Annotated in this window: 36 protein-coding genes; 12 read left to right on the top strand and 24 right to left on the bottom strand. The window is 34.2% G+C overall.

Features of this window, described 5'->3' with window-relative positions; translation table 11 throughout:
- The 3 genes from E0F91_RS15675 to E0F91_RS15665 form a co-directional block, all read left to right on the top strand.
- Positions 1 to 2,357: T9SS type B sorting domain-containing protein (locus tag E0F91_RS15675; RefSeq protein ID WP_132067381.1), on the top strand; the 2,357-nt coding region annotated here is incomplete at its 5' end.
- A 62-nt stretch (positions 2,358 to 2,419) separates the two neighbouring features.
- Positions 2,420 to 3,337 carry a PorP/SprF family type IX secretion system membrane protein gene (locus tag E0F91_RS15670; protein WP_132067380.1) on the top strand — a complete coding sequence of 306 codons (918 nt, stop codon included), beginning with the start codon at positions 2,420 to 2,422 and terminating at the stop codon, positions 3,335 to 3,337.
- Between the two features lie 19 nt (positions 3,338 to 3,356).
- The gene (locus tag E0F91_RS15665; RefSeq protein WP_132067379.1) at positions 3,357 to 5,219 is read left to right on the top strand and encodes an OmpA family protein; all 1,863 of its coding nucleotides are present in this window, start codon (positions 3,357 to 3,359) and stop codon (positions 5,217 to 5,219) included.
- A 79-nt stretch (positions 5,220 to 5,298) separates the two neighbouring features.
- Here the strand turns inward: E0F91_RS15665 and E0F91_RS15660 are convergent, their stop codons facing one another.
- The gene (locus E0F91_RS15660; protein ID WP_099713544.1) at positions 5,299 to 5,880 is read right to left on the bottom strand and encodes a MiaE family protein; all 582 of its coding nucleotides are present in this window, start codon (positions 5,878 to 5,880) and stop codon (positions 5,299 to 5,301) included.
- Positions 5,881 to 5,991: 111 nt separating this feature from the next.
- Here E0F91_RS15660 and E0F91_RS15655 point away from each other — a divergent pair, with 111 nt between their 5' ends.
- The gene (locus E0F91_RS15655; protein ID WP_132067378.1) at positions 5,992 to 7,233 is read left to right on the top strand and encodes a glycosyltransferase; all 1,242 of its coding nucleotides are present in this window, start codon (positions 5,992 to 5,994) and stop codon (positions 7,231 to 7,233) included.
- 55 nt (positions 7,234 to 7,288) lie between these two features.
- On the opposite strand, the gene E0F91_RS15650 is transcribed toward E0F91_RS15655, so the two are convergent.
- The 5 genes from E0F91_RS15650 to porU all read right to left on the bottom strand — a co-directional run bounded on the left by E0F91_RS15650 (position 7,289) and on the right by porU (position 15,700).
- On the bottom strand, positions 7,289 to 8,956 hold the full coding sequence (locus tag E0F91_RS15650) for a pyruvate dehydrogenase complex dihydrolipoamide acetyltransferase (protein ID WP_132067377.1): 1,668 nt from the start codon (positions 8,954 to 8,956) through the stop codon (positions 7,289 to 7,291).
- A gap of 7 nt (positions 8,957 to 8,963) precedes the next feature.
- A complete protein-coding gene (gene pdhA, locus E0F91_RS15645; protein WP_132067376.1) occupies positions 8,964 to 9,962 on the bottom strand; it encodes a pyruvate dehydrogenase (acetyl-transferring) E1 component subunit alpha in 999 nt (332 codons plus the stop codon).
- 142 nt (positions 9,963 to 10,104) lie between these two features.
- Positions 10,105 to 10,587 (bottom strand): cytidine deaminase, encoded by a 483-nt coding sequence (cdd, locus tag E0F91_RS15640; RefSeq protein WP_132067375.1) that lies wholly within the window; start codon positions 10,585 to 10,587, stop codon positions 10,105 to 10,107.
- A gap of 74 nt (positions 10,588 to 10,661) precedes the next feature.
- Positions 10,662 to 11,831, bottom strand: coding sequence for a type IX secretion system outer membrane channel protein PorV (gene porV, locus E0F91_RS15635; protein WP_132067374.1), 1,170 nt, complete (start codon positions 11,829 to 11,831; stop codon positions 10,662 to 10,664).
- A 38-nt stretch (positions 11,832 to 11,869) separates the two neighbouring features.
- Positions 11,870 to 15,700 (bottom strand): type IX secretion system sortase PorU, encoded by a 3,831-nt coding sequence (porU, locus tag E0F91_RS15630; protein ID WP_132067373.1) that lies wholly within the window; start codon positions 15,698 to 15,700, stop codon positions 11,870 to 11,872.
- A 208-nt stretch (positions 15,701 to 15,908) separates the two neighbouring features.
- Between porU and gldJ the strand changes: the two genes are divergently transcribed.
- Together gldJ and E0F91_RS15620 are read left to right on the top strand one after the other, a co-directional pair.
- On the top strand, positions 15,909 to 17,594 hold the full coding sequence (gene gldJ, locus E0F91_RS15625; RefSeq protein ID WP_132067372.1) for a gliding motility lipoprotein GldJ: 1,686 nt from the start codon (positions 15,909 to 15,911) through the stop codon (positions 17,592 to 17,594).
- 69 nt (positions 17,595 to 17,663) lie between these two features.
- Positions 17,664 to 18,950, top strand: a complete 1,287-nt coding sequence (locus tag E0F91_RS15620; protein WP_132067371.1) for a UDP-N-acetylmuramoyl-tripeptide--D-alanyl-D-alanine ligase — start codon at positions 17,664 to 17,666, stop codon at positions 18,948 to 18,950.
- A 242-nt stretch (positions 18,951 to 19,192) separates the two neighbouring features.
- Here E0F91_RS15620 and E0F91_RS15615 read toward each other — a convergent pair whose 3' ends face one another.
- The gene (locus E0F91_RS15615) at positions 19,193 to 19,450 is read right to left on the bottom strand and encodes a hypothetical protein (protein ID WP_132067370.1); all 258 of its coding nucleotides are present in this window, start codon (positions 19,448 to 19,450) and stop codon (positions 19,193 to 19,195) included.
- 664 nt (positions 19,451 to 20,114) lie between these two features.
- Here E0F91_RS15615 and E0F91_RS15610 point away from each other — a divergent pair.
- Together E0F91_RS15610 and E0F91_RS15605 are read left to right on the top strand one after the other, a co-directional pair.
- Positions 20,115 to 20,870: an NUDIX hydrolase gene (locus E0F91_RS15610; protein ID WP_132067369.1), complete on the top strand. Its 756-nt coding sequence runs from the start codon at positions 20,115 to 20,117 to the stop codon at positions 20,868 to 20,870.
- A 370-nt stretch (positions 20,871 to 21,240) separates the two neighbouring features.
- Entirely contained in the window at positions 21,241 to 22,719 is a 1,479-nt protein-coding gene (locus E0F91_RS15605) for an FAD-dependent oxidoreductase (protein WP_132067368.1), read from the top strand.
- 52 nt (positions 22,720 to 22,771) lie between these two features.
- On the opposite strand, the gene E0F91_RS15600 is transcribed toward E0F91_RS15605, so the two are convergent.
- Together E0F91_RS15600 and E0F91_RS17800 are read right to left on the bottom strand one after the other, a co-directional pair.
- Complete coding sequence (locus E0F91_RS15600; protein ID WP_132067367.1) at positions 22,772 to 23,755, bottom strand: aldo/keto reductase; 984 nt, start codon at positions 23,753 to 23,755, stop codon at positions 22,772 to 22,774.
- A 238-nt stretch (positions 23,756 to 23,993) separates the two neighbouring features.
- Positions 23,994 to 24,155: a hypothetical protein gene (locus E0F91_RS17800; protein ID WP_165930148.1), complete on the bottom strand. Its 162-nt coding sequence runs from the start codon at positions 24,153 to 24,155 to the stop codon at positions 23,994 to 23,996.
- Between the two features lie 179 nt (positions 24,156 to 24,334).
- On the opposite strand from E0F91_RS17800, the gene E0F91_RS15595 reads away from it, so the two are divergent.
- Complete coding sequence (locus tag E0F91_RS15595) at positions 24,335 to 25,207, top strand: helix-turn-helix domain-containing protein (RefSeq protein WP_132067366.1); 873 nt, start codon at positions 24,335 to 24,337, stop codon at positions 25,205 to 25,207.
- A gap of 1,121 nt (positions 25,208 to 26,328) precedes the next feature.
- Positions 26,329 to 26,529 carry a hypothetical protein gene (locus tag E0F91_RS15590; protein WP_132067365.1) on the top strand — a complete coding sequence of 67 codons (201 nt, stop codon included), beginning with the start codon at positions 26,329 to 26,331 and terminating at the stop codon, positions 26,527 to 26,529.
- A gap of 532 nt (positions 26,530 to 27,061) precedes the next feature.
- Here E0F91_RS15590 and E0F91_RS15585 read toward each other — a convergent pair.
- From E0F91_RS15585 to E0F91_RS15520, 14 genes are all read right to left on the bottom strand, one after another.
- The gene (locus E0F91_RS15585) at positions 27,062 to 27,790 is read right to left on the bottom strand and encodes a superoxide dismutase (RefSeq protein ID WP_132067364.1); all 729 of its coding nucleotides are present in this window, start codon (positions 27,788 to 27,790) and stop codon (positions 27,062 to 27,064) included.
- Entirely contained in the window at positions 27,787 to 28,953 is a 1,167-nt protein-coding gene (locus E0F91_RS15580) for a chromate transporter (protein ID WP_132067363.1), read from the bottom strand. The genes E0F91_RS15585 and E0F91_RS15580 overlap by 4 nt, the downstream gene beginning before the upstream one ends.
- A 12-nt stretch (positions 28,954 to 28,965) precedes the next feature.
- A complete protein-coding gene (locus E0F91_RS15575; protein WP_225899121.1) occupies positions 28,966 to 29,466 on the bottom strand; it encodes a hypothetical protein in 501 nt (166 codons plus the stop codon).
- 55 nt (positions 29,467 to 29,521) lie between these two features.
- Positions 29,522 to 30,391: a chromate resistance protein ChrB domain-containing protein gene (locus E0F91_RS15570; protein ID WP_132067362.1), complete on the bottom strand. Its 870-nt coding sequence runs from the start codon at positions 30,389 to 30,391 to the stop codon at positions 29,522 to 29,524.
- A 346-nt stretch (positions 30,392 to 30,737) separates the two neighbouring features.
- The gene (locus tag E0F91_RS15565; protein WP_132067361.1) at positions 30,738 to 31,862 is read right to left on the bottom strand and encodes an efflux RND transporter periplasmic adaptor subunit; all 1,125 of its coding nucleotides are present in this window, start codon (positions 31,860 to 31,862) and stop codon (positions 30,738 to 30,740) included.
- Positions 31,863 to 36,206, bottom strand: a complete 4,344-nt coding sequence (locus E0F91_RS15560; RefSeq protein ID WP_132067360.1) for a CusA/CzcA family heavy metal efflux RND transporter — start codon at positions 36,204 to 36,206, stop codon at positions 31,863 to 31,865.
- 28 nt (positions 36,207 to 36,234) lie between these two features.
- Positions 36,235 to 36,861 (bottom strand): hypothetical protein, encoded by a 627-nt coding sequence (locus E0F91_RS15555; RefSeq protein WP_132067359.1) that lies wholly within the window; start codon positions 36,859 to 36,861, stop codon positions 36,235 to 36,237.
- A gap of 11 nt (positions 36,862 to 36,872) precedes the next feature.
- Positions 36,873 to 37,556, bottom strand: a complete 684-nt coding sequence (locus E0F91_RS15550) for a HupE/UreJ family protein (protein ID WP_132067358.1) — start codon at positions 37,554 to 37,556, stop codon at positions 36,873 to 36,875.
- 68 nt (positions 37,557 to 37,624) lie between these two features.
- Positions 37,625 to 37,840: a hypothetical protein gene (locus E0F91_RS15545; protein ID WP_132067357.1), complete on the bottom strand. Its 216-nt coding sequence runs from the start codon at positions 37,838 to 37,840 to the stop codon at positions 37,625 to 37,627.
- A gap of 44 nt (positions 37,841 to 37,884) precedes the next feature.
- Complete coding sequence (locus tag E0F91_RS15540) at positions 37,885 to 38,313, bottom strand: hypothetical protein (protein WP_132067356.1); 429 nt, start codon at positions 38,311 to 38,313, stop codon at positions 37,885 to 37,887.
- Positions 38,314 to 38,564: 251 nt separating this feature from the next.
- Positions 38,565 to 38,918, bottom strand: a complete 354-nt coding sequence (locus tag E0F91_RS15535) for a hypothetical protein (protein ID WP_243698918.1) — start codon at positions 38,916 to 38,918, stop codon at positions 38,565 to 38,567.
- An 858-nt stretch (positions 38,919 to 39,776) separates the two neighbouring features.
- Positions 39,777 to 40,970, bottom strand: coding sequence for a nuclease-related domain-containing protein (locus E0F91_RS15530; protein ID WP_132067354.1), 1,194 nt, complete (start codon positions 40,968 to 40,970; stop codon positions 39,777 to 39,779).
- A gap of 104 nt (positions 40,971 to 41,074) precedes the next feature.
- On the bottom strand, positions 41,075 to 43,948 hold the full coding sequence (locus E0F91_RS15525; RefSeq protein WP_132067353.1) for a type I restriction endonuclease subunit R: 2,874 nt from the start codon (positions 43,946 to 43,948) through the stop codon (positions 41,075 to 41,077).
- 97 nt (positions 43,949 to 44,045) lie between these two features.
- Positions 44,046 to 44,972 carry a tyrosine-type recombinase/integrase gene (locus E0F91_RS15520; RefSeq protein ID WP_132067352.1) on the bottom strand — a complete coding sequence of 309 codons (927 nt, stop codon included), beginning with the start codon at positions 44,970 to 44,972 and terminating at the stop codon, positions 44,046 to 44,048.
- A gap of 99 nt (positions 44,973 to 45,071) precedes the next feature.
- Between E0F91_RS15520 and E0F91_RS15515 the strand changes: the two genes are divergently transcribed.
- Both E0F91_RS15515 and E0F91_RS15510 read left to right on the top strand, forming a co-directional pair.
- Positions 45,072 to 45,350, top strand: coding sequence for a restriction endonuclease subunit S (locus E0F91_RS15515; protein WP_132067351.1), 279 nt, complete (start codon positions 45,072 to 45,074; stop codon positions 45,348 to 45,350).
- 237 nt (positions 45,351 to 45,587) lie between these two features.
- A complete protein-coding gene (locus E0F91_RS15510; protein WP_165930147.1) occupies positions 45,588 to 46,274 on the top strand; it encodes a restriction endonuclease subunit S in 687 nt (228 codons plus the stop codon).
- A 4-nt stretch (positions 46,275 to 46,278) separates the two neighbouring features.
- Here E0F91_RS15510 and E0F91_RS15505 read toward each other — a convergent pair.
- On the bottom strand, positions 46,279 to 46,879 hold a 601-nt coding region (locus tag E0F91_RS15505), incomplete at its 5' end, for a restriction endonuclease subunit S (RefSeq protein ID WP_207919053.1).

Raw genomic sequence — 46,879 nt, 5'->3', positions numbered from 1 at the left:
ATAGTTTGGATGGTACAACGTATCAATCTTCGAATACTTTTTCAGGATTGGCACCAAATAATTATACTTTGTATGTAAGGAATACAGCGGATAATACTTGTGTTACTCCTTCATCATCTGTAATTACGATTAATGCAGTTCCACTTCCTCCAGTTGTTCCAACAACAGCCAGCGTAGTGCAACCAACGTGTGCAACTCCATCAGGAAGTATTTCCATCACTACACAATCGGGAGTAGAATATAGTTTGGATGGTACAACGTATCAATCTTCGAATACTTTTTCTGGATTGACACCAAACAATTATACTTTGTATGTAAGAAACACAGTGGATAATACTTGTGTTACACCTTCATCATCTGTAATTACGATTAATGCAGTTCCACTTCCTCCAGTTGTTCCAACAACAGCCAGCGTAGTGCAACCAACTTGTGCTACTCCATCAGGAAGTATTTCCATCACTACACAATCGGGAGTAGAATATAGTTTGGATGGAACAACGTATCAATCTTCGAATACCTTTTCTGGATTGACACCAAATAATTATACTTTGTATGTAAGAAACACAGCGGATACTACCTGTCTTACGCCTTCATCAACTGTAATAACGATTAATGCAGTTCCACTTCCTCCAGTTGTTCCAACAACAGCCAGCGTAGTGCAACCAACTTGTGCGATTCCATCAGGAAGTATTTCCATCACTACACAATCTGGAGTAGAATATAGTTTGGATGGAACAACGTATCAATCTTCGAATACTTTTTCTGGATTGACACCAAACAATTATACTTTATATGTAAGGAATACAGCGGATAATACTTGTGTTACTCCTTCATCAACTGTAATAACGATTAATGCAGTTCCACTTCCTCCAGTTGTTCCAACAACAGCCAGCGTAGTGCAACCAACTTGTGCGATTCCATCAGGAAGTATTTCCATCACTACACAATCGGGAGTAGAATATAGTTTGGATGGAACAACGTATCAATCTTCGAATACTTTTTCAGGATTGACACCAAACAATTATACTTTGTATGTAAGAAATACAGCGGATAATACCTGTGTTACGCCTTCAGCATCAGCTATCACAATTAATTCAATACCAGTAGTTGTTTCACCAACTTCGGCTAGTATAATTCAACCAACATGTTCAATTCCTTCGGGAAGTATTGCAATAACAACACAACTTGGAGTAGAGTACAGTTTGAATGGTGTAACGTATCAATCTTCGAATACTTTTTCAGGATTGACTCCAAACAATTATACATTGTATGTAAGAAACACAGCGGATAATACATGTGTAGTTCAATCGGCATCAACAATTACTATTAATGCTATTCCAATTCCTCCAATAGTCCCAACCGCAACAACCGTGATTCAGCCAACTTGTGCGATTCCTTCGGGAACTATTACAGTAGTAGCTCAATCTGGTGTAGAGTACAGTTTGAACGGTGTGACGTATCAAACTTCGAATACTTTTTCAGGATTAGCACCAAATGACTACCTATTGTATGCTAGAAATATTGCTGATAATACATGTTCAGTTATAAGTCCGGTACGTGTTACAGTCAATCCACTTCCGTTATTGCCTTCCACTCCAGCTTTGGTACAAGTTATACAACCAACTTGCTTGGAGCCTTCCGGAAGTATTACAATCAGTACACAAGCAGATGTGCAATACAGTTTAGGTAATGCTTATCAAAATAGTCCTGTTTTTAATAATTTGACACCTGGAAAATACACCATGAGTGTACGATTTACTACTAGTCCTGCATGTATTACTCTAGGATCTGAAGTAACTATAAACGCTATTCCGTCACAAATACAATTTGAAACCACAGGTGACTGTGAAAACAAAGAATATATTTTAACGGCAAATCCGCTATCAGATTCATACGATTCAAATGAGGTTTCTTATCAATGGAAAGATAAAGATGGAAATCTTATTGGAACAAATTCAAATGTTTTAAATGTTTCTTCTGTCATCGCCTCAACTCCTAACGGACAAATAGTTTTCCCTACTGTCTATTCGCTCACGGTAACTTCCGCAGCTACAGGTTGCGAAACATCGGCAAATGTGACAGTTGAATCTGCATATTGTAATATTCAAAAAGGAATTTCTCCAGATGGAAATGGTTCAAATGATTACTTCGATTTAAGATTGATGGATGTCAAAAAACTGGAAATATTTAATAGATACGGTATTAAAGTTTATAGCCAAGAGAATTATACAGACCAATGGAAAGGCCAGTCAAATAAAGGAGATGATCTACCAAGCGCTACTTATTATTATGTGATTGAATTCAAAAGTAGTGAGCCAAAAACGGGTTGGATTTATTTGATTAGAGAAAAACAGTAATTAATATATTTATTAGTCCACAGCTATTTTAAGTGGACTTATAAACTGAAAAATATATAGATATGAACAAAATACTATTGATGTCGCTTTTAACACTCTTCACTTGTATAGATGTAAAGGCACAACAAGATCCACATTATACTCAATATATGTATAATATGAACGTTGTCAATCCAGCCTATGCTGGTTCAAAAGAGAATCTCTCTTTAGGACTTTTATATAGAAAACAATGGGTTAATATTGAAGATTCACCGGCTTCATTTACTTTTTCTGGTCATGCACCAGCAGGTAAAAATGTTGGAATTGGGATCTCTTTTATTTCAGATAAAATTGGACCGGTTACGGAACAAAATGTTTTTGGAGATTTCTCATATACTTTGAAATTAGGCGATACACAGCGATTGGCATTTGGTCTAAAAGCGGGAGTTTCTTTTCATAAAGTAGGACTAAGGGATATTCAATCGAGCTTGCCGGACCCAACTGAAGGTATCTTTGGAGAGGATATTAATGATACTTCATTGAATTTAGGTACAGGTTTATTCTATTATACTGATAAATATTATGTGGCATTATCACTTCCTAATATGTTAAAAGCAGTTCATTTAGATTACAACGGACGTGAATATGGCTCAGATGTATCGCATTATTTTCTAACTGCAGGTTATGTTTTTGATGTGAATTACGAACTAAAATTTAAACCTTCGTTTATGCTGAAATCAGCTTTTGATGTAACTCCTTCTCTGGACTTATCAGCTAATTTTTTATATCAAGAAAAATTTGAAATTGGGGCAACGTACAGATTACAAGATAGTTTTGGCGGAATGATCAATTTTGCAGTAACTCCAGAATTAAGAATCGGCTATGCTTATGATCATATCGTTTCAGATTTAAAAGTTACTGCGCCTTCATCACATGAATTTATATTGTTATATGATTTATTTGAGTCAAAAAAAGTGTCCCGTTCCCCGAGGTTTTTCTAAAATTTAATTACTGAACGTAATGAAAAAAAATACAATATTGTTGTTTTTTGCGTTAGCAAGTTTTTCACTTTGCGCACAAAATAAAGAGACTAAGAATGCTGATAAATTATTTGAAAGCTACGATTATGTTGAAGCGGCCAAAGATTACATCGCATTAGTCGAAAAAGGAAATTCTGATACCTATTTGAGCAAGCAGCTCGGCGATAGTTATTATTTTATGCAAGAAACTATAGAATCCGAAAAGTGGTATGCTAAAGCAATGGCTTCACAGCAAGATGCGGAAACCTATTACAGATATGCTCAAATGCTGAAGTCTAACGGTAAATATGCGGAATCAAATGCCCAAATGAAAGCGTTTTCTAAAATAGCGCCTAATGATCAGCGTGCAGTTACATTTAGCGAAAATCCAAATTACCTTACGGATTTGAATGCTATCGAAAATCGTTTTAATTTAAACAGAATTTCCATCAATTCTGAAAGATCAGATTTTGGTGCGGTTCTTTATGGTGATACTCTTTATTTTGCAAGTGCCAGAAATGAAAGTAACAAAATATACGGTTGGAATAACGAACCGTATTTAGATATTTACCAGTCAACTTATAATGCTGATGGAAGTTATTCAGATGCAATTCCTGTTGATGAATTAAATACAAGATTCCATGAAGGTCCAGTTACTCTAACTAAAGATGGAACGATCATTTATTTTTCAAGTGAAAGTTTCAAGGATAAATTATTCGAAAAAGATAAAACACATAAGCTCAAGTTTGGTCAAGTAAATCTGTATAAAGCAGTTAAAGAAAATGGGAAATGGAGCAATATTATCCCCTTACCATTCAATAGTAAAAGTTATTCTACTGGCAATCCTTCGATAGATAAAGATGGAAAGGTCCTTTATTTTGCATCCAATATGCCGGGTTCAATAGGAGGAACAGATATATGGAAAGTTACAGTTAACACAGATGGAACTTTTGGAGTACCTGAAAATTTAGGAACTAAAATTAACACAGTTGGCGATGAAAATTTTCCTTACATAACGGATGATTCGATTTTGTATTTTTCTTCAAATGGACTAACTGGTTTTGGAGGTTTTGACGTTTTTTCTGTTGATTTAAATAGAGATTTGGATCCCAATAATCTTGGAAATCCAGTGAATACTGAGAAAGATGATTTCGCTTTTACTTTCAATCCAGATAAAAATATAGGATTTGTATCGAGTAATCGTTCCGGTAAAGATCATATTTATAGTGCGACTCCAATTTGTAAGGCGCAAATATCCGTTGTTGTCAAAAATGCTAAAACTGCAGTATTTTTAGCTAATTCTAAAGTAGTACTTTTAGATGCAAACAATACTATTATTGATACCCAAATGACTAATAATAGTGGTGAAGTTGTTTATAATGTAGAATGTAAAAAGCCGTATAAATTAGAAGTTTTTCAAGATGGTTTTGTAACTAAATCTTTTTCTGCAACAAGTGAGCAAGGTAAAATATATATTGATGCTAAATTAGAGCCTATTGATGTTATTGTTACAGAAACTGAAATCCTATTAAACCCTATTTATTTCCACTCTAATAAAAGTGAAATTACAGATCGTGGAGCAGTAGAACTTGATAAATTAGTTTATGTTATGTCGCAAAACGATGCAATCAAAATTCATGTAAAAGCGCATACGGATTCCAGAGGAACGGATGATTATAATTTAGATTTATCTGAGAGAAGAGCGCAGTCTACTGTGGCATATATTATTTCTAAAGGTATCAATTCTAACAGGATTTTAGGAACAGGATACGGTGAATCGCTACCAAAAATAGATTGTCAAGATAAATGTACCGAATTGGAGTTCGCATTAAACAGACGTTCTGAGTTTATGATTGTGAAATGATTTACTTAATTTAAATAAACAAAAACAGGATGCTTTTTCGGCATCCTGTTTTTGTTTAATGTGATAGTATCTTTCCTATCTAACCGTGAATCGTTTCTTGTTTGCCATAGTTAGTGATTATGGAAGTCTCAAATTCAATCCACTCCTTCCATCGTTTGTCTACATCTATATTATCAGCATATTTACGTGCAAAACCTAAGAAAGTTGTGTAATGCCCAGCTTCTGAAATCATTAGATCTCTGTAAAAAGTAGCCAATTCAACATCTTTTATGTTTTCTGATAAAACTTTAAATCGCTCGCAACTTCTAGCTTCAATCATAGCTGAAAATAACAATCGGTCACAAAGAGCATCTTTTCGACTGCCGTCTTTTTTCATGAATTTAAAAAGTTCATTTACATAATGGTCTTTCCTTTCTCTACCTAAAGTCAATCCTTTGCTTTTGATTAAATTATGAACCAATTGTAAATGATCTAATTCTTCTTTGGCAATAATCAACATTTCGGTTACTAATTCTTCCAATTCCGAATTGTAAGTAACTAGACTTATTGCATTGGAAGCTGCCTTTTGTTCACACCAAGCATGATCCGTCAAGATTTCTTCTATATTTGATTCAACTATATTTACCCAACGCGGGTCTGTGGCTAATTTTAATCCTAACATGTTAATGATATTTATTTGCTACAAAATTAGTGTTTTATAATCTATTTTTGATTTAAATGACCGGATTGAAGTCAAAATAGCATTATTTTGCAATTGAAATTTTATAATACTATGAATCAAGTTCAAAAGCTTTTAATCATCGGTTTTGTTTGGCCGGAACCCAATTCGTCTGCAGCAGGAGGAAGGATGTTGCAGCTGATATCACTTTTTAAAGCGCAAGGTTTTAGTATCACGTTTGCCAGTCCTGCGCAAGACAGTGATTTTATGGTTGATTTGCAAGAATACAATGTGGAGAAAAAAGCTATAGAACTTAATAATTCCAGTTTTGATATTTTTATAAAAGATTTTGATCCGAATGTGGTTTTGTTTGACCGTTTTATGATGGAAGAACAATTTGGTTGGCGCGTTGCTGAAAATTGTCCGGATGCATTACGATTATTAGATACCGAAGATTTGCATTGTCTAAGATTAGCTCGCCAGAAAGCTTTCAAAGAAAACCGTTTCTTTAAGACCACTGATTTGTTTATTGAAGAGGTTTCAAAACGGGAAATAGCCAGTATTTTACGTTGTGATTTGTCTTTGATGATTTCTGAATTTGAAATGGAATTATTAGAATCAGTGTTTAAAATTGATACCTCTTTATTGCATTATTTACCTTTTTTATTAGAACCAATTGATGTTGCTGAAATTGATCAATTACCGACTTTTGAAGAAAGGACCGACTTTGTTTTTATTGGAAATTTTCTTCATGAGCCTAATTGGAATGCCGTTCAATATTTAAAAGAAACGATTTGGCCTTTGATTAAAAAACGGCTACCTGAAGCTATATTGAATGTTTATGGCGCATATCCCTCACAAAAAGTACTTCAATTACACAACAAAAAAGAAGGCTTTTTTATCATGGGACGAGCGAATGATGCTCAAGCAATAGTTCAGGAAGCGCGAGTTGTTTTGGCTCCTTTGCGTTTTGGTGCTGGTATTAAAGGGAAATTGTTAGAAGCGATGCAATGTGGAACGCCAAGCGTCACGACTTCCATTGGTTCAGAATCCATGCATGGTGACTTGCTTTGGAATGGTTTTATCACAGATGACATTGTTGATTTTGCGGATAGAGCGGTGCAATTGCATCAAGATAAAACACTTTGGCTTAAAGCCCAACAAGACGGAATTGAAATAATCAATCAACGATATTCTAAAGGTTTATTCGAGAGTGACTTTAGAACTAAAATGGAATTTTTACGCTCTAATTTACAGCAGCATCGATGGAATAATTTTATGGGAGCGATGTTACAACACCATACTTTAAGAAGTACCAAATACATGTCGCGTTGGATTGAGGAGAAGAATAAATAAAAAATCCCGTCAAGTTTTTAAACAAGACGGGATTTGTGTTTTAAAAACCGAGTTATTACGCAAGCATTGTAACTGGGTTTTCTATAAATTGTTTCAATGTTTGTAAAAATTGAGCTCCAGTTGCACCATCAATTGTTCTGTGGTCGCAAGCTAAAGATAACATCATTGTGTTTCCTACAACGATTTGACCATTTTTAACCACTGGTTTTTCTACAATAGCACCTACAGATAGGATAGCAGAATTAGGTTGGTTAATGATAGAATTGAATTCAGTAATACCAAACATTCCAAGATTAGAAACTGTAAAAGTACTGCCTTCCATCTCTGTAGGTAGTAATTTTTTGTTTTTAGCTCTTCCTGCAAGATCTCTTACGCTACCACCAATTTGAGATAAACTCATAGCATCTGTAAATCGCAATACAGGAACCACTAATCCGTCTTCAACAGCTACAGCAACTCCAATATTCACATGATGGTTGATTAGAATAGAATCTTCTCTCCATTGTGAATTCACTTTTGGGTGTTTTTTCAAAGCCATTGCGCACGCTTTGATTACCATATCGTTAAAAGATACTTTTGTATCCGGAACGTTGTTTATGATAGTTCTGGATTTCATTGCTTCATCCATAGCTACCTCTATTACTAAATTGTAATGTGGAGCAGTGAATAAAGATTCTGCTAAACGTTTCGCAATGATTTTTCGCATTTGCGAATTCTTGATTTCTTCTGTAAAAACTTCTCCTGCTGGAACAAATACTTTTGGCGCAGCCGCAGTCTCTGTTTTTGCTGGTGCAGCGGCAGTTGTTTGTGCTGGAGTAGCAACAGTTTGTGGAGTAAAGTTTTCGATATCGCTTTTCACAATACGTCCGTTTTCACCGGAACCTTTAACTTGTGTCAATTGAATTCCTTTATCACTTGCAATTTTCTTTGCTAATGGTGAAGCTAAAATTCGTTGACCGTCAGTTGATGGTTCTTGTACAATTGGTTCCGAAGCTTTTTCTGTTGAAGCCACTTCTTTTTCTTCTGCAGGAGCTTCTTTTGGCGCTCCGCCAGTTTTATAGTTTTCAGCAATTCCACTAATATCAGTTCCTGCTGGTCCAATGATTGCCAATAGACTATCAACTGGTGCAGTATTACCTTCTTCAATTCCTACGTATAATAAGGTTCCTTCGTTGAAAGATTCGAATTCCATCGTAGCTTTATCAGTTTCGATTTCAGCAAGAATGTCGCCTTCAGCAATAGCATCACCTACTTTTTTCAACCAAGTCGCTACAGTTCCTTCCGTCATCGTATCGCTTAAACGAGGCATGGTAATCACTACAACTCCTTTTGGTAATGAAGTTGTTGCTGGTGCTGCAGATTTTGTAGCTTCGGGAGCAGCAGTTGTTTCTTCAGCAACTTTTGTTTCCTCAGCAACTTTTGTTTCTTCTTTTGCTGGTGCTGCATCAGCTGGTTTCCCTGCTAGTAATGCCGAAATATCCTCACCTTCTTTTCCTATAATCGCTAATAAAGAGTCTACTGGTGCAGTTTCACCTGCAGGTATACCTATGTGTAAAAGTGTTCCTTCGTTGAAAGACTCAAATTCCATTGTTGCTTTATCGGTTTCAATTTCTGCTAGGATGTCTCCTTCACTTATTTTATCACCTACTTTTTTAAGCCAAGTCGCTACCGTTCCTTCCGTCATCGTATCGCTCAAACGAGGCATTGTAATTATTGTTGCCATAATTGATTTATAGTTTATGAGGTAAAAATGGATAGTTCTCTTGTTCGTATACTACGTCATATAGTTGTTGAATTGGTGGGTATTCAGATTCTTCGGCAAATGTTACACATTCTTCCACTAAACCTTTTACTCTTTGATCAATTACTTGGATTTCTTCCTCTGTTGCGTAGTTTTTATCTTTAATTACATCTAAAACTTGTGTAATTGGATCAATTTTTTTGTACTCTTCTACTTCTTCTTTCGAACGGTATAATTGCGCATCCGACATAGAGTGACCTCTATAACGGTATGTTTTCATTTCTAAGAAAGTGGGTCCGTCACCACGACGTGCTCTGTCAATTGCTTCAGTCATTGCTTCAGCAACTTTTACAGGGTTCATTCCGTCAACTGGTCCGCAAGGCATTTCATACCCTAAACCTAATTTCCAGATATCAGTATGATTGGCTGTTCTTTCTACAGAAGTTCCCATGGCGTATCCATTGTTTTCAACAATAAATACAACTGGAAGTTTCCATAACATAGCCATGTTAAAAGCTTCGTGTAAAGAACCTTGACGTGCTGCACCATCACCAAAATAGGTCATAGTAACACCGCCAGTTTCAAAATATTTGTCAGCAAAAGCCAATCCTGCACCTACAGGAATTTGACCTCCTACAATTCCGTGACCACCATAAAAACGGTGCTCTTTTGAAAAAATGTGCATGGAACCACCCATTCCTTTTGAAGTTCCGGTAACTTTTCCTAAAAGTTCCGCCATTACACGCCTAGGATCAACTCCCATACCAATTGGTTGAACGTGATTTCTGTAAGCAGTAATCATTTTGTCTTTAGTCAAGTCCATAGCGTGCAATGCACCAGCTAATACTGCTTCTTGACCATTGTATAAATGTAGAAATCCTCTAACTTTTTGTTGGATGTATAATGCGGCGAGTTTGTCCTCAAACTTTCTCCAAAGCAGCATATCTTCATACCACTTTAAATATACTTCTTTTGTAACTTCTTTCATCTGAATTTTTCTTTTGCTAAAGTGTTATTGTATTATCAATTTGTACTATAACGCAAAATAGTTTCCTCCCACAAATTTGCGAAATGCAAAAATAAGACATTCCAAGTAAGAACTAAAATTTAATAGGCAATTTTTGGAATTTTTACAAGAATTTTTTATCGAACATAAATGGAAGTAAGTTTTTCAGGGAATCTGATTTGTAAATAGCGCCAATTTCTCCCATAAAATAGATTTCAATTGGGTTCTCTTGTTTTATTTCATATTCTGCAATTGACTGTCTGCAAGATCCACAAGGCGGAATCGGAGCTGTAGTTTGATTAGTGTCTGATGCAGCCGTAATTGCCATTTTTAAAATTTTGGCTTCTGGATAAACTGCTCCAGCATAAAAAATAGCGACACGCTCTGCGCAAAGCCCGGACGGATATGCTGCATTTTCTTGATTTGAGCCAAGTACAATTTTGCCATTGTCTAAAAAAATGGCTACTCCAACTCTGAATTTGGAATAAGGGGCATAAGCATTTTTTCTTACTTCAACGGCTTGTTTCATTAAATCCTGAATGTCATTTGGTAATTCCTGAATGGATTCGTACACTTTGAACTGTGTGGTAATTGTTATTTCTTTCATATTTTTTTAAGGAAAAAAAATCCAAACTTCATAGTGTTGAAGTTTGGATTGTTATTTGTAGATTTTTTTTATGTTTAGTATTCGTCATATTTATCTCCAAAATTGAAGGTAAGTGAAAAGCGTAGGGTGTTTTCTAATGGGTTTTTTACTTTTGACGCTGAGAATAAATAGGAAACATCTACTTTTACTACATTGTATTTGAAACCTGCTCCCATAGAGAAAAATTGTCTAGCACCTTTTAACGGACTTTCGTGAAAGTAACCCAAACGCATCGCAAAGGAATCTTGGTACAAATATTCTGCGCCAAGTGCATAAGTAAATTCTTTTATTTCTTCACTTAGCCCATCAGGTGCATCTCCAAATGATTTAAAAATGCCTGAGGTCCATCCTATAGCGCGGTAATTGTCATTGTTTTGATTTCTTTCTTCGGGTGTTACTGTGCCGTCTCCATTTAAATCCGGATTCTGAGGTGTTGGTACTAATAGCTTATTTAGTTCGACATTTACTGCAACCTTATTATAATCGTCTAATATAAAATCAAAACCAGTTCCGATTTTTAAATTAGCAGGCAAGAAATTGTTGTTGAATTCATCATTGTCATAGCTGATTTTTGGACCTAAATTTTGAATGTTAAATCCAGCCCTCCATCTTCCATTGAATTCATTGTAAGCTATTTCTTCGGATTGATAAAAACCGGCGACATCAACCGCAAAAGAACTAGCTGAAGTTGCATCATTGTTGTCTGAAGCTACTTTTAAATTCGAGTTAATGAATCGTCCCGCAATAGCCATGGAAAATTTTTCACTAAGTTTTAGGGAATAAGACCCATCGATTGCAAATTCGTTTGGAGAGACAATTGGGAAGTCTTCATTTTGTTCGCCTGTTTGTCGTAGTTCTATATCTCCTAAACCAAAATAGCGAATGCTTCCGGCAAAGGCACTTCTTTCATTCAATTTTTGATAGTAGGTCACCTGTCCTAATGAAATATCATTTACTAAATCAGTAAGGTAAGGGGTGTAACTAATGGAAAATCCTTGCGCATCTGTAGAAAATGCATATTTAGCAGGGTTCCATTGTTGGGAAAAAGCATCGGCAGATGTTGCAACACCCATGTCACCCATACCTGCTGCTCTTGCATCAGCAGCTACAAGTAAAAACTGAACGCCAGGTACTATAACGCGATCCTGAGCTTTGGCAAATGAAACAAGTGAGAGACAAATTAAAAGGAATATTGTTTTTTTCATTCTAGTGGTACTATTTATTAAACAAATATAGTATTTTATTAAAGTATAACAAGTTTTTCGAATTTTTCACTTTTGATATTGGTCAACGTAGATTTTACAGTTAACTTATACACGTAAACTCCTTTTCCAAGGCGGTCGCCGAAATCATCTTTACCGTTCCAAGTTATTTCTTTTGACAAAAAACCTTCCGTTGTAATAATTTGATTTTTTGTCCAAACTATTTTTCCTGTTATTGTCATTACTTGAACCTGAACTTCTAATGGTTCATATGGTCTATTGTGTGTAAACCAAAACTCGGTATAGCTAACAAATGGGTTAGGGTAATTTAATACATGTGTCAATGTTATCGTTTCATCGCCTACTACAATAAACTGAATTTCAGCGGTGATTGGGTTGTTGTATACGTCCCAAGCTTTGAATGAAATGGTGTGTAACCCTGGAGCTAAATTCCGTAATGGAAACCGAAGTGTCCCTCTAGTAAAATCATCTAGTTTAGTTTGATAATAATCGTTTAAAACAAAAGGATTGCTGACATCTCCATCTAATACGGCAACAATGTCATGTCCTATTCCACTAGCTGTATTTATCCCATTTTCATCCTCAAGATTCGCCACAAGAAAAGGAGATTCGTTTGTTGTGCCTCCGGAAACAAATGTTTCATCATTCATATATAACTTCACTCTTGGGCTAATATTGTCTGCAATAGCATTTTCGTTTATCCCTCCTATTTTTATAGTAGAGTCGTACCCAGTTTCGTTTTGTAAAAGCTGATTTTTTTTGGAATAAAAGCTAATTCTTCCATTGGCTAATGGGACTCTGATGTCTCGAGGTACTACAAAACTAAATTCAAATTGACCGTTAGTAACCGTAGCATTTCCTCTAAATATTGTTTCTCCTAATACATTAAAGCTAATTGGAGGACTATTTCCGTCATTGTTATTGGTGGTTCTAATAACGTCCTTGTCAAAAATAGTGGAAGAAACTTCACCATTATAGTTGCTCAGTGGATTGTTGTTCTCATCGGTAACTTCTCCTGTTAGTTTTATTTTTGATAATGATTTAAAATCATCAATCGTTTGGCTGACTGGAATATCATTTACTTTGGTAAGTCTAATTTTTGGTTTTGGTATAGCAAGCATTAATGCTGGATCACCAATATAAAAAACAACATTGGTAGCTGAATTTGGGTTACTATTTTTAGAGATTCGTAATGCTTCTGCTATTGAAGTATATTGGTTTGAATTGTACGACAATAAATTTCTTGTAAGCAGATCGTTAAAATTTTCAGCGCTAAATTGACCAATAGAGCGTATGGTAGTAATCATTGCAATTGCTCCTCCTTTTGGGTTCCAGTAAGTGTATTCTCCAGCTGTTGGCCTAAACGGATTGTCAAAACGAGAAAATTCACAGGTAATCGTTATAAACAATGGATATTTGTATTGATTGCTTAAGTTCTGCCCGTCTGATTTTTCCCAAATGCGCTCTGCTGATAAACCATCTTCACCGCCATGACCCAAATAATTGAACACTAAAGCTCCTTTTTCGAAAGCATTAAAAAAATCAGTTCTTGCTTTTGGATATCTGGAACCGCCGGCAGAGGCTTCTTGCGTATAAGAATCGAGTAAAATCTTATTTACATTCAAAAATGGCTTTTCTGAAGAAATGGTATTTGCAAGTCCATTTTGTCTGTTTTGTAAACTCGCATCTGACGGTATATCGGAGTCATCAGAAATTAAAACAAAGTTGTTTCTCCAGCTCCCGTACGATTTTACATCATGGTACTCAATTACTTTATTTACCATCTCATCAGCCTGTTTGCTGTTATTTACCAACATTCTACCCACAGCAATGTCTATTCCTCCAAAATAGGAGACAATATTTCCTTCTGAGGGATCCATTAATCCGAAAAAATCATCTGAGGCAAAAGAGGATTCTCCTGTTGTACTACTATTTAAAGAATGATAAATAGGCACGACATTCGTATTGTTCACGATTCTATTTTTAAAATCATAAGATGCATCACCAAAAAGATTAATATATTTTACTCTTTTATTGCTCGTTGATGCATTTTCATAAATGTATTTGATGCAGTTTCTTATCGCAGCGATATCCTGTTTTCCTGAAGAAAATTCTTGATATATTAATTCTAAAGGAACTACTTTGACATTTAAATTAGAATAGTTACGATGGAAATTGGCTAATTTCTCTGCTTGTGAAATTAAAAAGGAGGGTGAAATGATGACGTAATCAATATCTTGAAATTGACCTAGACTATTTTTAAATAAAGTTCCTTTTAGATTTTGATTAGCAACTTTAGATTTGCTATCTCTTAAGGGAGTGTAATAATCTGTGGCATCAACTGCAATGTACTTTCTGAGTTCGCCTAAATTGGCTTTGAAGCTGAATGTAGGTTGATTTGTGTTTTCGATTTTGGAAACTGTGTACGGATCAGTAACGTCCCATATTTGATTAATTCCAGTAGCATTTGAAAGTTCATAATTTACAATACCTATATTCGAACCGGATAGATCGTACTGAAAATGAAATTGTTTTCCGTAGCCCTGAAGTTTTCTTTTAGCGATGAGTCTAATGTTATCTAGGAAACCTTTGGAGCCAGGGACGCCGTTATTGTTGTATTTTAATTTAATTTTTGTGTTTTCAGCGCCATTAAAATTAGTGTTATTGGGTAGGGAACCTAAGAGAAATTCGGTGCCAGATGTGACGCTAAGTGCGGGAAAAGTAATGGTACCCGCTGCATTGCCATTTGCAGTTACGCTAAAGGAGGTTGTTGTGAAAGCTGCAGAGGACGCTGTTAGCATTATTTTTACAGGAACGGAAGAGTCAATATTTGGAAAACTAAAATCAAATTCCTGTTCGTTTTTTACTTCAAATGATTCCCCAAACCATTGTCGACCCAAACGGGCAATGTTGACAAGATCTTGCTCGTGGAATTGATAATCATCAAAAGAATTTAAATTCAACGTGCTATTTCCAGTAGGTTGAGCCATAGGAGAAATTCTCTTTCCGTCAGCGCCTTGGACAGTAATATAGTAATAGGACTTGTTATCATATAAATTAAGGTGCGTTCTGCTTTCCGGATTCCAAGTGTCTACTCCCTCAGCGTAAAAAAGGATAAAATCTTCGTTGTTAAAAATGCCGTCGCTTTCACCATTAATCTGAATTGCATTTTCAATTAAATCATCAGGATAATAAATGCTGTTTGAAAGAGGTAGCATTCGACCGCCATTGCCATAGATTTTTATTTTTCGGGGATTAATTGTAGTAATATCTATTCCCAGTTGCTGTAGAAAGTTTTTAGATATCTTATACACTCCTGATTTTTCCACATAAAATTGATACCAGTTGCCAGTTGCTAAAACAGAATTAGAAATTGTATTCACTTTTTTTGTTGATTGGGCTGTTTTACCGTTATTGATTTCTATTTCATAGGAAAAGGATTTGATTCGCTTGAATCCAAAATCATCCTTTATGATGGGGGAAATGTTAACAAATGCTTCTTTGATGTCTCTTGAATTCGATATAACTAGCGATGCGTTGGTTGTTTTTGGGATATTTTCAGAGATTAAGTCGCCAAGCTGCTCTACTGAAATGGATTCGTAGTTTGTATTGGTGATTTGCACCTTACCTTGTTCAAAAGAAACGGGGTCTTTCGTTTTTAAGGTAAAAAGCAATGTTTTTTTTGTAGCGTCATAGTGAAAGCTATTTCCTGCGAAATGAGGAATAATAACTTTAGAATCCCCATAGGACATTTCTTTTTTTTCTAACCATTCGATGGTAATGTCACCTTTAATTTGGGCAAAAGAAACAAACGGAAGTAAGACTAGTATAGCCAAAAGTAATTTTCTCATTGTTTTTTTAACGTGATTAATAGTGGGTTATTATTAATTAGTAAAAATAAATCATTTCATGTTATTGTAAATAATAAATATTATAAATTTGCGTTATTCTAGATAATTTAATGTTAAAATTAGATTTACAGATTTAATAAAAAAGATAGACGCTTGTTAATTGTTAATTATTATATTGCGGCACTAAAATTATTACCCAATAAAGAGTATGAAAGCAAACAGAATTATGAGCTTACAGTTGTTACTATCAATCATGTTGATTGTTGGTTTCTCCAGTTGCAGTAAAAAATCCAGTTCAAAGAACACTTCCAGAGCAACTGGTTGGAATATGGATAGTAAAAAAGGTTCCAGTACTAAAAAGCAGGAAGCAGGACCAGGTTTGGTTTTTGTTGAGGGAGGTACATTTACTATGGGAAAAGTTCAGGATGATGTGATGCACGATTGGAATAATACACCAACACAACAGCACGTTCAATCTTTTTATATGGATGAAACTGAGGTAACTAATTCAATGTATCTAGATTATTTAGATTGGTTGAAAAGTGTGTATCCGCCAACGGAGGAAATATATAAAAACATATATGAAGGTGCTTCACCAGATACGTTGGTCTGGAGAAACAGATTGGGTTATAATGAAACAATGACTAATAACTATTTAAGACATCCTTCTTATGCAGAATATCCGGTTGTTGGAGTGAATTGGATTCAAGCAACTGAATTCAGTAACTGGAGAACGCAGCGTGTAAATGAGGCGCTATTAGAAAAAAACGGATATCTTAAAAAGAATGCTAAAACACTCGATGTAACAGCCGAGAGTAATTTTGATACTGAAACTTATTTAAATTCTCCTACATCAGCATACGGAGGAAATGAAGATGTTGTTTTAAAAGGGGGAAGAGGAGCTAGAAAAACACCAAAAGCGGGGAAAGATGGAACAGTTACTGAACCAAAAAATGTTTACGCACAACGTTCATCAGGAATTCTTCTTCCAGAATACAGGCTGCCAACTGAAGCAGAATGGGAATATGCAGCAGCTGCAGATGTAGGTCAGAGAGAATACAACATCTATAAAGGTCAGAAAAAATACCCTTGGTCAGGGGGATATACGCGCTCAGGAAAGAGACAGAGTCAAGGGGATCAATTGGCCAACTTTAAGCAAGGAAATGGAGATTATGGTGGGATAGCAGGTTGGTCTGATGATGGAGCTGATATCACTAATGAAGTTAAGAAGTATCCTGCTAATGATTTTGGATTGTATGATATGGCAGGAAATGTAGCGGAGTGGGTACAAGATGTTTATAGACCTGTAATTGATAACGAAGCGAATGATTTTAACTACTTTAGAGGAAATCAATACACCAAGAATAAAATTGGTGCAGATGGTAAAGTAGAGATAGTTAACAAAGACAACATGAAGTATGATACGTTGAGTAATGGTAGAATTATTGCCAGAAACTTTCCGGGTCAAATTGCTCAAGTACCCGTTGACGAACAAGAGACTTATTTGAGACAGAACTTTGATAAAAGCGATAACATTAATTATAGAGATGGAGATAAACAATCAACCAGATATTATAATTTTGGCGATTCAGAGTCTGATAACGAAAAAGCAAAATCAGATAAAGTAATGTACAACTCTCCGAAACACAATGTTACAACTGACAGTTTAGGAAAAATGGTTAGGAAATATGACAAATCTAGCAAAAGAACTACCTTAATTAATGATGAGTCAAGAGTTTACAAAGGAGGATCTTGGAGAGATAGAGCTTATTGGTTAGATCCGGCTCAAAGAAGGTATTTTCCACAAGACATGGCAACAGATTACATTGGTTTTAGATGTGCGATGTCCAGAGTAGGACCAAAAGCAGATAAGAAGAGATCAGCAAGAAATTAAATTGATAATTAAATAAAATAAAAAGAAAAGCCCTTTGATTAGGGCTTTTCTTTTTTTAAATCGTTTCAAATGGATATTAAGTACATTCATAGTTTGTTTTTAAAATGCAACTCTGTTTCAATAGATACACGTAATATTAAGCCAGATTCCTTATTTGTTGCTATAAAAGGGGATCGCTTTGACGCCAATACATTTGCCGAGTCAGCATTGGAAAAAGGAGCATCTTATGTGATAATTGATAACGAGTCTTATTTTATCGATGAGAGGACTATCTTAGTAGAAGACTGTTTGATTGCTCTGCAGGAGCTGGCAAAATTTCATCGGGGTTATCTAAAACTACCTATAATTGCGCTTACAGGAAGCAATGGAAAAACAACCACCAAAGAACTTATTCTTGTTGTTCTTTCAAAGACGAGGAAAGCAAAAGCAACTGTAGGAAATCTAAATAATCATATTGGAGTTCCTTTGACATTACTTTCATTTACTTCAGAAACGGAAATAGGGATTGTTGAAATGGGCGCGAATCACAAAAAAGAAATTGAATTTTTATGCGAATTAGCGAAGCCCGATTACGGGTATATTACTAATTTTGGAAAAGCACATTTGGAGGGATTTGGGGGTGTGGAAGGAGTTATTCAAGGGAAAAGTGAAATGTATCATTATCTTGCAAGTAACAACAAGAAGGTTTTTATAAACTTGGAAGACCCTATTCAAGTTGAAATGTCAAAAAGTTTAAATACCTATACGTTTGGGATTAATAAATTAGAGGCAGCTTTAAATATTACAGATGTAAAAGCCAATCCTTTTGTAGAAATTAGTTACTCTAATCTAGTTATAAAATCTCATTTAATTGGATTGTACAATGCAAATAACATCAATGCAGCTTTGGCTATTGGCAAGTATTTTGGAGTTTCTGACAGTGATATAAAAGAGGCCTTAGAGGGTTATATTCCTGAAAATAATAGATCACAATTAGTGTCAAAAGGAACTAATCAAATTATTCTGGATGCTTATAATGCAAATCCAAGTAGTATGTTGGTAGCGATTGAGAATTTCCTTCAATTAGAAAACGCTAATAAAGTTATGATTTTAGGGGACATGTTTGAACTTGGTGACGAAAGTTTGCAAGAGCATAAGGCAATTGTTGCCATGCTGTCAGGGGAAGAAAATGTGAAATGTTATTTTGTTGGTTCTTCATTTTATGAATGCAAAATTGAGAAGGATAATTTTTGGTTTTACAATACATTTGAAAATTTTTCAAATGATTTATCTGAAATGAAATTTGATAATAATATTATTTTAATTAAAGGATCTCGTGGAATGGCGTTGGAGAGAACCTTGGGGTTTATGGAGTAGTTGAAATAACAATACTAAAATAAAAATGCCGTCAAGATTTATATTGATGGCATTTTTATTTAAGTAAACATTTGATAACCTGTAAGATTTTCTTTTTTTACTCGAGTAGTAAAAGTACTCGCGGTTATTAGGTGTGTATCTTTTGCATTTTCTTAATTTAAAAAAGTATTGATTCAATACTTAAGGTTTCTTTTAAAGGTAAATCACCAGACGAACTTCCAACTAGAATATCAAATCTGCAGTCAAGTCCATGTTGTTTCTATCAAAACCTTCAGATTCATAACTGTCCGGCAAACCTGCAAAAGTAAGCGCCAATTCTGAATTTTTTTTTGAAACGCTTTAGCAATTTTAGCATCATCCGTTTCGCCAACAGTTTTATAACTTGTTGAAAAAGAGAATTGTGTTCCTTTTGCCATTTTTAGTGATTCATCTAGGGTATTTAGAATTTGTGTGGGGCGCACTTGTGAACTTCCCGCTACTTGATAATGTATTTTTTGCAAAATCACCAATAAGAGCTATCTTTTTTAAAGCTGATTGCAACGGTTAATTTGCCTTGTCGTTTTCAATAATACAATGCATTCTTCACTTACTTGTCAGGCGAATCGTTGTGTTTGACTTTTTTTACAAGAATTTCTTTTTTTTGTGGTACTCCTTTGCTTTTAAGGTAATGGCACGTAAATCTGTTATAATTTCATTTAATTTGGTTTCTGCCAAAGTACTTTTTTTATTGTTTCAATAATTTTTTATCATTTATGCCTTGGCTGGCAGGCATTTCTAAATGCAATCTCGTAGTAACTCCTAACGCTCTTTGGCAAGTGAATGTAAGTCCGATGAGCAATAAAATTAATTTTTTCATCGTTATTTTTGGTGAGTATTTTTAACGAAAAGTAGTGTGTTATTTTGAAGCAAAGTACATAATTTTTTGATTGACATTGCTGTTGATTTAAAATTTTACAATTTTTTGTTTACGATTTTTTTTAAGTTTTTTTTATCCAAATCTGTTTTTCTTGTCGAATGGATTTGTTTCTTTGTTACTTTAATTTTGGTTTAAGCCAGAAGTAAGAAATGTTGCGGTATCAAAATTTGGGGTTCTTTTATTTTCTAAAATAAAATGAACTAAATTGCGCTTTTCAAAAAGTACATATTAATTATAGAATAAATCACATGTTAAAAACCATTTTAGATAACAAGGAAGACTATCAGCCGGGTTTATCCATAGATTGTGTGATTTTCGGATTTCATGATAATCAGCTCAAAGTGCTGTTAATAAAAACAAAGTACAGTGAAAAATGGGCTTTGCCAGGCGGGTTCGTATCGGTAAACGAAGATATTGATCAGGCTGCTGTTACGGTTTTGCGCGGAAGAACAGGATTAAAAGGAATTTTTCTGAGGCAATTTGCTACTTTTGGAGCAGCAAATAGATGCGATGTTCAGGTGAGTAATAGTGTTCTGAATTTTTATGGAATACCATTAGACGAAGGGAAATGGTTTGCAAGCCGCTTTGTAACGGTTGGTTATTATGCTTTAGTTGATTTCTTAAAAACGGTTCCCCAGCCTGACGGAAAAAATGAAATAGTTGAGTGGATTGATCATAATTCAGTACCGGAATTAGTGTTAGATCATAAGGAGATTTTGAACAAAGCATTAGAAACCCTTCGAATGGAGTTAAATCTAATGCCTGTAGGTTATAATTTACTTCCTGAAAAATTTACAATTCCCGAGTTACAGAAATTATATGAAACTATCCTAGGTAGAAAATTAGATCGAAGGAATTTTTTACGTAAAATAACAGCAATTGGGATTTTAATAAAATTAGACGAGAAGAAAAGTAATGTTGCGCATAAAGCACCTAATTTGTATCGTTTTGATAAGGAAAAATACGAAGAAGTGGTTAAAAATGGATTGACACAAGGCTGGTAACCAGTAAATGGTATTGATGCCTTTTTAGCTTACTTTTAAAAATATAAGAAAACAAAAACTTCATTAATTCAATGGAGTTTTTTGTCTTTAAGTATATAGTTCCTCACAATTTTATTAATGATAAGATGTCATTTCAAAATAAAAAAATATAATCAGGCTTTAAAATATTCTGGTAATTAGTGTTTCGAGTTTTCTCCAAAATTTCTTAAGTAATTTAGCTAAACTTTTGTTTTAAATTTGCGTAAGTATTAAAAGCAGTGAGAAATTAAAAAATAATTAATTTTCACATGCAATGGTTTATGAGAAATGAAAGTAACAATCACTACTTTACTGTTAGGGAAGTATCAATTGCATTAGCTTTATTTTAATCATGGATGAAAGTCAAATAAAAGTGGAAGTGAAAAAAGCAGAAAATGAGCAAGGAAGCTGGACTATGTGTAAAGAATGTCAGGGGCGCGGAAAAAAAAGTCGCGGACTTAGCTATAAAGCACGACGTAGCTACCAGAAGGCATGCGACGAGTTTGAAAAAAATAAAAGAGAAGGCGTGGCTCCCGTTCTGCCTAAAGGTCACCTGTATACATGCTTAATCTGTAATGGATCTGGTTTGATTCATTCTGCTAATACTCCTCAAGCAGATAAGGAAGACTACCCCCACGTTGCTATTATTGGCGGTGGTATTGGCGGAGTGGCTCTAGCTGTTGCTTGTTTACATCGTGGAATTCCTTTTACATTATTTGAGCGTGATAACAACTTTGAAGCCAGATCTCAGGGTTACGGGCTCACTTTGCAACAAGCCAGTAAAGCGATTGAAGGATTGGGAATCATTTCATTAAAAGAAGGAGTGATTTCAACAAGACATGTGGTTCATACTACAGATGGAAACGTGATTGGGGAATGGGGTGTTAGAAAGTGGATGCAGTCAGATGAGAAAACATTCCAGAAACGTACAAATGTACATATTGCTCGGCAAGCGTTGCGTTTCGCTTTATTGGAGCAACTCGGCGGTCATGAAGCGGTACAATGGGGACATCAATTAGTTGACTATATTGAATCGGAAGGCATAGATGTTGATTTGTCTTTTCAAGTGAATGGTGAAATTAAGCATTGTAAAGCAGATCTTGTGGTTGGAGCAGATGGCATTCGCAGTTCGGTGCGTAAGTTGCTAATAGGGGAGGAAAGCAGTCCTTTGCGATATTTGGGTTGTATTGTGATATTAGGTATTTGTCCTTTGAGTGCGTTGAAAAATAGAGATAGTTCTTTACTCGACTCGGCGACTGTATTTCAAACCGCTAATGGCAATGAGCGCATTTATATGATGCCATATACATCTGATTCGGTGATGTGGCAACTTAGTTTTCCAATGTCAGAAGAAGAGGCCAAGGCATTAAGTGCTCAAGGACGGCAAGCACTAAAGGAAGAAGCATGTAGAAGAACGCAATGGCATGATCCAATTCCTGCTATTTTAGCGGCGACTTTGGAAGTTCAAATTTCGGGCTATCCCGTATATGACCGAGAATTACTCGATTCAGAACTGCTGGCCAAAGGTAGAAAAGTGACTCTCATAGGAGACGCGGCTCACCCAATGAGTCCATTCAAAGGACAAGGGGCAAACCAAGCGTTGTTGGATGCGCTTTCGTTGGCTCGTGGAATCTCAAAAGGGTGTAGGCCTTTATCAGAATGGAGAGCGAAGGGAATAAGAGAAAGTGTATTAGCCGAGTTTGAATCAGAAATGTTAGAGCGGAGTGCTGTCAAAGTAAAAGATTCCGCTGCCGCTGCAGAGTTCCTGCATTCTGACATTGTACTGCGCGAGGGTGATGAGCCAAGAGGGCGTTGTTTACAGAAAAAATGAGACATAAAAAAAGCTGTCCGGAAATTACTTTTCGGACAGCCTCTGGATGTGATTAGCGGTTGATGCCTTTCTGCATTGCTTCTGGATAACGGCCGCCCACGATCTTGATCTGAGCGGCGGTGTCTTCAATTTCTTTCAGGTTAGCAGTTGTTAATTCAATTTCAGCACCGCCAAGATTTTCATCCATACGGAGGATTTTAGTTGTTCCCGGTATTGGAACAATCCACGGTTTTTGTGCCAGTACCCATGCAATTGCGATCTGTGCAGGAGTTGCATCTTGATCGTTGGCGATCTTATTTATGAGGTCGATCAGCCCCTGGTTAGCTTCAATAGCTTCTTTTTTAAATCGTGGGAAAATACCGCGTAAATCTTTGTCGCCAAATATGGTATCTTCTGTGATCTTGCCTGTTAAAAAGCCTTTGCCAAGTGGGCTAAATGGTACAAAGCCGATACCTAATTCTTCAAGCGTAGGTATAATCGTTTCTTCTGGCTCTCTCCACCATAAAGAGAACTCACTTTGCAAAGCGCTTAGAGGTTGAACGGCATGAGCCTTGCGGATAGCATCTGCTCCCGCTTCGCTCATACCGAAATATTTTACTTTACCCTCTTTTATTAAATCTTTCACGGTGCCGGCCACGTCTTCCATTGGAATATTAACATCGACACGGTGCTGGTAATAAAGATCGATACTGTCTCTCTTTAAACGCTTTAAAGAGCCTTCAATGCTCTTCCTGATAGTACCCGGATGGCTGTCCATTATCTGTTTTCCATTTTCTATTTTGATGCCGAATTTGCTGGCGATCTTAACCTCGTGGCCGAATGGAGCCAAAGCTTCGCCGATTAGTTCTTCATTGACAAAAGGACCATACACTTCTGCAGTATCAAAAAGGCTCACTCCTTTTTCTACAGCATGTCGGATCAATTTGATCATATCATCTTTATCGGCAGAAGGGCCATAGCCGAAACTCATTCCCATACAACCCAAACCAACGGCTGAAACCTCTAAACCCTGGCTTCCTAATTTTCTTGTTTTCATAAGTATAATTTTTAAATGTTGTTTTATCTGTTTGTGATGTATTGGACTTTAGATATAGTAAAACGGTGGCCGCTTAGAAATTTAACTGGAACAGGATCAAGGTAGTCTAACTGTAATTTCTTTAATGATTTGGCAAAGGCTGCTTTAGTGCTTTCGTAACCCTTATCCTGAACTCAAAGTTTTGTGGTTGTAAAAAGTTCCTTATGGTTAACGCCGCTCTTCTTAATATCTCTGCTGACTACTTCTTCTTTCTCGTAGGCGGCAGGAATGTTATGAGCCGGCAACCTGCTTTGATTTCTTTATAAACGCTGTCTTTACATTTCTGAGGGTCAGATAGCATGAATACGCCAAATCCTAAAATTGGAATTTCTACTCCGTTATTTAATTTGACTGTTTTCATAGATAATTTTTTATTCGTTTGAATACTACAAAGGTATGGTCAAAGCCAATTTTTTTTTAAAGACAATCAAACAGAAAAGTATAATAATCAAATCAATTTTAAATCATCGATCTGAAATTTGGGATACCACTAATTCATTGTTTTTTTAATTTCAGCTTTGATTATAGTAACTTTGCAACATGAGTGAAAAAGTAACTGGATTAGCAGAATATCAAACAAGTGATATACAAATGAAGGGCTTTAAAGCCTACGAGGTAGAAACCAGGGTTCACCCGATACCAATCTATGGCCGCCGCGATTTTTATAAGGTTTGCCTGAGCACGGGTCATACTATACTTAATTATGGAGACCGCACAATTGAAATAGATGGCACTTTTCTTTTTTTCGGAAATCCTCACATACCTTATTCTTCTCATATACAATCAGAATTGATGACAGGTTATGCTTGCCTATTTTCAGAAGAGTTTTTAAAACTTTATCATCGCCAGGGCACTCAACATGAATTACCCTTGCTTAGACTGGCAAATTCTCCTGTGGTAGCAGTTGATGAACAGCAAACAGCATTTTTGATCATGATATTTCAAAAGATAATAGCAGAACAAGAATCAGACTATACTAACAAGGATGATTTGGTTCGTAGTTACTTACATCTCATAATTCAAGAGGCACTTAAGATGAATCCGCAGGATCATTTGGTGAAGTACAAAAACGCAGCGTCAAGAGTGGCATTTCTATTTCTGGAATTACTGGAACGTCAGTTTCCCGTTGAAAACACCAATGAACCGCTCAAAATCAGGACTGCCCAGGAATTTGCACAGCATTTAAATGTTCATGTCAATTACCTGAACAAATCAGTTAAAGAGGTTACAGGGAAACCCACTACCGTTCATATTGCAGAACGTATAGCAGCGGAAGCCAAAGCATTGCTGCAGCACACGGAATGGAGTATAGCTGAAATAGCTTACGCTCTTGGATTTGAATATCCAACCTACTTTAATAACCATTTTAAAAAGGTAACTGGTGCCATTCCTAAATCGTTCAGGGCAAAATAAGTTTAGACACTCGGGGTTTGATTATCATACTTTTCGATTTGATTATATTTTGAAATCATTATTAATGAAGATTTAGCATTGTGGTGTTGAATAGAGATCTTTAAAAAATTAATTATAAAAATCAAATTGGTCCTCAAATAGTAAAAGGAAAAGTAGCCTTTGTTATGGTAGGGGATAATTTAGGAATCGTCTTTGGAGTGTTCGTATACGTTAAAGTCTTGTAAGCAGTGATAACCGGATGAATCCATTATCAAGCTTGTCCAAAACACAATTGTCATACGAGTAGGTGTAGCTGTGAGAAATCAATGGAGGATGCAGTAGTCAGTTAGGCCGTTATGGTAGAGGTGCAGTCGAAGCCATGCATAAGATCAAACAATTTTGAAAAAAAATATAGTAGGTAGTTGTTACTGTAACGAAGGGAATCACCTTCTTCTATAATTCTCCTTGTAGTTTTTCAAGACGAGTTTGTAATTACAACTCGAAGAGGAAAATAGTATCAACAGAAGTGTGAAAGTTAGCCGAAGACTATTTACTGTAATAGTAAAAGAAGAACCATCCTTGAAGGTATAAACCTTTTGGTTTTAGTAAGGTTTGAGAAAACAACCTACGTCGTCTTGAAATAGACCAAGAGGAGTCAAAAGTTGTTCGTCTTGTGTATGAATTTTTCTTCGTGATGTTTCTTTGCTTAAAATAAAGGCGAAAGTATTTAAATTAAATTTTGATAAAAAAGGGGATATGCTTGTGGTCGTGTGCTTGTGAATCCCATCTATACGAGACTTGTCAGAGTATAGGACTTCAAAGATCAGCTGGAAGGATTTCTACGCTATATAGGAAGCAATTATAGGCAAAACGGCAAAGCAAAATGACAAAAATAAAATGAAGGAGAAAATAAAGTGAAAGTTCCCGTAAATGATGGTATTTCACTTGGGGGGCGTTTAAAAAGGTCATAATAGTACTCTATTTGCCGATATATCTTCATGTGTTAAATCAAGTAAATACTTTAATGGAGAATTAGAAACATTCTAACCATAATAATATCAGTGTTATTAAAGATCATAGATCATTCTTAAATGATTGTGGTCTTATGATTATCTCCGAGACTTGCATCAAAGGGAACAGAAATGGATGGTATTCTACAATTGGGCTTGAAATCAAAGTCAATTATAAACGAGGAACAACGGAAACTCGAACTAGATGTAGTGCACCAAAAACTAACTATAGCTGATGAAAATGGGTGTCGAGACGAATTAAATAAAGGTGCTTATGATAGATGGTTTCAAGTTTACAATATCCAAATTTTAAATTTGGAAGCGGTTATCTAAATACTTAGTTTTAATCGGGGGAAAATTTTCAATATTTAAGATACTAATCTTGATTTGTTATCTGATATGCGTTAAGCTAAAACAAAATAAATACTTCGCTGAAAAGAGAGTTTGTGAACATGGTGTTCAATGGTAATTTATCCTGTCAAAAAGGTATCTGAAGAGCTCCTACAATGATGGATATGTTGTCGCACGAGGCCAATAAAATGGTGGGAACGTCATATCTTGGATATAAAAAAAGGGATACTTTAAAAAAGTATCCCTTATAGTGGAATGAATGGGATTACAATCGAACAACTTATACCTATTTTGACTTTTTTTGAAAGTCTAAAATAATCTAAATCATAAAAAAATAACGCCAATGTCTTCCATTGGCGTTATTTGTCTTTCTGTGGGCTTTCAGGGATTGAAATCGAACACTTGATACCAATTTTGACATTTTTTGATAGCTTAAACTAATAAGCATTTAGAAAACGCAAGTGATTAATGGACTGTTCAAATCCTAGAATTAAAAGTTTTACAGGCTACAATTCTACTTCATTAATTTCTCAGCGTCATTAAGTCTTAACGCTACATTATCCCAGTTGATAATATTAAAAAGGGCATCAACAAAATCAGTACGCTTGTTTTTGTATTTCAAATAATAGGCATGTTCCCAAACATCAATAACTAATATTGGAATTGCTCCCCATTGTGTTAGTTTTTCGTGGTTTTCACATTGTAGAACTACAAGACTATCACTATAAGGTTGATAGGCTACTATACCCCAACCATTACCATCAACATTTTTTGAGGTAGCTGCAATTAAGACTTTCAATCTGTCGAAGCTACCAAAGCTTTTCTCAATTCGTTTCAGCAAATTTCCTTGTGGCATGTTGCTTTTATTCGTAAGATTTGTCCAAAATATTGAATGTAAGATATGAGATGAAAAATGATACGATAGTTTTTTTGTCCAAAAATCAACTGTTTCCAAATTGTTTTCATCCAATGCTTTTTTAATCATTTGCATATCCTTGTTTGCGCCTTTTACCGCCCCGCCGTGATGAAAAGTGTAATGTAGATGTAAGGTTTCCGCATCCATGTATGGTTCTAAAAAACTTTCGTTATACGGTAATGTTTGTTGGATATAATTGCCATTTGCATCAACCAATTTATCAATAGAATTATCGGATAAATTTTCAGCAAACGCATTCGTAGTAGGAAGCACTAATGCTGCTGCTCCAAATAAAGTACTCGATTTTAAAAAATCTTTTCTGTTCATAATATTAATTTTATAAGAACCCCAACAACTGCTGATGCCGCAATAATGTAAGGTTCTTGAATTTTCTTGATATAAAGTAAAGCAAAAATTGTTGCAATAGCTATTAGCGTTGTTGGAATATCCAAAATACTTCTAGATGCAATTACACCAACAGCTCCCACCAATGCCCCAACAACTGCAGCAGTAATTCCATCTACAAAAGCTTTAATAGATTGGTTTTGCGCTATTTTCTTAAAGGATGGAGCCAAAGCGATTGTAAATAAATAACACGGTAAAAATGTAGCGAAAGCAGCAACCAAAGCACCCGGAAAACCAGCAACTAAATAACCAATAAAGCCAACAGTAATAACAACTGGACCAGGTGTAATCATTGCTACGGCAACCGCATCAACAAATTGATGTTCCGTTAACCATTGGTTTTCTACTACGACACCTGAATGTAAAAAGGGGACAATTGCCAGTCCACTACCAAATACAAATGCTCCCGCTTTGGCAAAAAAGATAGCAATTTTCATAAGAGTAGAATTGTCATAGTTCCAAAAACCAACTTGTAATAAAACAATAGAATTGGTTGTTTTACCATTAAACCATTTTGGTGGTGCTTTGACAAACATATATATAATCCCCGCCAATACAAATAACAAAACTTGTTCCTGTTGTGTAACCAATGTTACAACTATTGCTACTACAAAAAACAGCCACAATAACCAATTCGTTTTAAAAGAGATTACATTAAATTTGCCGATAGATTTTATCGTTAGTTTATAGGAACTCATTACAATAATACCAATAACAGCCGCACCTACACCATAAAAAACGGCTTGTATCCAAGACAATCCTCCGTATAACTTGTAAACGATGCCCAATAGCACCACCATTATAAAAGAAGGCAAAATAAAGGCAAAACCAATCAACGTTGCCCCTAAAAAACTATAATGTACAAATCCAAGGTAAATGGCTAATTGTGCCGCTAACGGACCTGGTGCTAATTGCGCCAAGGCTAAGCCTTCTTTATATTCATCTTCAGAAATCCATTTTTGATCTTCGACTAAATCTCGGTGCATATAACCAACCAATGCTACTGGACCGCCAAAACCAGTTGTCCCTAATTTCAGGAAATAAAGAAGCAACTCTTTTAAACTATATATTGGATTTTCTTTCATAAATAAGATATTCTAAAAGGCTATACCAAATTGGAAACCTACAGTAAAATTGGCCGGATGGTCATTTCCAAACCTAACCGGTAATGGAATGGCAACATAATAACTGCTGTTGGCATTTTTTATTACCGTTTTGTTGAATACTGGAGTTACACCATATCTACCATTAGTTTCAAAAGCGGCTCTGCCTGCAAATGTGTAGCCGTTTCCTAGTGCTACCAGCACGCCAGGATGAAATAATAAACTATTGACTTTACTGATTCCATCTTCTGCTCTTATATTAGGAACTATTTCAAAGGAAAAACCAATTTTAGAGCTTTTCCATATGTTAATTCCTGTTGGAAAACCAACAGCGTAATAATCTTTAAAGTTTAAAGTAGTTTCATCTTCACTGAAAGTTACTATAGGATGAACTACACCAAAATAGCCCGTAATTTTTGGATAGGTTGTTTGTCCAATAGCAGAAAAAGAAAATACTAATAAAGCAGGAAGCAGAAAATGTTTGAAGGGAATCATATAGTTTGTGTTTTTTTTACAAAACTATATAGGTTAAATAAGTATAAATAGTATGTTATTTACCTTTTGTATCTGGATTACTTTTTTGTATATTTTTTCGATAGGAGGAAGGATTTTTTCCTGTACTCTGCTTGAATATTCTCGTAAAATGACTTTGATCTGAAAACCCCGTCATATAGGCTATTTCAGTAAGTGTATAGCTTGAATTCTGAATAAGAGTAATTGCTTTCTCTATTCGTAATTTTCTAACATAATCACCAAAATTAAGATCTTCAAAATACTTTGAAAACTCCCTTGATAAGTAGGAAGGATTAAGCTCTAAATCATTAGAAATCTTCTTTAAGTCAAAAGTGAATTGGGTATCAATCTGATCCTGAATAATTGCTTTTAAGTCTTTAACCCAATCTGGTGCTTTCTTATTATTTATTTTTTTCTCCTTTAAAAATTTATGATACACTTCGTGCAACATATTTTCAAAAGGACTATTCTGTAAATGATTTTGTTCATATAAATGTGTAGCCCAACTGTACAGGGCATCATAAATAACCATTCCGCTTTCCAATAATTTATAATCATCAGTAATATTATAGGAAAGACCAGCTGAAATAGCCCAAAGTCCCGCGGATTCTTTTGCAATATCGTGTCTGTCCGTATCTGCACCACGAACAATATCTGCTATAATTAGAATAGCAGGGTCTTTAATTTCATATTTTTTTACGATGTAGTCAAAGGTACTTTGCTCGTTGTAATGTGTAAATTCCACATTAGGAATGTCAAATGGAATGGCCTCAAACTCTTTTGCTTTATCTAAAACTTTGTTGAATGGAACATAAATAAATTCAGCCTCTAGGTCCACAAAAGTTTTTATCAACCAAGGGGAAGCTATTCTATCAATTTTAGGTCGTTCTCTAGTGATCCATTTCATCTATAGTTGTTTATAAGTTTTTTTTGTTTAATATATTTTTTATTATACTTAGAGAGGAGAGAAAAATTCCAGTTGTCTAAAGTAACATTATCAAAAGGGTTGTTGCTTTTTTTTAATGTTTAATTGTAAAAAAACACCCTTTGAATCCGTAAGAAATAAGGGTGTTTTTAACTGAATTAATAATTTATAGTTTTACATTTGTAAAAAAATCTTCAATGGAAATTGTTTTCATAATTCTAGTTATCTTTTTATTATTCTATGTCCCTAAATATTTTAAAAAACGTAAATAAATAATTGTACTTGATTTTAGAAACTCTTTTCTGTCCATATTACAAATTTACGTTTTTTATTCTTCCACATTTTTCATTTTCATCAAAAGTGCATAAGCCCCTTTAATCACAATAGTAGCCTCATTCAAATCATCTGAAATAATTTCAGTAAATTCATTTTCTGTATTTCCTATTGTAACTTCTTTCATTTCAAATTGTTTGTTTTCTTTGGCAACAAAAACATAATTCTTGTTTTCATAATTTACAATAGCTTCTGATGGCAACACATTTGATTGTTGACTTTTTAATTCTATTTCAGCATTCATATACATCCCTGGCAAAAGTGATTTGTCATAGCTTGTAAAGTGACAATGCATTTCAGTACTTCTGTTTTCGGAAAAGTCTTTACCAATTAAAATGATTTTACAAGGATATTTTTTTTCTGGATCAGTATTATTATAAGCTATAACTGACTGGCCAATTGCCATTTTGTTAATGTCTTTTTCGAATACGGTTAGTGCCAAATGAATATCAGAAGGATTTACAATCTCGAATAAAATATCGCTTGGATTTACATATTTTCCAGTATTTACATTTACTTTAGACACATATCCGCTTATTGGCGAATAAATATTGATGCTTTTTGAAATATTTTTTGCCGATACATTACTTGGATTTATTCCTGCGAATTTTAATTTCTCCCCATACGATTGTACCATTACCGATAGTGAGTTGTATTCTGATTGTGCTTGTTGGTACACTTTATCGCTGCTGGCTTTGCTTCGATTAAGTTCTTTTTGTCTTTCGAATTCAGCTTTTGCATACCCAATTTTTGCTTTTGCCAAAAGGTAATCTTCCTGTAATTGAATGTATTGTTGGTCTTCTACTACGCATAAAACTTGTCCTTTGGTTACATACATTCCCTCTAAAAGTTTGGTGTATTTTAAATATCCTCCCATTGGAACACTTATGGATACTAAATTTTGAGGTGGCACATCTATTTTTCCATTTAATTTTAATAATGATGAAATCTCTTTTTGCTCGATTTTTCCGGTTTCAATACCTGCATTTTTTATTTGTGCATCGGTAAGTGTTGTTGTGTTTTCAATAGCTGGAGTAGCTTCTGTTTCGTTTTCTGTTTTTTTATTACCACACGAGTACAGAAAAAATAACCCTATTAAAGTAATGACTGTATTTTTCATTTATTTTGATATTAAATTTCCTAATTTAAGAATTGTTTCATTGAATTTTCTAACTGTTTCAATGTAGTTACTTTGAATTTCTGTATTTTGATTGATCAACATTACCCACTCCAGATAATTGATGTCACCATTGATGAATTTATCATTAGCGGCTTTAGTTATCAAATCTACATTCTTTAAAGCCTGATTTTCGAAATAAGTAATAGTTTCTTGGTGTTTTTTCGCTTCTTGAATGAATTCATTATACTGACTTTGAAGTTTTATTTTTTCATTAGTCAAATTATTTTCTGCAATTTGATTGTTGATTTCTAATGCTTTTTGTCTGTTTTTTATGTTTGAATTGAAAAGCGGCAGTGCCACACCAAATTGTCCATAAACGCCATTATAGCCGTCTTGAAACGCCGTATTTGTTTTGAATGTCTGGTAATAAACACCACCAATTAATTCGGGTAGTTTTTTAGATTTTTCAAGTGAAATTTGCGCTTTATTACTATTTACTTCTTGCTCAAATAATTTTATACTGGGTTGATTAGCAAATGTGTTTTTATCTAACGTTTCATTAAAATCCAATTTGTATTTATTAGAAACCGGGATAAAGTCTTTATCTGTATTAAGGACATACTTGAATTGCAATTGTGTCATTTTATAATCACTCTGCAATTCCAGAAGTTGCATTTTTATTTGCCCTGATTGATTTTCGGCAGTTGCTTTTTCTAATATATTACTTTCTCCTTTGTCAAAACGCAGTGTTGATTTTCTTAAAAATTCAGAATAGATACTATCACTTTTTAGCAATAGTTTTTCTTTTTCTTTGAGATAAATCATGTCGTAAAACACAGTTGTAACTTGCTTGGTCAATTCCTTTCTTTGTAAAGCTTCGTTCCATTCGCCAGTTTTGGCTTCTTCAACTAGCAGTTGTTTCTGCCTTTTGTAAACTGTTGGAAACTTAATGGTTTGTGAAATACCAATTTTGATATCATTAGCATTGCTGTTAAACTGACCGTATTCTCCAATAATTCCCGTGTTAGAAATATCGTAGCCAGTCTTGGCCATCTTTTGTAAATACTCAGAATTTAGTTTTCCGTTTTTTATTTTTATATTATTTTCCAATGCGGTTTCAATGGCTTTTTCAAGTGAAATTTTTTCTTGTGCATTTGCATTTTGAAAAGAAAAAAACAACCCCAATACAATTATTGTTGTAATTGATTGATTTTTTTTTGGCTTTAATTTAGTTCCTTTTTCGAACATGATATATAAAATTGGTAAAACAAATAAGGTCAATAAAGTGGCAATCAATAGCCCGCCAATTACAACCGTTGCCAATGGTTTTTGTACTTCGGCCCCTGAACCGTTGCTTAATGCCATCGGTAAAAACCCTAATGATGCTACAAATGCAGTCATTAAAACAGGACGTAAACGTATTTTAGTTCCCTGTAAAACAATTGCTTTCAAATCGGTTTCGCCTGATTTTCGGATGCTGTTAAATTCTGCAATTAATACCAATCCATTTAGAACCGCTACACCAAATAAGGCTATAAAACCAACTCCGGCACTGATGCTAAACGGCATTCCCCGCATCGCTAAAAAGAAAATACCTCCAATTGCCGAAAGTGGAATTGCGGAATAAATCAGTAGCCCTTGTCTCACGGAATTGAATGCGAAATAGAGTAAAATAAATATTAACACTAATGAAACCGGAACAGCTATCATTAAACGATTTTTGGCTTCATTTAAGTTTTCAAAAGCACCGCCATACGTAGGATAGTAACCCGCGGGAAATTTTATTTGGGCTTCGACTTTTCCTTGCAACTCTTTTACTATACTTTGCACATCGCGGCCTCGAACATTGAAACCAACCACAATTCTACGTTTAGCATCTTCTCTTTGTATCTGATTTGGCCCTTCGGTAATTTCAACTTTTGCTAATTGAGATAACGGAATTTGAAAACCATTTGGTGTTGGTATTAATAAATTTTGAACATCTGCCAAATCCTGACGTTTTTCGCCTTCCAGACGAACTACTAAATCAAATCTTTTTTCGCCTTCGTATATGACACCTGTACTTTGTCCTGCAAAAGCGGTGTTTACTATTCGATTAATATCTTCAATATTCAATCCATATTGCGCTATTGCTGCCCGATTGTAGTCAATTACTACTTGAGGCATTCCGGTAACGGTTTCTATATAAAGATCGGAAGTACCCTCGACCGTATTCACAATTTTACCCAGCTTATTAGCATACAAAGCTAATGTGTCTAGATTTTCTCCAAATATTTTACAAACTACGTCTTGTCTTGCACCCGTCATTAATTCATTAAAACGCATTTGCACTGGATATTGAAAACCATAGGAAACCCCTGGAACAGCTTCTAATTCTTTTGCCATTTTTTCTGACAATTCATCAAAAGTTTTAGCAGAAGTCCATTCGCTTTTGTCTTTTAAAATAATCATCATATCGCTGGCATCAATAGGCATTGGATCTGTAGGTACTTCACTGCTTCCAGTTTTACCAACAATTTTCTCCACTTCGGGGAATTTTTCTATTAGTATTTTTGCGCCCTGCGAAATAGCTGTCATCGAAGTTTGCAAATTACTTCCCGGTAAAACCCTTGTTTCAACAGCAAAATCTCCTTCTTCTAATGAGGGCATAAATTCGCCGCCCATAAACGAAAGTGTAATCAACGCTAAAACAAATAAACCCAAAGTTACACCGATAATTATTCGTGGAATACCCAGTGCTTTGTTCAGAATAGGTTGATAGAAATTTTCTAGTTTTTCCATCATTCTGTCTGAAAAAGTTTTTTTATGGGTTATGTTTTTATTCAAAAATAAAGCGGTCATCATCGGAACATAAGTCAGTGACAATATAAAAGCACCAAATAGAGCAAACGCAATTGTTTGTGCCATCGGCAAAAACATTTTTCCTTCAATACCTCGCAAAGTAAATATGGGAATGTACACGATTAATATAATCAACTCTCCAAAAACGGACACATTACGCATTTTTATTGACGTTTTCAATACGGTGTTATCCATTTCTTGCTGTGAGATTTGAGAAGCTTTCCTGCTGTGTAAACTAAACAAACACGCTTCAACAATAATAACGGCTCCATCTACAATTAATCCAAAATCTAATGCTCCTAAACTCATTAAATTACCGCTCACCCCAAAAATATTCATCAATATGACTGCAATTAACATTGCCAGTGGAATAACCGATGCTACAATTAATCCTGCTCTTAAATTTCCTAGAAAGAAAATAAGAACAAAAAGTACAATTAATGCTCCTTCCAATAAGTTTGTACCTACCGTTGAAATGGAATTATTTACCATTTTTGTTCGGTCTAAAAATGGTTCAACAACAACACCTTCAGGTAAGGTTTTCTGGATTTGCTCAATACGTTCTTTAATTTTTTTGATAACCACATTACTGTTGGCTCCCTTTAACATCATCACTACCGCACCCGAAACTTCGCCAGATTGCACTCCTTTTTTATTAAAAGTCATTGCCCCGTAACGAATAGCATTCCCAATTCGAACATCAGCTACATCCCGAATAAATAAAGGACTACCACTATTCGTGTTTGTAATAGCAATATCTTTTATATTATCGATGGTACTAATTAACCCTTCACTGCGGATGTATAAAACTTTAGGTCCTTTTTCGATGTAAGCACCACCTGTATTTTGATTATTTTTTTCTAAAGCAGAAAAAACATCAGCAATCGTAATATTATACGATTGTAATTTATTGGGATCAATGGCAATTTCAAATTGTTTCAATTTTCCACCGAAACTACTTACTTCTGCAACACCTTCAACGCTTAATAATTGACGGCGAACAATCCAATCCTGAATGGTTCTCAGTTCGGTTACATCGTATTTTTTCTCGTAACCTGGTTTGGTTCGAACAGCATACTGGTAAATTTCACCTAGTCCAGTCGTTACTGGTGCAAGAAATGGATCGCCAATATCTTTGGGGATTTGGTCTTTAACCGCACTTAATCGTTCTGTTACTTGTTGTCTTGCCCAATAGACATCAGTATCATCATTAAAAACAATCGTTACCACTGATAAGCCAAAACGAGAAAAACTTCGAATTTCTTTTAGTCCGGGAATATTACTGTTGGCTTGTTCTATTGGAAACGTAATCAATCGTTCAATATCAGTTGCGCCCAACGATGGTGCTGATGTGATTACCTGAACTTGATTATCTGTAATATCAGGAACGGCATCGATTGGTAATTTGGTAAATTGATAACTCCCATATCCTATGAGAGCCACAATGAAAAGGCCAACGATCAGCTTATTTTTGATTGAAAATTCTATGATTTTATTCAGCATAATTTTAGAATTAATGAATGTTCACTACTTATATTGAATACTGGCCTTTTAATTTTATAGTAACTATAATGTCTTTTTTTTCATTGTTTCTGAAAAACCAACCATGTTTTCCCTCATAAGGTGCGTAGAAAGTCCCTACCATATTATTGGAATAGGCAAGCGTATAACTTTCAAAATAGACATCATTAACTTCTTTTGCTTGTTTCACTTCGCCGTGAAAGTCAAAATAAACGATTCCTTTATTAGTCGTCCATTCGTATTTCATTTTACCGTATTTCAGCATATAAATTTTATATTCAATGCCTTTTCCTGCTGGAACGATAACTTCAATAGTATCTTCTCTTTCTGCAAATTGTTTTTCAGGTGCAGGGTTATCTGCCTCGACTGGTCTTTTTACTTCTGGTCCTGAACCTGCTTTTTCCATTTTTATTAAAGGAAATACTTTTTGAGTCGTTGTTTCCTGCTGATTTTCTTCCGCATTTTCTGGAACATGAAGTTTGCTGAACCCAAACAATTTGCCTGTTCCTATTGGATCTATTCCATATTCAGCAGGTAAAACTGCGCTTACTAAAATTATTACTGAAAGTACTAAAGCGAAGATAACAGCTTTGATAATTTGTTTTTTTTCTACTGTTTGATGATTTATTTCTGACATTTTTTAATTTTTTAAGATGTAAAATAACCTGTTAACTGATATCCGATTAATGTAAATCCAGCCGCCATAAGCAGCGTATTTGTTATTGTTGAAAATTTCATAAAGCTGGAATGTCTGCGCCATAAAGTAATCAGAATTAGCACAAAAGTTAATGCTATGAACTGACCAATTTCTACACCAATATTGAACCCAAGCAGATTGGTAAACAATCCTTCTTTTTCAAATTTGAAGTCTTGCAATTTGCTAGCAAGCCCGAAGCCATGAAACAATCCGAAAATCAAAACAGCTGCTTTTGTATTGGGTTGCGTTCCGAAAAATCTCTTGAAACCACCTAAATTATCAAAACCTTTATACACTATTGAAAGTGCAATGATGGCATCAATTAAATACGCATTGATTGATATATTACTCATAACGCCAAACAACAATGTTGCACTATGACCAATCGTGAAGAAACTTACATAAAGCAGTACTTCTTTAGGGCGATAGAGGAAAAAGATAACGCCAACTAAAAAAAGTAAATGATCGTAACCCGTAAGCATGTGTTTTGCACCAATGTAAAGAAACGGACCAAAAGCAACACCATCATTTCCTGACAAAAAAGTTTGTGTATTTTCATCGACACCATGAGCAAAAACGCCTGTGATGCCAACAAAAAAAAGTAAAACAAGAAATATTATTTTTTTTGAATTCATTTTTATTTTCTTTTAAAAACTACTTCTCTCCTGAAATTTTCGGAAGAGAAGCAGCCTGTTAAATTATATTAATGCGTGTGTCCGTGAGCCGCATCAACTTTGTCTTGCTCCACTTGATTAATACTATCCATACTTTTTTGGTTAGTAGTATCTGTCATTACTTGCACCTGTTCTGTGGTTTCCGTAGTTTGAACTTCAGTGTTTTTAGTTTCGTTATCTGCTTTTTTGTTGCAAGAAGTAAACATTCCGATTGCGATCGTTGCTACGATTAAAATTTTTTTCATAATTGTAAATTTAAATTGGGTTTATAAAGAATAATAAAATTGAATTAATGTTGATGTCCATGATTAATATCTTGTTCAGAAACTTCGCTGTTTCTAAATTTAGAAGAGATTGTTTTTCCATTTACTAGTAATTTAATTGTACAATAAGCATATATATTTGCTTTAGGAACATAGACAAATAAAGAATTGTTGGTGTCCAAAGAAACTGGATTAGTTGCTTTTGTTTTATTGAAAAATTCAAAAACAACCGATCCAGTAATTTTTTTATTTGAAACTGTTTTTCCTTTTGCATTGAGTACGTAAAAACTAATATTGTTTTCTCTTTCGACCATTTCTATTTTGTAGTCGCCTGAATTTTGTATTATTCCACCGTGCGGCGTTTTGACAGTATTAGTGCTTACTTGTGCCTGTGAAATTGTTGTGCCTGCAATAGTTAACAGTATCGCAGCTGCAATGGATCTAATTATTTTCATCTTTGATGTTGAAGTGTTAAAAGTAATTGAGTATGTCTTAGACAGTACTAAAAAGTCAATTCATAGCGTATACCCCTAAAAAATGATTTTAGTTATTCGGATGCATTAACACACTAAAAACTTGTTTTTTTAATACAGAATGTTAGTGAAATTGATTCACAGAAAAATCCGCTATACTTATATAGCGAAGTACTTTTAATACTTAATTAGAAATATTCAAAATATCATTAATTAAGCATTGAAAAATTAATTTAGCTCAATTTGGGTGGAAGCCAGATGCATGCAAAAACATCGGAATTGTAAAATTCAGGAGTAAATGGAACTGAACTCTTTACAGAAATAATATTTGGCTGACGAAATGAAAACTCGATTATGTTTTCAAAGGCAAGGACATTATTAACAGATTGGTTAATAGTCTTAAAAGGTAAATTTTGATGATTGTCTTTTTCCTGATTAGAATGATGTTGGCTATCATTATAATGAATAGCTATAAAATCTAAAAAAGAAATCCCGTGCTTATCCTCATCTTGATCGTGATGTTCTGTAAAGTGTTCTGCTAAGTTGGATAGTTTCAATAATTGCCCTACTTCTGTGTTGGCACACAAAAATATGGAAAGGAATAATATGGCTATTGTTTTTTTCAGAGAATTAATTTTTACAAAAATAGAAAAAGTTTACTAAGTTATGACCATATCTAAATATTAATATTTTTTGTTTTAAGAAAAAGTATTAATTTTTCATTTTGGGAATTACAAAACCGTATTCATTTTTTGCACCAATGGTGCGAATTTTACAATGTATACACGGAGTTGATTTATTCTTTGCTATTTGGATTTAATAACTGGTTGTATATTAACCGAAATCAAATATATAAATTATCCCTTTGGGCCAAGATAGTATTTGTTATAGAATTTAATTTGATAACTCATCGGGTACAGAATCTTTACATGTCTAATTATGAGTATATTATATATTTTTAAAAAAATTAAAAAAAATAGTCGAACCATAAAAAAGTCAGTAAAACTAAAGGTTTACAAGTTTTTTAAATTTAATGGTGGTCCATACGGTACCGTTTACGAACCATTTTATGCAGGACTTGAAGAAATTGAGTAAGTTCTAAATGAAATTAATTTGGTTCAAATCCAATCATGGTCACACTTTTAAATGCTAATAAACGAGAACCTTGATATACAAAAATTTGAGCCTTTTACTAGAACATCTCCAGCTTCTAAGTGTTTAACCAATGTAATTTATTTTATTGCACGAAATATTCAATTCATCAGAATTGTTGATACAGCAAATTCAAATAATGTTATTTCTAATACATTGACATTTGAAGAAAAGAGCAGTATTAGTGGTTTTTGCTTTAAAATGTTATATGAAATGAGAGCTGACAAAAAAATATTATAGATTATTTCTCTAGTTTAAAGTCGACTATATAGTTTTAAAGACAACTTCAAATCCTATTTATCAACAATATTGAGCTTCATGTGAATATTCTCATTTCTCACAAAGGCTTCAACCCTTTCAATAAGCATTAGATTGAGGCGGTCATTACTTCCTCGCGCGTGACCTATATACTGCATAAATTCGCGTAAATCGATGACGTTAAGATATATTCTGTTTTCGGTCATTGCATTAAATATCTTATATTCTATTTCCTTCCAATCACCAAAAGGGAATAATTCAGAAACCAAAACAATGCAATGAAGAAAAGGAGCTTTGTCAAAAATAATTTCCTCCAAATGCTTATCATATATTGTTGTGTTGGCTGTGATTTTTTTCGAAGCCCCGACAAGCTGGTCAATTCCTGTGGAGATTTGCTTTTGCAGACCCTTAACCTTCTTCTCCATTGCTTTATTAGAAGGACTGTCTATGACCCCGAGTGCCTTACTTTCTATTAAAAAAATACCATTATCAGAAATTGCAAGAACATCAGTTAATTCACGATAACCTTTAGTGCGTGCAATTTGTGGATTCAAGAATAGCTTTTGTTTAAAAAGATCATCAAGAATGATTGTTACTTCTTTTTCGAGAATGCTCCCTTCATCTTTATCATCAACCGTTACATGGTTTGTTTCGTTAAATCCGATGACTGTATTTTTCATAATAATCCAGTCCTGTAGTTTTCCCTCGATTGCAATGGTTTCTATTTCGTACACATTTTTGTGTTGACTTTCCATTTTAATACTGTGGTCAAAACAATCCAGCGAACGAGAAATTCTTTCATCAAATTTACCGCAGTACAGACTTTCGGGATTGCTTTGTAGATTTAGTACTCGCAACTGGTCGGCAATGCTGAATGAGAGCTTTGCAGTTGCAACGCAAATGCTAAGTTCATTATGAAAATGAATGTGCGTAAAGCTACGGTTCATGATTGCAGCAAGAGAGTTATGCTCGTCGGGGAAACGTGCTGTCCCTATAACTGCAGCATAATTTATGGGATCGTCATAAATTCGTAATCCCGAATGAAATATTGCTGGTTGATGTAAGCAGTCCTTGCCGAATAGAAATTCAATGACACAACCTTTCATTATTGATTTTATAAGAGGCGAAGTTATCTTTACCATGACCTTCGCACCAAAATCATCATTGATAAACCAAATTGATGCAGGTTCGTGTAATAGTTCTTTGTAAATCCTTTCCTCAATTGTCATAGTAATTGCCCCATTTTTTTATATGATCATGATTTATGTTTAAATATTCTTCGATTTCTACAGCAAAAAATTAATGCGATATGGTATTACAATTTTGTTCGATATTACAATCCAGATATACCATTAACAAAAGTATCTACGAAATCTAAAATTTTATTCAATATTCGGTCACCTACTTCTTTAGATTTTAGAACGCTAGGCCTTCCCTCTATGCGAAGGTCTAAAATTTCTTTTCTTAAGGGTTCACGTTCGGTAAAAAGATAATTTTCTATAAGTTTTTCTGTTTTTTCTTCAGAAAGGTTTTCTGCTTTCACCAAATCTTGGAGTGCTTTTTCTTGTTCTTCATTCCAGAATTTTTCAAATTCTTCGGAAATAATATCTGTATCCTCAATGTGAGGTAGACTTTCTTGAATAAATTTCTCAATCAGTTCTCTTTTACTTCTTAATGACACTTCGGTATTCAATAAGTTTGTGATCTCCTTTTCAATACTTTCTTTATCTTTTGAACTGTGTTTTAATTTAAACTTAATTAATAGTTGAATAATGTAGGTAACATTGATTGTATCGCGTCTAATCAACTCCAATTCGAAGTCAATGTCGTTTAAAATAGATGTTTTTTCTATGAAAGTACTGTTGCTAAGTTTATCTTTCAAATCCAGATACTTACTGGTGTAATCTGCAAATAGCTGTTCTTCTATTTGTAAATCATTCCAAGTAAATTCGGAATAATGACTCATTTTTTTGTGTAAGCGGATAAGTGCCCTGAATGTCAAAATAAACTGTAGATTATCTTCTTCAGTATATAGATTATCTACTGCACTAATCTGAGGAACAATTTCTAATAATTTTTGAGTTACTTCATTGAATTTTTCTGTATAAACTTCATAAGGTTCAACAATAATTTCGTCAATTGCCTCCTTGTTACTAAATAAGGCAATTGCTTCATCTGTTTTATCTTTCAGATTTCGAAAGCATACAATATTTCCCTGTGTCTTGTTTTTGTCTAATGTGCGATTGGTACGGCTAAAAGCTTGAATTAGTCCATGGTATTGTAGGTTCTTGTCAACATATAATGTATTTAGGTTTTTACTATCATAACCCGTTAAAAACATATTAGCGACTAATAAAATATCCGTTTCATGTTTAGGATGTTTTGATTTTCTGGCTACAGCATTATAATAATTGTAAAAGCCTTCACTGTCCTTAATATTTTCTGCCATTCCAAATAGTTCGTTGAAATCTTGCACATAGGTTTCCAATAATTCTCTGCGATGTGGTTTCAAACCATACAGTTCTTGTGGCTCAGCGGCAATATTCAGTCGACTGGCTAATTGATCCTCCATCTCTTCCTCGTTTTGGGCATAACTAAAAATAGTTGCTATTTTTAAATTATGTTCACCATTCAGTTTTTTACGTTTAAAAATTTCATAGTATTCAATAACGGCATCAATATCTTGAACACACATCATCGCACAGAATTTTTTGGATTGTGTTTTCTGATCGTGATGTTGAATGATATAATCAACTATCGCTTCTTTACGTTCAGGAGCTTCAAAAACTTCAGCTTCATTAATTTTTTCAACTTTCAAATCAATTATATTATCTTTTTTCTTGAAAGTTTGAATATATTCAATTGAGAATCTTAAAACATTTTCATCTCTAATAGCATCTGTAATTACATATTTGTGAAGGCATTTGCCAAATAAGCTAGCTGTGGTTTTTTCTCCATTGGCATTCTCAGCTAAAATTGGTGTGCCTGTAAAGCCAAATAATTGAATATTTTCAAAATAGCTAACAATATTTTGGTGCGTATCACCAAATTGTGAACGATGACATTCATCAAATATAAATACCATTCTTTCGTTCTTAAGGTCTTTCATTTTAGCTAAATTCCGCCCTGAAATTGCATTATTAAGCTTTTGAATCGTTGTAACAATAATTTTTGCATTCGGATCATTGAATTTCCTGATAAGATCATCTGTGTTGGTTGCTGAGCTTACTGAGCCTTTGCTAAAGCTATCGTATTCCTTATTTGTTTGATAATCCAAATCCTTTCTATCTACTACAAAAACTACTTTTTTAATAGCTGTGATTTTTGATAAAATTTGGCTGGCTTTGAAACTTGTTAAGGTTTTTCCACTTCCTGTGGTATGCCAGATATATCCGTTTTTCTCTACATTATATCCATTTAATATTTCGTTTTCGGTAACTTTTTTGATAATACTTTCCACGGCATAATATTGATATGGACGAAGTATCATTAACCTTTTATCAGTTTCGTTAAGTACAATATATTTACATATCATTTTACTGATATGACAGGGCTCTAAGAAAGTATCAGTAAAACCGTTCAGAATGTTATTAAGAGGATTATTTTTCTCGTCTGTCCAATGAAAAGTTTGAAGATATTCCTGTTTATGTGTACCGAAATTACTGAAATACTTGGTATTTACACCATTGCTGATTATAAAAAGTTGGACAAAATGAAATAGCCCTTTTCCTGCTCCAAAACTATGTTTTTGATAGCGATTGATTTGGTTGAAAGCTTCTTTCATTTCCAACCCTCTACGCTTCAGTTCTATCTGCACTAATGGTAATCCATTAATTAGCAAGGTTACATCATACCGATTTTCGTATTTACCTTCCTGTGTAATCTGATTTGTAACCTGATATTCATTTTGGCACCAATGTTCTATGTTTAGAAATTCAAAATAGAGGTTCTCTCCATTATCTCTTAAGATATGATGCTTCGTTTCACGTAATATCTTGGCTTTTTCAAATACTGATCCTTTGTTGACAATGTTTAATACTTTTTCAAATTCAGCTTCGCTAAATAAAATGTTATTATGCTTTTCAAGTTGCATTTTCAAGTTTAGCAATAACTCTCTTTCACTTTTAATATCAATATACTTATACCCCAATTTTTGTAATTGTCCTACAAGTTGTTCCTCTAAAATTTGTTCAGACTGTTTGCTCAAAATAATTATGAATTAGGAGTTGTTATGTTAGCTTAATATAGCAAATTTAACAAATAAAAGAGGTTTCTTTCATTTCTCCTAATTCATAATCTAAAGTTTACTTCAAAGCTTTAAACATTTGTTCAATAGCTTTCTTTTTTTGTTCCATATTGGGATGAACATAGAGATTTAAGGTCGTGCTAATATTGGAATGTCCTAAAAGAACGCTTACAGTTTTGTAATCGCAATTACTTTCAATACATCTGGTTGCGAAACTGTGTCTCAGCCCATGAAACTTCAGGTCTGGCATCTTCAAATGTTCCATTAGGTTTTTATAATAACTGCGATAAGTTCTGGGCTCAGTTGGCTTTGCATCGTTGGTTAAAACAAAAAACGATGGGTTAACAATTTTTTTAAATGGTTTGAGTATTCTTAATAAATCTTTGCTTATTGGAATTTCACGTATAGAATTTTTTGTTTTTGGTGTGTCTAAAATGAGTTCTGTTTTTCTGGTTCCATCTTCTATTACATAAATACGCTGGATAGTTCTTTTAATGCTGATAACACCATTTTCTGTATCTACATCTTCCCAGGTAAGGGCGCAAACTTCTCCTATACGCATACCAGAACTCAAGCAAATATAAACTCCTAAATTTCGAAATGTAAAATGCTCTTGTATATAATTCATAATTTTTTTCTGATCTGAACGGTTTAAAACTTCAATTGTGTATTTTTCTCGCTCTGTTGGGAACTGTATTTCAAATGGACTATAATCCACCCATTTGTGTTTAGCACCATACTTTAGAATCATTTTTAGAACGATTAAAATATCCTTGATTGTTTTTTGACTTAAACCTGATTCCAATTTCTGAAATACGAAAGCCTGCACTTCTGTTTCCTCAATCGAATATTTATTACCAAATATGGGCAGTATGTGATTTTCGATTAAGAGTGTATAAGCAGAAAAACTTGATTTTTTTACATACTGTTTTTTGTTTGTTCTCCATAGGTCAATTACCTCTAAAATTTGTTTTTGGTCATTCATTGTTATTAATTTTTATGAATTCCAAAGGAAAGAAATAAAGAATTGAGGATTTTAATATCACTAAGGTTCCTAATTTGAGATTTCCAGGGTGTTCCTAATTTGAGATTTCCAGGGTTTACTGAGGAGTGGGAAGCGAAAAAGTTGGGAGAAGTTGTGGACAAAGTAAATAGTGGAAAGACCCCATTAGGAGGTGAAGCTATTTATACAAAAGAAGGTGTACTTTTCATACGTAGTCAAAATGTAAATAATGACAAGTTAGAATTAGAAAATTCTGTATTTATTCCAGAATTGGTAAATGAGCAAATGAAAAATAGCATCGTTCAAGCTAATGATATACTTCTTAATATAACTGGCGCTCATTGGGGAGAAGCTGTGTAGTTCCCAATAACTTTAAAAGTGGAAATGTTAACCAACATGTCTGCATTATAAGATTAAATAAGCAATATACTCCAAAGTTCTTACAACCATTATTTTCCTCGAGTAAAGGCCAAACAATTTTTACTAGTCTGCAGACAGGAAGCGGTCGAGAAGGATTAAATTTTGAAAGTATTAGAAGCATAAAGTTCTTTAACCCAAAACAAAATAATTGAGGGTTTAAAATTATCAAAGAAAATATTGATTAAAAAGATATTTAATCAACAGCTTAGTTTTGATGGAAGACATAATAATAATAATAATAACTTTCCAGATTGGGAGGAAAAAAAGATAAAGGAATTGTTTTCCTTTAAAATTACCAACTCATTTTCTAGAGAACAACTGAACCATAAAAATGGGAAAGTGAAAAATATTCATTATGGTGATATTCATACAAGATTTCAAACTCTCTTTGATATAGAAAAAGAAGAAGTCCCATATATAAACCCTGATGTAAACATTAATAAGATAAATGAAGAGAATTATTGTGCGATTGGTGATATGATATTTGCAGACGCATCGGAAGATTTAATTGATGTAGGGAAAAGTATTGAGATTGTTAATTTAAATAATCAAAAATTACTAGCAGGGCTACATACAATTTTAGCTCGACCGATTAGCAACACTTTTTCAATTGGTTTTTGTGGATATTTATTTAAATCGGATAGAATAAGAACTCAAATTCAAAAAGAATCACAAGGATCCAAAGTTTTGAGTATCTCAGCGGTTAGATTGTCCAATATTTCTTTCTCCATTCCTTGTATTGAAGAACAGATTAAAATCACTAATTTTCTTTCATCCATCGATTCTAAAATAGATATTGAAACACGATTTCTGCAAAAATTAGAACAGCAGAAAAAGTTTTTACTGCAAAATTTGTTTGTATAGGTCTTTAAATAAACATTTCCTTCAACAGATATTTCTTTTGCTTTTCAAGTTGCTCTAAAATTGTTTTTTCGATTTGGATTTTTTTGTCAATTGCAGAAAGGAATCTTGATATTACATGCTGTTCCTCCAAAGAAGGAATCTGTACTTTTATTTTTTCTATAGTAGTTTTTGATAGACTTGGGACACCAGATGCCTCATTATATTCCAACCAATTAATTGTTCGAAAAAGATGAAAAATAAATTTTGGAATACAAGATTGAAAAGAATGCGTATAAAATAAAGTATCTACAGTCCAGATCTTACCATTGTGATACATCGGCTTGTCAATAGTTCCCTTTCTTCCTACACAAACCGTTTCACCATTATAAATATAATCATTAACCAAGGTCATAAACCCCCCAGTTCCGAATACAGGAATATTACCCGGTTGCAAATGTTTATAGTCTTTACCGCTACCAATTTTTAATATTTCTCCTATTTTTACTTCATTCCATTCCGGAAAATCAGTTCCATTCTCATTTTTAAATCTTATTTTTTGACTAAATATTTGATTCCTGAAACATAGGATTAAGGTTTTTAATTGTTCAATTATTTTGTTTTGGGTT

This window comes from Flavobacterium sandaracinum, assembly GCF_004349135.1.
GTDB classification, from domain to species: domain Bacteria; phylum Bacteroidota; class Bacteroidia; order Flavobacteriales; family Flavobacteriaceae; genus Flavobacterium; species Flavobacterium sandaracinum.
The sequence above is the reverse complement of the archived record's forward strand: the minus strand, read 5'-3'. Positions and strand labels throughout refer to the sequence as shown.

What these genes read in the sequence shown, in the direction of transcription:
- E0F91_RS15620 (WP_132067371.1), top strand. Translation starts at nt 17,664, where the DNA reads ATGGATATTAAGTACATTCATAGTTTGTTTTTAAAATGCAACTCTGTT.
- E0F91_RS15530 (WP_132067354.1), bottom strand. Translation starts at nt 40,970, where the DNA reads ATGACAATTGAGGAAAGGATTTACAAAGAACTATTACACGAACCTGCA.
- E0F91_RS15650 (WP_132067377.1), bottom strand. Translation starts at nt 8,956, where the DNA reads ATGGCAACAATAATTACAATGCCTCGTTTGAGCGATACGATGACGGAA.
- E0F91_RS15555 (WP_132067359.1), bottom strand. Translation starts at nt 36,861, where the DNA reads ATGTCAGAAATAAATCATCAAACAGTAGAAAAAAAACAAATTATCAAA.
- E0F91_RS15670 (WP_132067380.1), top strand. Translation starts at nt 2,420, where the DNA reads ATGAACAAAATACTATTGATGTCGCTTTTAACACTCTTCACTTGTATA.
- E0F91_RS15545 (WP_132067357.1), bottom strand. Translation starts at nt 37,840, where the DNA reads ATGAAAAAAATTTTAATCGTAGCAACGATCGCAATCGGAATGTTTACT.
- porV (WP_132067374.1), bottom strand. Translation starts at nt 11,831, where the DNA reads ATGAAAAAAACAATATTCCTTTTAATTTGTCTCTCACTTGTTTCATTT.
- E0F91_RS15560 (WP_132067360.1), bottom strand. Translation starts at nt 36,206, where the DNA reads ATGCTGAATAAAATCATAGAATTTTCAATCAAAAATAAGCTGATCGTT.
- pdhA (WP_132067376.1), bottom strand. Translation starts at nt 9,962, where the DNA reads ATGAAAGAAGTTACAAAAGAAGTATATTTAAAGTGGTATGAAGATATG.
- E0F91_RS15570 (WP_132067362.1), bottom strand. Translation starts at nt 30,391, where the DNA reads ATGAAATGGATCACTAGAGAACGACCTAAAATTGATAGAATAGCTTCC.
- E0F91_RS15600 (WP_132067367.1), bottom strand. Translation starts at nt 23,755, where the DNA reads ATGAAAACAAGAAAATTAGGAAGCCAGGGTTTAGAGGTTTCAGCCGTT.
- E0F91_RS15605 (WP_132067368.1), top strand. Translation starts at nt 21,241, where the DNA reads ATGGATGAAAGTCAAATAAAAGTGGAAGTGAAAAAAGCAGAAAATGAG.
- E0F91_RS15660 (WP_099713544.1), bottom strand. Translation starts at nt 5,880, where the DNA reads ATGTTAGGATTAAAATTAGCCACAGACCCGCGTTGGGTAAATATAGTT.
- gldJ (WP_132067372.1), top strand. Translation starts at nt 15,909, where the DNA reads ATGAAAGCAAACAGAATTATGAGCTTACAGTTGTTACTATCAATCATG.
- cdd (WP_132067375.1), bottom strand. Translation starts at nt 10,587, where the DNA reads ATGAAAGAAATAACAATTACCACACAGTTCAAAGTGTACGAATCCATT.
- E0F91_RS15610 (WP_132067369.1), top strand. Translation starts at nt 20,115, where the DNA reads ATGTTAAAAACCATTTTAGATAACAAGGAAGACTATCAGCCGGGTTTA.
- E0F91_RS15565 (WP_132067361.1), bottom strand. Translation starts at nt 31,862, where the DNA reads ATGAAAAATACAGTCATTACTTTAATAGGGTTATTTTTTCTGTACTCG.
- porU (WP_132067373.1), bottom strand. Translation starts at nt 15,700, where the DNA reads ATGAGAAAATTACTTTTGGCTATACTAGTCTTACTTCCGTTTGTTTCT.
- E0F91_RS15540 (WP_132067356.1), bottom strand. Translation starts at nt 38,313, where the DNA reads ATGAAAATAATTAGATCCATTGCAGCTGCGATACTGTTAACTATTGCA.
- E0F91_RS15655 (WP_132067378.1), top strand. Translation starts at nt 5,992, where the DNA reads ATGAATCAAGTTCAAAAGCTTTTAATCATCGGTTTTGTTTGGCCGGAA.
- E0F91_RS15665 (WP_132067379.1), top strand. Translation starts at nt 3,357, where the DNA reads ATGAAAAAAAATACAATATTGTTGTTTTTTGCGTTAGCAAGTTTTTCA.
- E0F91_RS15585 (WP_132067364.1), bottom strand. Translation starts at nt 27,790, where the DNA reads ATGAACAGAAAAGATTTTTTAAAATCGAGTACTTTATTTGGAGCAGCA.
- E0F91_RS15590 (WP_132067365.1), top strand. Translation starts at nt 26,329, where the DNA reads ATGGATGGTATTCTACAATTGGGCTTGAAATCAAAGTCAATTATAAAC.
- E0F91_RS15520 (WP_132067352.1), bottom strand. Translation starts at nt 44,972, where the DNA reads ATGAATGACCAAAAACAAATTTTAGAGGTAATTGACCTATGGAGAACA.
- E0F91_RS15550 (WP_132067358.1), bottom strand. Translation starts at nt 37,556, where the DNA reads ATGAATTCAAAAAAAATAATATTTCTTGTTTTACTTTTTTTTGTTGGC.
- E0F91_RS17800 (WP_165930148.1), bottom strand. Translation starts at nt 24,155, where the DNA reads ATGAAAACAGTCAAATTAAATAACGGAGTAGAAATTCCAATTTTAGGA.
- E0F91_RS15595 (WP_132067366.1), top strand. Translation starts at nt 24,335, where the DNA reads ATGAGTGAAAAAGTAACTGGATTAGCAGAATATCAAACAAGTGATATA.
- E0F91_RS15580 (WP_132067363.1), bottom strand. Translation starts at nt 28,953, where the DNA reads ATGAAAGAAAATCCAATATATAGTTTAAAAGAGTTGCTTCTTTATTTC.
- E0F91_RS15575 (WP_225899121.1), bottom strand. Translation starts at nt 29,466, where the DNA reads ATGATTCCCTTCAAACATTTTCTGCTTCCTGCTTTATTAGTATTTTCT.